General features: G+C 56.6%; 51 protein-coding genes and 1 pseudogene (1 of these 52 running past the window's edge). 21 read left to right on the forward strand and 31 right to left on the reverse strand.

Annotated features, from left to right (window positions below; genetic code table 11):
* Window positions 1-113 precede the first annotated feature (113 nt).
* Complete coding sequence (locus tag ACR0MQ_RS18155) at window positions 114-764, reverse strand: carbonic anhydrase (RefSeq protein WP_010442915.1); 651 nt, start codon at window positions 762-764, stop codon at window positions 114-116.
* Between the two features lie 143 nt (window positions 765-907).
* Here ACR0MQ_RS18155 and ACR0MQ_RS18160 point away from each other — a divergent pair, with 143 nt between their 5' ends.
* From ACR0MQ_RS18160 to ACR0MQ_RS18170, 3 genes are all read left to right on the forward strand, one after another.
* The gene (locus ACR0MQ_RS18160; RefSeq protein ID WP_480609973.1) at window positions 908-1297 is read left to right on the forward strand and encodes a hypothetical protein; all 390 of its coding nucleotides are present in this window, start codon (window positions 908-910) and stop codon (window positions 1295-1297) included.
* A gap of 63 nt (window positions 1298-1360) precedes the next feature.
* Entirely contained in the window at window positions 1361-2743 is a 1383-nt protein-coding gene (locus ACR0MQ_RS18165; RefSeq protein WP_480609975.1) for a leucyl aminopeptidase family protein, read from the forward strand.
* Window positions 2740-3477, forward strand: a complete 738-nt coding sequence (locus ACR0MQ_RS18170) for a C40 family peptidase (RefSeq protein WP_480609977.1) — start codon at window positions 2740-2742, stop codon at window positions 3475-3477. Before ACR0MQ_RS18165 ends, ACR0MQ_RS18170 begins: the two co-directional genes overlap by 4 nt.
* On the opposite strand, the gene ACR0MQ_RS18175 is transcribed toward ACR0MQ_RS18170, so the two are convergent.
* From ACR0MQ_RS18175 to ACR0MQ_RS18220, 10 genes are all read right to left on the reverse strand, one after another.
* Entirely contained in the window at window positions 3474-3824 is a 351-nt protein-coding gene (locus ACR0MQ_RS18175; RefSeq protein ID WP_260023624.1) for a DUF2794 domain-containing protein, read from the reverse strand. The genes ACR0MQ_RS18170 and ACR0MQ_RS18175 overlap by 4 nt on opposite strands.
* Before the next feature lie 78 nt (window positions 3825-3902).
* Entirely contained in the window at window positions 3903-5567 is a 1665-nt protein-coding gene (locus ACR0MQ_RS18180) for an ABC transporter permease (protein ID WP_260023623.1), read from the reverse strand.
* Between the two features lie 105 nt (window positions 5568-5672).
* A complete protein-coding gene (locus ACR0MQ_RS18185) occupies window positions 5673-6890 on the reverse strand; it encodes a phenylacetate--CoA ligase family protein (protein WP_480609979.1) in 1218 nt (405 codons plus the stop codon).
* A gap of 19 nt (window positions 6891-6909) precedes the next feature.
* The gene (locus tag ACR0MQ_RS18190; protein ID WP_029622175.1) at window positions 6910-7743 is read right to left on the reverse strand and encodes an ABC transporter ATP-binding protein; all 834 of its coding nucleotides are present in this window, start codon (window positions 7741-7743) and stop codon (window positions 6910-6912) included.
* An 89-nt stretch (window positions 7744-7832) separates the two neighbouring features.
* Entirely contained in the window at window positions 7833-9116 is a 1284-nt protein-coding gene (locus tag ACR0MQ_RS18195; RefSeq protein WP_010442923.1) for an ABC transporter substrate-binding protein, read from the reverse strand.
* 76 nt (window positions 9117-9192) lie between these two features.
* On the reverse strand, window positions 9193-10269 hold the full coding sequence (locus ACR0MQ_RS18200) for a branched-chain amino acid ABC transporter permease (RefSeq protein WP_480609981.1): 1077 nt from the start codon (window positions 10267-10269) through the stop codon (window positions 9193-9195).
* Between the two features lie 3 nt (window positions 10270-10272).
* The gene (locus tag ACR0MQ_RS18205; RefSeq protein ID WP_170542606.1) at window positions 10273-10530 is read right to left on the reverse strand and encodes a hypothetical protein; all 258 of its coding nucleotides are present in this window, start codon (window positions 10528-10530) and stop codon (window positions 10273-10275) included.
* Window positions 10531-10533: 3 nt separating this feature from the next.
* Window positions 10534-11520, reverse strand: coding sequence for a branched-chain amino acid ABC transporter permease (locus ACR0MQ_RS18210; protein ID WP_480609984.1), 987 nt, complete (start codon window positions 11518-11520; stop codon window positions 10534-10536).
* Between the two features lie 29 nt (window positions 11521-11549).
* On the reverse strand, window positions 11550-12368 hold the full coding sequence (locus ACR0MQ_RS18215; protein WP_170471020.1) for an ABC transporter ATP-binding protein: 819 nt from the start codon (window positions 12366-12368) through the stop codon (window positions 11550-11552).
* 75 nt (window positions 12369-12443) lie between these two features.
* On the reverse strand, window positions 12444-14387 hold the full coding sequence (locus ACR0MQ_RS18220; RefSeq protein ID WP_480610049.1) for an AMP-binding protein: 1944 nt from the start codon (window positions 14385-14387) through the stop codon (window positions 12444-12446).
* Between the two features lie 368 nt (window positions 14388-14755).
* Here ACR0MQ_RS18220 and ACR0MQ_RS18225 point away from each other — a divergent pair, with 368 nt between their 5' ends.
* Window positions 14756-15697, forward strand: a complete 942-nt coding sequence (locus ACR0MQ_RS18225) for a sterol desaturase family protein (RefSeq protein WP_480456997.1) — start codon at window positions 14756-14758, stop codon at window positions 15695-15697.
* A gap of 57 nt (window positions 15698-15754) precedes the next feature.
* On the opposite strand, the gene mutT is transcribed toward ACR0MQ_RS18225, so the two are convergent.
* The 3 genes from mutT to ACR0MQ_RS18240 are packed head-to-tail and all read right to left on the reverse strand — an operon-like array spanning window position 15755 to window position 18230.
* Window positions 15755-16153, reverse strand: a complete 399-nt coding sequence (gene mutT / locus ACR0MQ_RS18230) for an 8-oxo-dGTP diphosphatase MutT (protein WP_170471024.1) — start codon at window positions 16151-16153, stop codon at window positions 15755-15757.
* Window positions 16150-17376: a bifunctional glutamate N-acetyltransferase/amino-acid acetyltransferase ArgJ gene (gene argJ, locus ACR0MQ_RS18235; protein ID WP_480609987.1), complete on the reverse strand. Its 1227-nt coding sequence runs from the start codon at window positions 17374-17376 to the stop codon at window positions 16150-16152. The genes mutT and argJ overlap by 4 nt, the downstream gene beginning before the upstream one ends.
* Before the next feature lie 5 nt (window positions 17377-17381).
* Window positions 17382-18230 carry a peptidylprolyl isomerase gene (locus tag ACR0MQ_RS18240; protein ID WP_010442932.1) on the reverse strand — a complete coding sequence of 283 codons (849 nt, stop codon included), beginning with the start codon at window positions 18228-18230 and terminating at the stop codon, window positions 17382-17384.
* A gap of 176 nt (window positions 18231-18406) precedes the next feature.
* On the opposite strand from ACR0MQ_RS18240, the gene secA reads away from it, so the two are divergent.
* The 3 genes from secA (at window position 18407) to ACR0MQ_RS18255 (ending at window position 23727) form a co-directional block, all read left to right on the forward strand.
* Window positions 18407-21124, forward strand: coding sequence for a preprotein translocase subunit SecA (gene secA / locus ACR0MQ_RS18245; protein ID WP_170773654.1), 2718 nt, complete (start codon window positions 18407-18409; stop codon window positions 21122-21124).
* Window positions 21125-21224: 100 nt separating this feature from the next.
* Window positions 21225-22145 (forward strand): hypothetical protein, encoded by a 921-nt coding sequence (locus ACR0MQ_RS18250; protein ID WP_170773645.1) that lies wholly within the window; start codon window positions 21225-21227, stop codon window positions 22143-22145.
* A gap of 25 nt (window positions 22146-22170) precedes the next feature.
* Window positions 22171-23727, forward strand: a complete 1557-nt coding sequence (locus tag ACR0MQ_RS18255) for a phosphate ABC transporter substrate-binding/OmpA family protein (RefSeq protein ID WP_170773643.1) — start codon at window positions 22171-22173, stop codon at window positions 23725-23727.
* Between the two features lie 3 nt (window positions 23728-23730).
* On the opposite strand, the gene radC is transcribed toward ACR0MQ_RS18255, so the two are convergent.
* From radC to dnaK, 3 genes are all read right to left on the reverse strand, one after another.
* Window positions 23731-24486 (reverse strand): RadC family protein, encoded by a 756-nt coding sequence (gene radC, locus ACR0MQ_RS18260; protein ID WP_170471034.1) that lies wholly within the window; start codon window positions 24484-24486, stop codon window positions 23731-23733.
* A gap of 159 nt (window positions 24487-24645) precedes the next feature.
* On the reverse strand, window positions 24646-25797 hold the full coding sequence (dnaJ, locus tag ACR0MQ_RS18265; protein ID WP_010442938.1) for a molecular chaperone DnaJ: 1152 nt from the start codon (window positions 25795-25797) through the stop codon (window positions 24646-24648).
* A 74-nt stretch (window positions 25798-25871) separates the two neighbouring features.
* Window positions 25872-27779: a molecular chaperone DnaK gene (dnaK, locus tag ACR0MQ_RS18270; protein WP_170471036.1), complete on the reverse strand. Its 1908-nt coding sequence runs from the start codon at window positions 27777-27779 to the stop codon at window positions 25872-25874.
* Window positions 27780-27993: 214 nt separating this feature from the next.
* Here dnaK and ACR0MQ_RS18275 point away from each other — a divergent pair, with 214 nt between their 5' ends.
* Complete coding sequence (locus ACR0MQ_RS18275) at window positions 27994-28596, forward strand: alpha-ketoglutarate-dependent dioxygenase AlkB (RefSeq protein WP_170773641.1); 603 nt, start codon at window positions 27994-27996, stop codon at window positions 28594-28596.
* Here ACR0MQ_RS18275 and ACR0MQ_RS18280 read toward each other — a convergent pair.
* On the reverse strand, window positions 28593-29414 hold the full coding sequence (locus ACR0MQ_RS18280; RefSeq protein ID WP_170773639.1) for an ABC-2 transporter permease: 822 nt from the start codon (window positions 29412-29414) through the stop codon (window positions 28593-28595). The genes ACR0MQ_RS18275 and ACR0MQ_RS18280 overlap by 4 nt on opposite strands.
* 123 nt (window positions 29415-29537) lie before the next feature.
* On the opposite strand from ACR0MQ_RS18280, the gene cysQ reads away from it, so the two are divergent.
* The 7 genes from cysQ (at window position 29538) to ACR0MQ_RS18315 (ending at window position 37431) form a co-directional block, all read left to right on the forward strand.
* Window positions 29538-30335 (forward strand): 3'(2'),5'-bisphosphate nucleotidase CysQ, encoded by a 798-nt coding sequence (gene cysQ, locus ACR0MQ_RS18285; RefSeq protein WP_170773637.1) that lies wholly within the window; start codon window positions 29538-29540, stop codon window positions 30333-30335.
* On the forward strand, window positions 30335-31135 hold the full coding sequence (locus ACR0MQ_RS18290) for a 3-deoxy-manno-octulosonate cytidylyltransferase family protein (protein WP_170773635.1): 801 nt from the start codon (window positions 30335-30337) through the stop codon (window positions 31133-31135). Before cysQ ends, ACR0MQ_RS18290 begins: the two co-directional genes overlap by 1 nt.
* Window positions 31132-32115: a UDP-glucose 4-epimerase GalE gene (gene galE / locus ACR0MQ_RS18295; RefSeq protein ID WP_170773633.1), complete on the forward strand. Its 984-nt coding sequence runs from the start codon at window positions 31132-31134 to the stop codon at window positions 32113-32115. The genes ACR0MQ_RS18290 and galE overlap by 4 nt, the downstream gene beginning before the upstream one ends.
* On the forward strand, window positions 32112-33158 hold the full coding sequence (locus ACR0MQ_RS18300; RefSeq protein ID WP_170773631.1) for a glycosyltransferase family 2 protein: 1047 nt from the start codon (window positions 32112-32114) through the stop codon (window positions 33156-33158). The genes galE and ACR0MQ_RS18300 overlap by 4 nt, the downstream gene beginning before the upstream one ends.
* Window positions 33159-33307: 149 nt before the next feature.
* Window positions 33308-34294, forward strand: coding sequence for a glycosyltransferase family 2 protein (locus tag ACR0MQ_RS18305; RefSeq protein WP_170542583.1), 987 nt, complete (start codon window positions 33308-33310; stop codon window positions 34292-34294).
* Window positions 34291-35991: a DUF5927 domain-containing protein gene (locus ACR0MQ_RS18310; protein ID WP_480609994.1), complete on the forward strand. Its 1701-nt coding sequence runs from the start codon at window positions 34291-34293 to the stop codon at window positions 35989-35991. Before ACR0MQ_RS18305 ends, ACR0MQ_RS18310 begins: the two co-directional genes overlap by 4 nt.
* A gap of 6 nt (window positions 35992-35997) precedes the next feature.
* Window positions 35998-37431, forward strand: a complete 1434-nt coding sequence (locus tag ACR0MQ_RS18315; RefSeq protein WP_480609996.1) for a nodulation protein NodH — start codon at window positions 35998-36000, stop codon at window positions 37429-37431.
* A 1-nt stretch (window position 37432) separates the two neighbouring features.
* On the opposite strand, the gene ACR0MQ_RS18320 is transcribed toward ACR0MQ_RS18315, so the two are convergent.
* From ACR0MQ_RS18320 to hslO, 8 genes are all read right to left on the reverse strand, one after another.
* A complete protein-coding gene (locus ACR0MQ_RS18320; RefSeq protein ID WP_170542577.1) occupies window positions 37433-37951 on the reverse strand; it encodes a L,D-transpeptidase family protein in 519 nt (172 codons plus the stop codon).
* 62 nt (window positions 37952-38013) lie between these two features.
* Entirely contained in the window at window positions 38014-38799 is a 786-nt protein-coding gene (locus ACR0MQ_RS18325) for an ion transporter (protein WP_170471057.1), read from the reverse strand.
* A gap of 22 nt (window positions 38800-38821) precedes the next feature.
* The gene (locus ACR0MQ_RS18330; RefSeq protein WP_480609999.1) at window positions 38822-40045 is read right to left on the reverse strand and encodes a class I SAM-dependent RNA methyltransferase; all 1224 of its coding nucleotides are present in this window, start codon (window positions 40043-40045) and stop codon (window positions 38822-38824) included.
* 39 nt (window positions 40046-40084) lie between these two features.
* Window positions 40085-41917 carry an ABC transporter ATP-binding protein gene (locus tag ACR0MQ_RS18335; protein WP_010442952.1) on the reverse strand — a complete coding sequence of 611 codons (1833 nt, stop codon included), beginning with the start codon at window positions 41915-41917 and terminating at the stop codon, window positions 40085-40087.
* The gene (locus tag ACR0MQ_RS18340) at window positions 41914-43752 is read right to left on the reverse strand and encodes an ABC transporter ATP-binding protein (RefSeq protein WP_480610002.1); all 1839 of its coding nucleotides are present in this window, start codon (window positions 43750-43752) and stop codon (window positions 41914-41916) included. The genes ACR0MQ_RS18335 and ACR0MQ_RS18340 overlap by 4 nt, the downstream gene beginning before the upstream one ends.
* A gap of 194 nt (window positions 43753-43946) precedes the next feature.
* Entirely contained in the window at window positions 43947-45101 is a 1155-nt protein-coding gene (locus ACR0MQ_RS18345) for a CCA tRNA nucleotidyltransferase (RefSeq protein WP_170777001.1), read from the reverse strand.
* Entirely contained in the window at window positions 45098-45697 is a 600-nt protein-coding gene (locus ACR0MQ_RS18350; protein ID WP_170773607.1) for a CoA pyrophosphatase, read from the reverse strand. The genes ACR0MQ_RS18345 and ACR0MQ_RS18350 overlap by 4 nt, the downstream gene beginning before the upstream one ends.
* Window positions 45687-46673, reverse strand: coding sequence for an Hsp33 family molecular chaperone HslO (gene hslO, locus ACR0MQ_RS18355; RefSeq protein WP_170471069.1), 987 nt, complete (start codon window positions 46671-46673; stop codon window positions 45687-45689). Before hslO ends, ACR0MQ_RS18350 begins: the two co-directional genes overlap by 11 nt.
* 76 nt (window positions 46674-46749) lie before the next feature.
* Between hslO and ACR0MQ_RS18360 the strand changes: the two genes are divergently transcribed.
* On the forward strand, window positions 46750-47193 hold the full coding sequence (locus tag ACR0MQ_RS18360) for an NUDIX hydrolase (RefSeq protein WP_170773605.1): 444 nt from the start codon (window positions 46750-46752) through the stop codon (window positions 47191-47193).
* Here the strand turns inward: ACR0MQ_RS18360 and ACR0MQ_RS18365 are convergent.
* Window positions 47190-48464, reverse strand: coding sequence for a PP2C family protein-serine/threonine phosphatase (locus ACR0MQ_RS18365; RefSeq protein WP_480610051.1), 1275 nt, complete (start codon window positions 48462-48464; stop codon window positions 47190-47192). The two genes, ACR0MQ_RS18360 and ACR0MQ_RS18365, sit on opposite strands and share 4 nt — an antisense overlap.
* A gap of 121 nt (window positions 48465-48585) precedes the next feature.
* Here ACR0MQ_RS18365 and ACR0MQ_RS18370 point away from each other — a divergent pair.
* A pseudogene (locus ACR0MQ_RS18370) lies at window positions 48586-48934 on the forward strand (Hpt domain-containing protein).
* Here the strand turns inward: ACR0MQ_RS18370 and ilvA are convergent.
* The gene (ilvA, locus tag ACR0MQ_RS18375) at window positions 48931-50157 is read right to left on the reverse strand and encodes a threonine ammonia-lyase IlvA (RefSeq protein WP_480610006.1); all 1227 of its coding nucleotides are present in this window, start codon (window positions 50155-50157) and stop codon (window positions 48931-48933) included. The pseudogene ACR0MQ_RS18370 and the gene ilvA overlap by 4 nt on opposite strands.
* Before the next feature lie 57 nt (window positions 50158-50214).
* On the reverse strand, window positions 50215-50982 hold the full coding sequence (locus ACR0MQ_RS18380; RefSeq protein ID WP_170773601.1) for a hypothetical protein: 768 nt from the start codon (window positions 50980-50982) through the stop codon (window positions 50215-50217).
* A gap of 139 nt (window positions 50983-51121) precedes the next feature.
* Here ACR0MQ_RS18380 and ACR0MQ_RS18385 point away from each other — a divergent pair, with 139 nt between their 5' ends.
* The 3 genes from ACR0MQ_RS18385 to msrA all read left to right on the forward strand — a co-directional run bounded on the left by ACR0MQ_RS18385 (window position 51122) and on the right by msrA (window position 53528).
* Entirely contained in the window at window positions 51122-52348 is a 1227-nt protein-coding gene (locus tag ACR0MQ_RS18385; RefSeq protein WP_480610008.1) for an argininosuccinate synthase, read from the forward strand.
* 135 nt (window positions 52349-52483) lie between these two features.
* Window positions 52484-52765: an SCP2 sterol-binding domain-containing protein gene (locus ACR0MQ_RS18390; protein ID WP_170773814.1), complete on the forward strand. Its 282-nt coding sequence runs from the start codon at window positions 52484-52486 to the stop codon at window positions 52763-52765.
* A 91-nt stretch (window positions 52766-52856) separates the two neighbouring features.
* Window positions 52857-53528, forward strand: a complete 672-nt coding sequence (msrA, locus tag ACR0MQ_RS18395; RefSeq protein WP_480610010.1) for a peptide-methionine (S)-S-oxide reductase MsrA — start codon at window positions 52857-52859, stop codon at window positions 53526-53528.
* Here the strand turns inward: msrA and ACR0MQ_RS18400 are convergent.
* On the reverse strand, window positions 53525-54397 hold the full coding sequence (locus ACR0MQ_RS18400; protein WP_170773596.1) for a ribokinase: 873 nt from the start codon (window positions 54395-54397) through the stop codon (window positions 53525-53527). The two genes, msrA and ACR0MQ_RS18400, sit on opposite strands and share 4 nt — an antisense overlap.
* Before the next feature lie 3 nt (window positions 54398-54400).
* The gene (locus tag ACR0MQ_RS18405; protein ID WP_170773594.1) at window positions 54401-56656 is read right to left on the reverse strand and encodes an NADP-dependent malic enzyme; all 2256 of its coding nucleotides are present in this window, start codon (window positions 56654-56656) and stop codon (window positions 54401-54403) included.
* Window positions 56657-56816: 160 nt separating this feature from the next.
* On the opposite strand from ACR0MQ_RS18405, the gene mutS reads away from it, so the two are divergent.
* Window positions 56817-57671 carry the beginning of a DNA mismatch repair protein MutS gene (gene mutS / locus ACR0MQ_RS18410; protein ID WP_170773812.1) on the forward strand. Its footprint extends 1761 nt past the window's final position, so only the first 855 of its 2616 coding nucleotides appear in the window; it begins with the start codon at window positions 56817-56819; its stop codon lies beyond the right edge, outside the window.

The following is a 57671-nucleotide window of genomic DNA, read 5'->3' on the forward strand; positions in this document are numbered from 1 at the left end:
ATATGACAGATGCCCAAAGGTATTCCTCTCGGCTATCGCTCTAGCAGCTACCGTGCTGTTCTGGCTGTAAATCAATGAGTCTGGAGCCTAGCGTCAAGCAATGAATGACGTGCCTATACCACGACGAATTTCTTTTCCTGCGGATCATAGCTCTGCAACCCGCCTTCTCCGATATCGGTCCAGAGCCCATGCAGGCTGAGTGAGCCTTCTTCGACGGCGGAAGATACAAAAGGGAAGGTCATCAGGTTTTCCAGCGAGGCGACCACGGCCTGACGCTCGAATTGCCGGGCTTGTTCGGTGCTGTCTTCGACATCGGCAACCAGCTCGTATTTAGGCTTGAGGATATCCATCCAACGTCCGACGAAGCTGTCTTTCGCCTCAAGCTGCGGAGCCTGCCCCTTGCACATGTCGATACAGCCCTGCACGCCGCCACATTGAGAATGACCCAGAACTATCAGATGCGCGACCTTCAGCGCCGTTACCGCATATTCAATGGCCGCGCTGGTGCCGTGGTGATCCCCGTCCGGTGCGTAAGGTGGCACCAAGTTGGCGATGTTACGGTGAATGAAAAACTCACCCTGATCGGCACCGAAGATCGAGGTCACGTGCACCCGGCTGTCGCAGCACGAAATGACCATTGCGCGCGGGCGCTGTCCCTCCGTCGCCAATCGCCGATACCAGACCTGATTCTCGGAATAGGTGGTCGCCTTCCAGCCGTGATACCGTTTCACCAGATAGGTCGGCAAAGGTTTGGCAAATTTCATTCTGATGCCCCTGTTGTTTTGACTGGATCGCTCTGTACCCTGAATTCTCACAAAATTCGAGACATTATCCCGCTGCTCCGCAAGGAATTGCAAAGGTATTTCAAAGCACAATTGTAGCGTGCCGTGGGGGCATATCAACTGGGGTGAATGTGGTGGACAAGATTATCACGCTTGAACAGAAAGAATCCGTGCGTCTGGACCCGGACCGCCTGAACAGCCTGTATCATCAACTTGGTGACAACAATGCGATGGATGTGCTGTGCAGAACAGTTGAAGAACTCGCTCTGCGCCTGTCGAATTGCGAAAGATTCTGGCGGAAACGCGATTGGACTGGGCTGCGCAAATGCGCCAAATCATTGGTGGCCATATCCGAACAGATCGGCATGACAGCGTTGGCCCGTGTCGCGGGTGACGTCGTGCATTCGGTTGATGCCGGCGATGCTGTAGCTACCGGCGCCACGCTATACCGTCTGATCCGGGTTGGCGAGCGTTCGCTGACCGCCATCTGGGATCAGCAGGATCTATCGGTCTGAGAGGGGTTGCGGGGACGCCGCAGACAGATAGTCTGTGCGGAACTTCAACCAGCCGAGGCCCGTATGACCCTGTCCTTTGCCCCCGCTACTGACCCGTCTCTGCCGCTATATGTTCTGCAGCAATCCGAATTGGCGGGCTGGCTGGAAAATCAGCCGGAACACGTGCACTCATGGGTTTCGGCGGATGGTTTTTCTGCCACACTTGGTCAAACAGTTTTGGTGCCGGGCCCAGATGGTAAGCCTGAATTTGCCCTTGCGGGATATGGCAGCGCGTCAAAACGAGCGCGCAAACGGTTTCCCTTGGCCGCAGCGGCGGAATCGTTACCAAAAGGGACCTATCGCGTAGCCTCGGGCATCCCGGCGAACGTGCTTGAAGCTGAATGCTTTGGCTGGCTGATGACCGGGTACGCGTTTGATCGCTACGCCGCGCAAAGCGCTGCAAATGCCGCGCTGGTTGCACCCGAAGGTGTGGATGCCAAACGGATCGAGATCATGGCAAATGCCGAGGCCTTAATACGGAATTTGGTCAACACTCCCGCTGCGGATATGGGCCCCACGCAATTGCAACAAGCCATTGAGGACCTAGCGCAGGAGTTCGGTGCAGATGTATCAGTCATCAGTGGCGAGGCGCTGTTGGACCAGAACCTTCCAATGATCCACGCGGTCGGACGCGCAGCGGAACAGGCGCCTCGGCTACTGGAGATGAATTGGGGTGACAGCGGCCCGAAACTGACCTTGGTTGGCAAAGGGGTTTGTTTCGATACCGGAGGGCTGAATCTGAAACCAGGCGCCTCGATGGGGTTGATGAAGAAAGATATGGGTGGAGCAGCCAATGTGCTGGGTTTGGCCCGTATGATCATGGCGCTCGGGTTGGAATTACAACTGAGGGTGTTGATCCCAGCCGTCGAGAACTCGGTTGCGGGCAACGCATTCCGTCCCGGTGATATTTTAACCGCGCGAAATGGAATGTCCGTAGAAATCAACAACACCGATGCCGAAGGACGGTTGGTTCTAGCCGATGCGCTGGCGCTGGCACATGAGGACGCACCCAATCTGCTGATATCGATTGCCACGTTAACCGGTGCAGCAAGGGTAGCGTTGGGGCCCGATTTGGCACCGTATTATACCGATGACAACAAGGCAGCCGAAACGCTGGCACGGGCAGCAGAAACTGTCGCAGATCCGGTCTGGCGCATGCCATTCCATGAGCCATACGAAGCGATGATTGAGCCCGGCATCGCCGACCTCGACAACGCGCCGTCCGGTGGGTTTGCGGGGTCAATCACCGCAGCGCTATTCCTGCGCCGGTTTGCTAACCGCAGCCGCTACATGCATTTTGACATCTATTCCTGGCAACGTAGCAAGGAACCCGGCCGCAGCAAGGGCGGGTTGGGTCAAGGGCCACGTGCCCTTCTGGCGGCCCTTCCGGAGCTTCTTGGCCTATGACCCAAGCGCGTATTATCCGTCCCGTCGTCGATTTGCTACGTCAACCTGATGGCTCGCGCGACCGGCAATTGCTATTCGGTGACTCTGTGACCATCGAAGAAGAGCTTGATGGCTGGAGCAAGATCAAAGCTAGCAAGGATGGTTATGAGGGATGGCTGCCCACCGATCGGTTGGGCCCAATTGAGCCCCAGACTCACTGGATCGTTGCGGGCTCGACCCACGCATACGAGAAGCCTGACATTAAAAGCCGCGACCTAACCTCATTAAGTTTCGGCAGCAGAATTCGCGTTTTGTCGGAGGAAGACAGATTTGTGGAGACCGCACTGGGCTTTATTCCAGCGGTCCACGCTGTCCCTGCCTACTCTCAGCTCGCCGATCCTGTTGCCGCTGCCGAACTGTTTCTTGGCACGCCATATCTATGGGGAGGCAATAGCCGGTTCGGACTGGATTGCTCGGGTTTGGTACAGGCTGCCCTGCTGGCCTGCGGCATCCCTTGTCCCGGAGACAGCGGCGATCAGGAACGTGAAGTCGGAGAACTTGTGCCTGCAGGGGAATCTGCGCGACGCGGTGATCTGCTATTCTGGAAGGGCCATGTGGCCTGGGTGGCGGCCGGGAATTTGCTGCTCCACGCCAATGCCTATCACATGGCTGTCGCGCTTGAGCCTATGGATCAGGCGATTGCCCGAATTGCAGCGCAAGGCGATGGGCCAGTTACGGCGCATAAAAGGCTCTAATCAGAGTCAACCGCCCGGATCAATTTGCGTTCCAGAACTCTCAAAACAGAGCGCAGATCGTGCCCACGTTTCAGAATGCGCCCATCCATACCCACCACCGAATACATACCTTGCCGCATTCGCAGGCGGGGGTGTTTTTCCACCCGGTAAATCGGATGTTCGGCAGTTCGCCTGAAAATTGAAAACACGGCTGTCTCGCGTAAATTGGAAATTCCGTAGTCACGCCATTCACCGGCGGCGACCATTCGGCCATAGACAGACAGGATTTGAGACATCTCACGCCGGTCAAACGCGACCGGCAACTGGGCAGAGCCGGACCCGAACCGGCTGGGAGGCTGCATGTTCATAAAACAAGCCTTGCCGGAAATCGTCATTGAATCAAGCCCAGTGCAATCGCGACACGAATTTTTAGAACCGACCGTGTGCTACCTGCGTCCAACCTGACGGCAAATCAGGATCACCGGCAACAGCCCCACTGCGAGGATAACCAGTGACGGCACCGCTGCACCTTCCAACCGCTCGTCCGACGCCAGCCGGTAAGCCTGTACCGCCAATGTGTCAAAGTTAAAGGGCCGCATGATAAGAGTTGCGGGCAATTCTTTCATGACATCGACAAAGACGATCAGCAACGCCGTTAATAGCGAAGGGGTCAGGATCGGCAAATGCACCCGGCGCAATGTGCCCAGCGGTGTCTGCCCCAGCGATCGCGCGGCAGCGTCCATATTCGAGTGCACTGTACTTTGGCCACCTTCATATGCGCTGAGCGCAGCGGCAAGGAAGCGCACCATATAGGCCGCGACCAGCAACCAGATCGAACCTGTAACCAGCAATCCCGTTGAAACATCAAAGGTTTTACGCATCCAGGCATCCAGCGCATTGTCTAGCCCGGCAAAGGGTACGATCAGCCCGACAGCGATCACTCCACCGGGCACCGCATAACCCAGCCGCGCCAGATAAGCCGCTGTGGCAGAACCACGCCCGGGTCTGAGGCGCTGATAGAACCCGACCGAGATGGCGGCGCAAACAGTGATTACGGCTGCAGTTCCGGCCAGCGTTAGCGAATTTTGAATGAACCCAACATATCTGCGTGACAGAAGGTTTTGTTCGGATTCAAGACCCATCTGCACGAGGATCACAACAGGCAGAAGAAATCCGAACAGAACCGGAATTGCGCAGAGCAAAAAAGCGGCAAACGCCCTTGTGCCCTTCAGATTCGCGGCAGGTTGGGCAGCATGTTGTTTGCCGGTTTGGTAGTATTTGGCCTTACCACGCTGTGTCCGTTCGGCCATAGCCATCACAAGTGCAAATCCCAAAAGGCACAAAGCAAGCTGAGCTGCAGCGGCACGGTCGGCCATGGAAAACCAGCTTGTGTAGATCCCGGTGGCAAATGTCTGGACACCGAAATAGGCGACGGTTCCAAAATCGGCGATGGTCTCCATCACAGCCAACAGCACTCCCCCCGCAATGGCGGGGCGTGCCATAGGTAGAGAAACTCGCCAGAAGGCGGGCCAGGGTCCGTTCCCCAAGGCGCGGGCGGCCAAAAAGGCGGTGGCACTTTGCTGCAAAAACGCAGCCCGTGCCAGCAGATAGACATAAGGATAGAGCACAAGGATCAACATCACCGCCGCGCCCTCGGTCGAACGAATTTCGGGGAACCAATAGTCGCGCGGACCCCAGCCCGTCACATCGCGCAGCGTGGACTGCACGATACCGGGGTGGTCAAGGATGAAGGTATAGGCATAGGCCAGAACGTAGGCCGGAAAGGCCAACGGCAGCACCAATGCAATTTCGAGAAATCTCACCCCAGGGAAACGGGTCATGGTCACCAGCCAGGCCGCCCCAACCCCGATTGAAAATGTTCCCGCTGCAACCAGCGCGACAAGGATGATCGTTGTCAGAGCGTAACTGGGTAGTACAGTCTCTAACAAGTGTGAAACGGTGTCCGTTCCGCCGGTCACTGCTGCCAGAACCACGGCCACCATCGGCAACAGACAAGCTGCTGCTACAATACAGGCGATAGCTCCCACGAAACGCGTGCCCAAGGCGCCGCGATTGCGTGTTCCGTGTTCTGAATATTCGATTTCGGCCATGATGCCTGACTGAGAATCCCGAAGGTTCCGCCTTTAATCGACCAAATTGCTAAGAAACACCAGTGTGACGGGAAACAAATCTGCGGCACATACTGCCGCAGACCCTTATTCGTAGACGCGCTGATCCTCGATCACCAACCCATCCTTGGGCAATGAGCCGGGGGCCACGACCTCAATCGCGCCTTTGAGTTTCAGCACCTCGGCAACCGATTTGGCATAGGCACCGTCATTCTCGCAGGGGCTTTCAATCTGTACTGTCATCGTATCCATCTCGCCCTGACGGGCCGCGATAACGCGGGCTTTGACGATCTCGTCATGCTTATCCACCAGTGCGGCCACCTGTTCGGGACGCACAAACATACCCTTGATTTTGGTGGTCTGATCAGCGCGCCCCATCCAGCCTTTGATGCGCATATTGGTGCGCCCACACGGAGAGGCTCCGGGCATGATAGCCGACAGATCGCCTGTGGCGAACCGGATCAGAGGATAGTCGGGGTTGAGAGTTGTTACGACGACTTCACCAACCTCACCGAGGGCAACGGGTGTGCCAGTGCCCGGCGTGACAATCTCGACGATGACGTGTTCGTCGATGATCATTCCTTCCATGGCCGGGCTTTCATAGGCGATATTGCCCAGATCCGCTGTAGCATAACATTGCAGGCAAGCTATGCCCCGATCCGCGTACTCTTGACGCAAGGAAGGAAATAACGCACCCCCGCCTACGACCGCCTTCGAAAACTGCAGAGCAACACCCATCGCGTCAGCCTTTTCGAGGATGATCTTGAGATAATCCGGGGTTCCGGCATAGGCCGTGCAACCCACATCGCGCGCAGCGGTCACCTGCAGTTCAGTCTGCCCAGTACCGGCTGGCAGAACCGACGCGCCCACAGCCTGGGCACCGCTTTCGAAAATCATACCTGCAGGGGTCAGGTGGTATCCGAAACAATTCTGCACGATATCGCCCGGGCCCACGCCTGCTGCATTCAGAAAGCGGCCCATGCGCCACCAGTCGTGATCGGTGCTGCCCGGTTCATAAATTGGGCCCGGTGACTGGAACACATGCTGGAAGTTCCGCGCAGGTTTCACTGTAAACCCACCAAATGGTGGCCGCCCAGCCTGTGCCTTGGTCAGGTCAGATTTCCGCAGCACCGGCAATTGCGCCAGCGCCTGCATATCAGTCACTGCGTCTGACTGCACATCAGAAAGGATATCCTTGTATCCGGGTGCTGCCTGCGCGCGGTTGATCTGTTCAGGCAAGGCGCGCGCATGATCCGCTGCGCGTTCATCTGCTGATCGGGTTTCAAGCTTATCGAAATAGGTCATCGAAATATCCTCTGCCCGCTTACAGCCATCTCTTGCGACGGCGGTATGAGCGCACGTCGCGAAAGCTCTTTCGGCCCTCGTCTGACATGCCGAGATAAAACTCCTTAACGTCAGGATTCTCGCGCAATTCGGCAGCAGGTCCGTCCATCACAACGCGACCCGATTCCAGAATATAGCCGTAATGAGCGAACCTTAGAGCCACATTTGTGTTCTGTTCGGCCAACAGAAAGGACACGCCTTCCTTCTCGTTCAGGTCTTTTACAATGCCGAAAATCTCTTCGACCAACTGCGGGGCCAAACCCATCGAGGGTTCATCCAACAGGATCGTCTCGGGGCGTGACATCAGCGCCCGACCCATCGCCACCATTTGCTGTTCGCCGCCCGAAGTATATCCGGCCTGCGACCGGCGGCGTTCCTTCAATCGTGGGAAGTAGTTGTAAACCAGTTCCAGATCCTGCTGGATGGCAGCCGAGCCGTCTTTGCGTGTATAGGCGCCGGTCAGAAGGTTTTCTTCGACAGTCAGATGTTCAAAACAATGGCGGCCTTCCATTACCTGGATCACGCCCTTTTCAACCAGAACAGCCGGATCACTTTCATGCACGCTGGTCCCGCGATATTTGATCGAGCCTTTGGTAACCTCGCCCCGTTCGGAATGCAGAAGGTTCGACACCGCCTTAAGTGTCGTGGTCTTACCCGCGCCGTTTCCGCCCAATAGGGCAGTAATACCGCCTTTCGGCACAGTCAGGCTAACGCCTTTCAGCACGAGGATCACATGATTATAGATCACCTCGATATTGTTGACCTCAAGCAATGTTTCGGCTTGTACATCAGTGGTTTGTGCAGCATCCAGCATCAGCGCATATCCTCATGCCTGCCCCGTGGGACCGTTTAATCGGGGCGGCAGCTTACCGCCGCCCCCTAAGTTTATGGTCGAAGCAGGCCTTAGTTGCAGCGTGTTTCGACGTTGTTTTCGGCTGCATATGCGCTCGAGTCTTCTTCAACCAGCGCACCGATCACCTCACCATCGGTTGGCTTGAAGTCCGAGATCAGGTTCCATGTTTGTGTACCTGCATCCCACTGAGAGACGCCAATCAAGCCTGGGCCGCCATGGTTATCGCACGATACCTGGAAGGTCGGACCAAAGTTCGGCATACCCAGAGAGGCCATGCGCTCTTCGGTGATGTTCAGCTGCTCCATCGCGTCCCGAACCATACCCGGTGTGACATCGCCGGTTCCATTTGCTTCCTGCGCGTCCTTGATCGCTTCGGCGGCGAGCATCGCCGAGTAGAGGCCACGGTTGTACAGAACGGTACCAACCTGATCGCCTGCGCCTGCGGCCTTTCCGGCATCCACGACATGCGTCTTGATGTCGTCAAATACAGGAAAGTCATCACCAACGGCATGGAAGGTTACGGCCTTGTAACCGTTCGCCTTGTCGCCAGCAGGCAGTACGTCATGCTGCGCGCCCGACCACCAAACGCCGATGAAGTTTTCCATCGGGAAGCGAATATTGGCAGCCTCCTGAATGGCGACCTGGTTCATTACGCCCCAGCCCCACATCAGGACAAAGTCTGGCTTTTCACGACGGATCTGCAGCCACTGGGATTTTTGCTCTTGCCCTGGATGGTCGACCGGCAACAACGACAGCTCAAAGCCGTGCTTTTTCGACAGCTCTTCCAACGTTCTGATCGGTTCCTTGCCATAGGCTGAGTTGTGATAGACCAGAGCAATTTTCTTGCCGTTCAGATCGCCTCCATTTTCGTCTAGCAGATAGTTGATCGCGCCCGAGGCACCGTCCCAGTAATTCGCGGGATAGTTGAAGACGTGGCTGAACACCTTGCCGTTGCGGGCCGAAGTCCGGCCATAACCCATTGTATGCAGCGGGATGTCATCCGCCGTTACTTTGGGGATCAACTGATATGTAATACCGGTCGACAAAGGCTGATAAATCAGCGCGCCTTCGCCCTTGGTTGATTCATAGCACTCCACACCTTTTTCGGTGTTATAGCCGGTCTCACATTCGATCACGTTGACAGGAACACCGCCAATACCCCCGTCTCGTTCGTTGAGCAGAGTGAAATAGTCAGCATAGCCATCAGCAAACGGAATACCGCCTGCAGCGTATGGGCCCGTACGATAGCTGAGCGATGGGATCACAAGATCTGCGAGCGCAGGTCCTGCCGCCATCAGCGCGCCCAGCGCCAGGGTAGCCATTTTCTTTTTCATCGGGTGTCTCCTCCCTTAGTTGATCCGATGTTGGGTTTCGGGCTTCAGCCGCCCGTCTTTTCATTGGGCCTGCCCACTAGTGCGGGAACGGCCAGAGTCTGAGTTTCTCTTTCGCGACGCGCCAAAGCTGCGCCAGCCCGTGGGGTTCAAGAACAAGGAATATGATGATGAGAGCGCCCACAATCACGAGGTTCAGGTGCGCAACGATATCGGTGGGCCAACCCAGCAGATCGACACCCAGCAGCTTTAGGACAACTGGCAGCAAAACCAGAAATGCCGCCCCCGCGAAGGACCCAAATATAGACCCTAATCCGCCGATAATTACCATGAACAGCACCAGGAATGATTTCTGAATACCGAACACTTCACCCACTTCGACAGCGCCCAGATAGACAGCAAAGAACAGTGCGCCTGCAATGCCTACGAAAAACGAGCTGACGGCAAAGGCGGTAAGCTTTGCCTTGAGCGGGTTCACCCCGATGATCTCGGCTGCGATATCCATGTCGCGGATCGCCATCCATGTCCGACCCGTAGTACCGCGCGTCAGGTTACGCGCGATGATCGCACTGAAGGTCAAAAAGATCAGGCAAAACAGATAGGTCGCCCAGGCAGGCGCGTTCGGACCGGTGATGATGATGCCAAACACATCCCGTTCCGGCGAATTGATTTGGCCGGAGGCCGAGTAGTTGTAGAACCATGGCACCCGATTGAAAAGCCATACAAGGAAGAACTGTGCGGCCAGCGTGGCCACCGCAAGGTAGAACCCTTTGATCCGCAAAGAGGGCAGACCAAACAGCACGCCCACCAGCGCAGTGACGCCGCCAGCCAACAGAACATGGATGAACATGCTGACATCCGGAAACGCCGTCATCAGCTTGTAGCAAGCATAGGCCCCCACAGCCATGAAACCACCTGTTCCCAGCGAAACCTGCCCGCAATACCCCACCAAGATGTTCAGCCCGATTGCAGCGATCGCGTAGATTAGGAAGGGCAGCAGCAGTGCGTTGGCCCAATAGTCGTTGATGATGAATGGAATGATCCCGAACGCCACTGCCAACACGACGTAGTACCGATACCGGTCAAACTTGATCGGGAAAGTCTGGCTGTCCGCTATGTAGGAGGTTTTGAAGTCTCCGGCCTCACGATAGAACATGTCTTACTTTCCCCATTCTTCCTGCGCCCGATTGCGGGCTGCAGCGTCCAGTTGATTGGAGCCCTTGGCATATCCGGTCGCCTCAGAGGCACGCACCAGTTTCATGTAGGCGAGAACGCCCATAACAAGCCCGGCAAAAGCCAGAAGCACAGCGATCACAAGCTGGCCTTCGCTTAGATCACTGGACGTCAGAGCGATGTAACCAAAAGCCCAGAACCCCGCCCATGCGATCACGTTGATGATGGCGATCAGCTTGGTCATACCCTACACTCTCTCAATGATCTTCTCGCCGAACAGGCCTTGCGGCCGGAACACCAGAAAGATCAGCGCCAGTACATAGGCAAACCAGTTCTCGGTCGCACCACCGACCAACGGGCCGATGGCAAACTCGAACAGTTTTTCGCCAACACCGATGATCAACCCGCCGACGATTGCTCCGGGAATCGAGGTGAACCCTCCCAGCATCAGCACCGGCAGCGCCTTGAGTGCGATGAGTGACAGTGAGAACTGAACGCCCGATTTGGTGCCCCACATGATCCCTGCAACCAGCGCCACGAACCCGGCCACCGACCAGACCATGACCCAGATGAAATTCAGCGAGATCCCGACCGACAGCGCCGCCTGATGATCATCCGCCACCGCACGCATCGCTCGGCCCTGTTTGGTGTACTGGCTGAACGCGACCAAGGCCGCCACCAGCAGCGCCGCGATGATCGTCGCCACGATGTCCAGATTGTCGATGAAGAAGCCATAGTCGAAGATGTTGAAGGTCGTCTCGTCAATCCATAGGTTGATGCCCTGTGGCAGACCCACATCCAGCGTCTTGATCTCGGACCCCCACATCAGGTCCGCCACGCCTTCAAGGAAATAGGCCAGGCCGATGGTCGCCATAAACAGGATGATCGGTTCCTGTCCAACCAGATGGCGCATCACGAACCGCTGCACGGCCCAGGCTAGCAGTACCATCACCGCCATGGTCAGAATGATCGCCAGCAGCGCGGGGACGTTCCAACCAAAGTAATGAACATGCGCGCCAAAGATGGCGTTGATCAGATGCGCAAATGGTACCTGCCCATTCATGATCCCGACTAGCGTCATCGCCGCGAACAGGGCCATAACTCCTTGGGCGTAATTGAAAATCCCCGACGCCTTGTAGATCAGCACAAATCCCAACGCGACCAGCGCATACAGCACCCCGGCCATCAGACCGTTAAGGATGACCTCCATCGCAAATACGAGTTGTTCAGGCATGCCAGCCCCTCCCCAATTCTGCCCAAGCATCAGTCATGACTGACCCCCAAATAGGCGTCGATGACTTCCTGATTGTTGCGCACCTCATCCGGCGTGCCGTCACCGATCTTCTTGCCGTAATCCATCACGACCACCCGGTCGCTCAGGTCCATCACCACGCCCATGTCATGCTCGATCAGGGCGATGGTGGTGCCGAACTCGTCATTCACGTCGAGAATAAAGCGGCTCATGTCCTCTTTCTCTTCGACATTCATCCCGGCCATCGGTTCATCCAGCAGCAGCAGCTTAGGCTCCGCCGCCAGCGCTCGCGCTAATTCGACGCGCTTCTTCAAGCCGTAGGGCAAGCGAGACACAGGCGTTTTGCGGATGTGCTGAATTTCTAGGAAATCGATGATCTTCTCGACCGCCTCCCGGTTCTCGGTCTCTTCCGCCTCGGCCTTACCCTTCCACAAGGCCTGCTGCAGGATGTTCGTCTTCATAAAGCCAAGGCGTCCGGTCATCACGTTGTCGAGAACGCTCATACCTTCGAATAGGGCAATGTTTTGAAACGTCCGCGCAATGCCTTGCTGCGCCACCTCGAAGGGCCGCATCGGCGGGCGCTTGGACCCGTGGAACCAGACCTCGCCCTCTTGCGGGACATAGAAGCCCGAGATCACATTCAGCATCGAGGACTTACCCGCCCCGTTCGGTCCAATGATCGCGCGAATTTCGCCTTCGCGAATGTCGAACGAGATATCTTTGATCGCCACTACACCGCCAAAGCGCAGGGTGATGTTCTTCATCTCCATCACAACGCCGCCGATCTTGCGACCGTCTTCGGTGATATATCCTTCGGAATTATCCAGCATCAGAACCTCCCTGACACAAAAACGGGACGGGGGGCCGGGCGATGACCGCAGGTCGAGCGGTGCACGTCAGCCCCCTCATTCCGCCGCCACCTTGTGTTGCGCGACCGGCACAACCGGCGCATCGACAATCTCCAACGTCGCAGAAATCGAACCCTTGCGACCATCTTCATAGGTCACCTCGGTGGTGGTCGACACTTGGCCAGACCCGTCATAAAGCGCAGCGATGATGTCGTGGAATTTCTCCTCGACAAAGCCACGGCGCACCTTCCGAGTCCGGGTCATTTCTCCATCGTCGGCATCCAGTTCCTTGTGCAGAACCACAAAGCGATGCACCTGACAGCCCGACAGCATTTCATCAGCCGCAACTGACTTATTCACCGCTTCCACATGGCCGCGAATCGTCTCTAACACTCGGGGATGACCCGCTAGCTCCTGATAGGACGCATATGCCACGTTGTTGCGTTCGGCCCAGTTTCCAACCGCGGTCAGATCGATATTGATGAAGGCGACACAACGATCCTTACCATTGCCAAACAGCACAACTTCGAGAATATCAGGGTAGAACTTCAGCTTGTTCTCAACATATTTCGGCGCGAACATCGATCCGTCGGCCATTTTGCCAACATCCTTGGCGCGATCGATGATCCGCAAATGGCCCGAGCTTTCTTCGATGAACCCGGCATCACCGGTCGCAACCCAGCCCTCGGCATCTTTGGTTGAAGCCGTGGAGTCCGGATTGTTGTAGTACTCAACAAACACACCGGGCGAGCGATAGTGGATCTCGCCGCTGTCATCGATTTTCAGCTCGACATCCGGCGCGGGCACACCAACCGTATCGGCGCGCACTTCGCCGTCCGGTTGCACGGTGATAAATACGGTCGCTTCGGTCTGGCCATAGAGCTGCTTCAAGTTGATGCCCAAAGAGCGATAGAAATCAAAGATTTCAGGCCCAATTGCCTCACCCGCTGTATAGCCCACCCGAAAGCGGCCATAACCCAACGTATCCTTGAGCGGGCCATAAACCAGCAGGTTGCCCAGCGCGTATTTCAATTTGTCGCCAAAGCCCACAGGCTTGCCGTCCAACAGCAACCCGCCAACCTTTTTGGCATGGGCCATGAAATGATGGAACATGCGCTGCTTCAGCTTGCCTGCATCCTCCATCCGGATCATCACATTGGTCAGCTGAGTTTCGAATACGCGCGGCGGTGCAAAGAAATAGGTCGGCCCGATCTCGCGAAGGTCGGTCATCATCGTGTCGGCGCTTTCGGGGCAGTTCACACAGAAGCCGCACCAATAGGCCTGACCGATGGAGAAGATGAAATCGCCCACCCAGGCCATCGGCAGATAAGACAGGATGTCCTCGTTCCGGGTCAGATGATCGAAGTCCGCCGAGTTCTTGGCGCTTTCGATCACATTCCGGTTCGACAGCACCACTCCCTTGGGCTTGCCCGTCGTTCCGCTGGTGTAGAGCATCACGCAGGTGTCGTCATAGGTGATCTCGGCGATGCGCTTGTCGAGTTCCGCATCAAACCGCGCGTGGCCGGCACTGCCCTCGGCCATGATGTCTTCAAGCGCGTTCATCTGGCTGTGGTCGTATTTCCGCATCCCGCGTTTATCGGTATACAGAATGTGCTTGATCTGATGCACTTTTTCCTGAATTTCAATGACCTTATCAACCTGCTCCTGATCACCGCAGACGACATATTTTGCGCCGCAATGCTCCATCACATAGGTCATCTCTTCGGCAACAGCGTCTTGGTAAAGCGGCACTGGGATCGCGCCCACCATCTGTGCCGCGACCATCGACCAATAATGCGCCGGGCGATTACGGCCTATGACAGCAATATGATCGCCTTTTTCAACGCCAATCTCCAGAAAACCCAATGCAATGGCGCGGATTTCTTTGGCGGTTTCGGCCCAGGACCAGCATTGCCAGATCCCGAATTCCTTTTCGCGGTAAGCCGGGGCATCCCCGAACTGGGTCACATTGCGGTGTAACAGCGCCGGAAGGGACTGCATCCCACCAGCGCCCGACTGCGTCTGAGCCAATCTTTCTCTCCTCCCCATCCGACCCCTCCTCGGGCCGGAAACGACAAGCCGGGAACACGCCCCGGGCGCCGATGCCCCGATAAGGGACGCGGAAAAGATCAGCGTCAAGTTTTGCCTGATGTTTTCTCAATTCTTACGAATTGTAACAGGGCACCGTGTCGGCAGGTCGAGATCCGGGACCCGACCACATCTGCTAAGGCCAAGCCCTTTGGTGTATCGAATTTAGATAAAGCACTCCGAACAGTTGAAGAAGGGGAGGGCTGCGCCACATTTCCGCCGGTATTAAGTGAGATTACATCTATGCAGTTATGCAGTGAATTTGGTACAGGCACCGCGGAATGGACTTTTCAGAACTGGCTCAGATAGCCATATCCAAAATTTCGGGCTTTGCGGATAACGCAAACCTGCGGCATTTTTGGGTGTATGTCCTGTGTGGTATGAGCATCGCAATCGTCGCCCATCGATTGGGAGGAGATGACCGCAGATTTCATTCGGTTTTCTTCAAGAAAGAAGTCTGGGGATCCCGCTCGGCCTTCATTGATTATGTAATCCTTCTTCTCAATCCGATCATCTTTGTGTTTGCCCTCGATTGGATCGTCAACACACTCTGGAAACTGACCCCTGTCGTCGCAGATGGTATCCGGTCTTTGGGTGCAGACCTTCAAAGCGAGGGTGGCTCGGTCTGGGTCGCCATCGCGCTGACCGTCACGCTATATGTCGTGAATGATTTTATGCGCTGGTGGATGCACTATCTGCAGCACAAAGTTCCGTTTCTATGGGAATTCCACAAGATACATCACTCGGCAGAGCATCTGAACTTTGCAACCGCCGAGCGGCACCATCCATTCGACGCGGTATTTTACGGTTTCGGTGCAGTAGGTGCGGCGGCCATCGTGAATGGTGTCTTTATAGGTCTGTTTGGTGATCATCTGACCGCCTATCAGATCGGTGGCGCAAATGTCATATTCTTCGGGTCCAACCTCATCGGTGGCGTTTTGCGCCACAGTCCCATCTGGGTCAGCTATGGCCCGCGTATTGAGAAATGGCTGATATCACCCGCCATGCACCAGATCCATCATTCGAGCGACCCCAAACATTGGGACAAAAACATGGGCGGTGGATTGGCGGTTTGGGACCGGATGGGCGGTACGCTCTATGTTCCCAAAGGCCGGGAAGATTTACAGTTTGGCATCGGGCCGGAAACCGAAGACTATCAGACACTCTACGGCGTGTATGTTGAGCCACTGATGAAAGCGGCTCGGATATTTCAACGCAGTTGAACAAACTTGAGAGGTGAGCCCCAGTAGCCCTCTGGAACAATGGCTCTCACCCTTTGCCTACAGCCAATCCCGCAAAATCGGGATCAACGGAACATCCGCCGCAGGCATCGAGTAATTTCTCAGATCATTCGCGCGTACCCACTTTAGCGCCTGCCCTTCCTTCGATTGCGGGATGCCTTCCCATTTGCGGCAGGCAAACAGCGGCATTAGCAGGTGGAAATCGTCATAGCTGTGGCTGGCGAAAGTCAGGGGCGCGAGGCACGACGCCCAGGTGTCGATGCCCAGCTCCTCGTGCAATTCGCGGATCAGCGCAGCCTCAGGGGTTTCGCCGGGTTCGATTTTGCCCCCTGGGAATTCCCAAAGACCAGCCATAGATTTGCCTTCGGGGCGTTGGGCCAGCAGGACGCGGCCCTCGATGTCGATCAGAGCCACCGCAGACACTAAGATTGTTTTCATGAACGGTAATCCGCGTTGATCTCGATATAGCCGTGGGTCAGGTCGCAAGTCCAAAGGGTGGATTTACCTTCACCCAATCCCAGATCGACTGCGATCACGAGGTCTTGGCCTTTCATGTAAGCGGCGGCGTCTTCCTCGCGGTAATTGGGACTAACCCAGCCTTTTTCGGCGACAAGGATGTCGCCGAAAGAAATGCTCAGAAGGTCGCGGTCAGCAGCAGCGCCGGATTTACCGATGGCCATGACGATACGACCCCAGTTCGGGTCTTCGCCTGCGATGGCGGTTTTGACCAGAGGCGAGTTGGCAATGGCCAGCCCATGGATTTTGGCGTCAGCGTCCGTTGCAGCTCCGGTCACACGAATTTCTACGAATTTCGTTGCCCCCTCACCGTCGCGCACCACTTGCTGCGCGAGGTCCAGCATCACGGCTTCAAGTGCCTGCGCAAACGCGTCATTCCCCGTGACATCAACGCCCGAGGCTCCGGTCGCACACAGAAGCAGGCTGTCAGAGGTCGAGGTATCGCTGTCGACGGTTATGCAGTTGAAGGTCCGATCTGTCTGTGCGCCCAACATCGCTTGCAGGGCGGATTGTTCAACATGGGCATCGGTGAAGATATAGACCAGCATCGTCGCCATATCAGGCGCGATCATGCCGGAGCCCTTCGCAATCCCTGCGATAGAGACTGTTTTGCCATCGATCTCAACCTGCGCGGATGCCCCTTTTGGGAAGGTATCCGTGGTCATGATCGCCCGCGCCGCGTCTTCGATGGCGTGCCGATTTAGGCCGGATTTCAAGGCCTCAAGCTGGGCGACGATGCGGTCATGGGGTAGCGGCTCGCCGATGACTCCGGTGGAAGAGGTGAAGACCCGCTCCACCGCAACGCCGGTGGCTTTGGCGACGGCTTGCGTCACCTCGGCCACCGAGGTTTGTCCATAATGACCGGTAAAGGCGTTGGCATTGCCCGAATTCACCAGGATTGCCGCAGGCCCATCATACGGCCCTCCGATCTTGTCCTGACAGTCCAGAACTGGCGCCGCGCGCGTGGCTGAACGGGTGAAAACCCCAGCCACCGATGTGCCCGGATCCAGCACCGCCATCATTACGTCAGTGCGGCCCTGATAGCGTACGCCAGCCTCAACCGTGGCAAAACGTACGCCGTCGATGGCAGGCAATTCAGGAAAGGCCTCTGGGGCCAATGGTGATACCTTGGTGATCGTCGCCACGCGCGTTACTCCTGCAGCAGCTCGATCTGGCGCATGACCTCGGGTCCAACCCCTTCCAGCGCTGGACGTTCAATCGTTGCCTGCTGCGTCAACTCGTCGACCTTGGCCTGAATTGCGTCCTGCCGGATGGTTTGGGCCAGTTCATCACGCACGACGGCCAGTTCTGGGGCCTGCGTTTTGCGTTTGTCGTTCAGAGCAACCAAATGCCATCCGAATTGCGTCTGGACGGGTTCCGAAACACTGCCTTTTTCCAAAGCTACAACCGCGTTTTCGAACTCGGGCACCATCTGACCTTTACCGAACCATCCCAGCGAACCGCCATTGGGTCCCGAGGGGCCGGTGGACTTCTCTTTCGCCAATTCGGCAAAATCCGCGCCCTCGTCCAACTGGGCTTTGATGGCTTTGGCTTCGTCTTCGCTTTCAACCAGAATATGGCTGGCGTTGAATTCGTCCTCGCCCTCGAATTCGGCGAACTGCGCATCATAGGCGGCTTGGATTGCTTCATCCGTAACCTCGGCAGCGGTGATCGCCTCAACCGTCTGTACCGCACGCAGGGACCGCGTTTCGTTTTCCAGACGCAATGCGTTCAGAGGGTTCAGTGCATCCTGTTGCTGACCCAACAGGTGTTGCTGGACCAGTTGTTCAAGGATGAAGTCATAAAGAACGTCGTCTTCCAACTGCTGATACTGCGCGGGCAGAGCAGACGCGGTGGCGATGACGTGACCTAATGTGATCTCATCACCATTCACGCGCGCCACGACGGTCGATGCATCGGGCTTGGTTTCGGCGGCCAACGGCAGGGCCATCACGGCAGCAAGCGCCAGCGATGGCAGAAAAGTGAGGCCTTTGGGCATGGAATCATCCTATTTCTTTGCCGCGACAGGGCGCAGCGTTGACACTTTAGAACCTGCCGCTTACATCGCTTTGAAGCCTTGGACAGGGCCGCCTTTCACCCCCCGTATCTATGGGTTGCGGGCAAGGTGGGCAAGCCTGTCGCAACCACGATAAGAACAGATCCGCTGGAGTGAACATGCTGGGACTCGGAACGCTCGCCAAAAAGGTGTTCGGAACACCGAACGACCGCAAGATCAAGGCGACCCGCCCCCTGATCGAAAAGATCAACGCGATGGAGCCCGAGTTCGAGAAACTGACCGACGAAGGCCTGATCGAGAAGACCGCTGAGCTGCGCAAACGGGCGCTGGACGGTGAAAATCTGGATGACCTGCTGCCTGAGGCCTTTGCCAATGTCCGCGAAGGGGCCAAGCGCGCGCTGGGTCTTCGGACCTTTGACGTGCAGTTGATGGGGGGCATCTTCCTGCATCAAGGCAATATCTCGGAAATGAAGACGGGTGAGGGAAAGACTCTGGTCGCCACTCTCCCCGCTTATCTGAACGCACTGACCGGCAAGGGCGTGCATGTGGTTACAGTGAACGAATACCTGGCCAAGCGCGACTCGGAATGGATGGGCAAGGTGTTCGCGTCCGTGGGCATGACCACAGGCGTGATCTGGACAGGTCAGCCCGATGCCGAGAAAATGGCCGCGTATAACTGCGACATCACGTATGCCACTAACAATGAGCTCGGCTTCGACTATCTGCGCGACAACATGAAGGCGGATCTGGAGCAGGTTTATCAGAAACACCACAATTTCGCGATTGTGGATGAAGTGGATTCGATCCTGATCGACGAGGCTCGGACCCCGCTGATCATCTCGGGGCCTGCGCAGGACCGGTCGGATCTGTATACTGCCATCGATGCGGTGATCCCGACATTGCAGGACGATCATTATTCTCTGGATGAAAAAAGCCGCAACGTGACCTTCACCGATGAAGGCAACGAGTTTCTCGAGCAGCAACTGCTTTCGGCGGGTCTGCTGCCCGAAGGGCATTCGCTGTACGACCCTGAAAGCACCACTGTGGTGCATCACGTCAATCAGGGCCTGCGCGCGCATAAACTGTTCCAACGCGACAAGGACTATATCGTCCGGGATGGGAATGTCGTGCTGATCGACGAATTCACCGGTCGGATGATGCCGGGTCGTCGCCTGTCTGAAGGCCTGCATCAGGCCATCGAAGCCAAGGAAGGCGTGCAGATTCAGCCCGAGAACGTGACGCTGGCCAGCGTGACCTTCCAGAACTATTTCCGCCTTTACGACAAGCTGTCGGGCATGACCGGCACCGCGCTAACCGAGGCCGAGGAATTTCAGGAAATCTATGGTCTGGGCGTGGTCGAGGTTCCGACCAACAAGCCGATTGCGCGTGAGGACAAGGACGATCAGGTTTATCGCACCACGGGTGAGAAGTACGGCGCCATCATCGAACAGGTCAAAAAGGCCGGTGAAAAAGGTCAACCGGTCCTGGTCGGCACCACGTCGATCGAAAAGTCCGAAGTGATCAGCCAGATGCTGGATAAAGAGGGAATCGAACACAGCGTTCTGAACGCCCGCCAGCATGAACAGGAAGCCCAGATTGTGGCCGATGCAGGCCGTCTGGGCGCGGTGACCATCGCCACCAACATGGCGGGCCGCGGCACCGATATTCAGCTGGGCGGCAATGTCGAGATGAAGGTGCTTCAGGCGCTGGCCGAAAACCCCGAGGCTGACCCGGCCGAGTTGCGTGCGGCAGAAGAAGCCAAGCACGCGGAAGAAAAGGAAAAGGTGCTAGAGGCTGGCGGTCTTTACGTGATGGCGTCAGAACGCCATGAAAGCCGCCGGATCGACAACCAGCTGCGCGGACGTTCGGGACGTCAGGGTGATCCGGGCCGCACGGTGTTTTACCTCAGCCTCGAAGATGACCTGATGCGCATCTTCGGTTCGGAACGTCTGGACAAGGTCCTGACCACGCTGGGCATGAAAGAGGGCGAGGCGATCATTCACCCTTGGGTGAACAAATCGCTTGAACGGGCGCAGTCCAAGGTCGAAGGTCGCAACTTCGACATGCGCAAGAACGTTCTGAAGTTTGACGACGTGATGAATGACCAGCGTAAGGTGGTGTTTAGCCAGCGACGCGAGATCATGTCAGCGGACGATCTGTCGGATGTGGTTTCGGATATGCGCGAGCAGGTAATCGACGATATGATCGACGAATACATGCCGCCGAAAACCTATGCTGATCAATGGAATACCGAGGGGCTGCATGAGGCCGTCAAGGACAAACTTACCATTGATGCACCGGTTCAGGACTGGGCCGCCGAAGAGGGAGTGGATGACGAACAGATCCGCGAACGCCTGATCAAGGCAGCCGATGAAATGATGGCACAGAAAGCCGTCGCCTTCGGCCCCGAGAACATGCGTAACATCGAAAAGCAGGTTCTGCTGCAAACCATCGACGGCAAATGGCGCGAACATCTTCTGACGCTGGAACATTTGCGCTCGGTAGTGGCTTTCCGAGGCTATGCCCAGCGTGACCCGCTGAACGAGTACAAGAACGAAAGCTTCCAGTTGTTCGAAGGGATGCTCGATTCGTTGCGTGAAACCGTGACCCAGCAATTGTCGCGCGTTCGCCCGCTCAGCGAAGAGGAACAGAAGGAAATGCTGGCACAGATGGCCGCGCAGCAGGCCCAGGCCCAGCAGGCAGTGGATAAGGCGGCGGGACAGGCCGAAGCAGTGGCAGAGGCGCAAGCTTCGGGCGATGCCCGCCCAGGCTTTGTCGAAGATGACCCTACAACCTGGGGAAATCCGTCGCGCAATGATCCCTGCCCCTGTGGTTCAGGCAAAAAATTCAAACATTGCCACGGTAGATTGACCTAACGTCATCAACCTTCAAACACAATGAGTCCGCCTCAAGGCCACATATTGGCCTTGATTCAGAGGCAAGTTACGAGTCGCTCCTTCAACTGGGGAGGGTGTCTTGTTTGTAATAAAGAACTATGTGACCACGGGCGGAACTGTTGCCTGCGCCCTGGCCATCGGATATCTGATGCAAAGCGGATCAGCGCAGCAACCCAGCGCTGAACCAAGCGGCGCGCGTGTCGCGTCGATCTCTGAGCAGGGCGCGGACCTTGCCGGGTTGCAAAGGGTTGTTCTGACTTCTTCCTCCCCCACCGAAGCGCACAATAAGGTTCAACCAAAATCCTCGCTTTCAGCTCCCGAACAAAGCCGTTTGCCATCCAACTGTGATCTAAGCGCGCGCGCTTTGGCTGTACCCGGTGCGAATGCACGGTTGCGAGTCAAGGCCCCGTGCCATGCAAATGCAACTATAGAAGTTCATCATAACGGGCTGGTATTCAGCACCGAAACCGATGCGCTTGGTGGCTTGAACCTGACTGTTCCGGCGCTGTCCGAATACGCCATATTCTTGATCTCACTGCCCGACGGCAAAGGTACAGTTGCAACAACGCATGTGCCAGAGATTAACGACTTCAACCGGGTCGCCCTACAATGGCAGGGGAAGACAGAGCTGCAGTTGCACGCATTGGAATTCGGCGCAGGCTACGGAGAAAAAGGCCACGTATGGACTGGCTCTGAGGCTGGCGGTGAGGGTTCGGTGATCCATCTTGGACAGGGCGGCTCTGACATTGCACGCAATATTGAAGTCTATTCCTTCCCGATACAATCCGCGACCGAGACGGGCTCGATCACCCTATCAGTCGAAACTGAAGTCACCGTGGCTAATTGCGGCAAACCTCTGAACGTGCAATCGCTGGAATGGCGCGCGGATCAACGCCTGAGATCCCGCGATCTGACATTGGATATGCCGGGTTGCGAAACAGCTGGTGATTTTCTGGTGTTGAATAATCTGTTCACAGACCTGACAATCGCTGCCAAATAGGCAGCAGGCAATTCAACGGTCCACAATGAAAATCCTTCGTGCGGCATTTGTCGCGCTTTTGTCCTTGTCCTTGGCACAGGGAGCCTCCGCGCAAGACATCACTCTGACCTCACACGACGGCAAGATCGAAGTCGTCGGCACATTGCTTGGGTATGATGGTGAGTTTTACCGCGTCGATACGCAGTTTGGCGAACTGACGATCGATGGCTCAGGCGTAACATGTGATGGACCAGCCTGCCCCAATCTGACCGATTTTGTCGCCGAAGTGCGATTTTCAGGTTCATCCGTTATGGCAGAAACTTTGATGCCGGCACTCGTGCAGGGTTTTGCCGTACAAGAAGGTCTGTCGGTATCTGTTTCAGAGACTGCCGTAACCCAACGTGAGTATACATTGCGTCATCCTGACCGCTTTACAACTTTGGCCAGGTTTACCTTCTCCGTGACCGGCACCTCTCAGGGGTTTGCCGATCTTGCAAAGGGCGCGGCGGATATCGTTCTTGCCCAACGCGAGATTCGGCCGGACGAGACTAAGTTGAACCGCGACGCCGGGTTGGGTGATCTGACTCAGGCGCGCCGGTCGCGGGTCTTGGCACTGGATGCGATTGTTCCGATTGTATCTGACGACAATCCCATACGTCAGATATCCCCCGCAGACTTAGCCAAAATCTTCACGGGACAAAATACAAACTGGTCCGATCTTGGCGGTCCCGATGCACCCATTTCTCTGTACCTGCCGAAAGCCGGATCTGGCCTCACACAGGCCATAGAGGATCTGTTGCTGGCACCGGTCGATGCGCCGATCTCAGCAGACGTTACATTTCATGCTCGCAACAGCGATCTTGTACGCGCGATCTCAGGTGATCCTTTCGCAATTGGTATCGCCAGCCTTGCTGAGACGGGCGAAGCGCGAGCGTTGCCACTGACCGGTGGCTGCGGTCATACCCTCTCGGCGACGAGGCAATCAGTAAAGACCGAGGACTACCCGCTCACCGCACCTATGTTTATCTACCTGCCGCAAAGAAGATTGCCGCGGCTCGCCCGGCAATTTCTGGCCTACACCCAAAGTGGCGTTGCACAAATGGTGATCCGGCAAGTCGGATTTGTCGATCAATCACCCGAGACCATCGGTATGGCGTTGCAAGGCGAGCGGCTGGTCAATGCCGTCAGCACCGGCGGAACCGAAGTTGGACTGGAAGAACTACAGCGCATGATCGAAACCCTCCGCCCTCTGTCCCGGTTATCTTTGTCCTTTCGCTTCGAGCCCGGCTCGTCGCGACCCGATGCGCAATCCCGCTCTAATATCCTGCACCTGGCGCAGGTGTTGGAAAGCGGTAGGCTGGATGCGCGACAGGTGACTTTTGTAGGGTTTAGCGATGGCGACGGGGCTGCCACATCCAACACGCGCATTGCTCTGCAGCGGGCCAAAACCGTTCGTAACGCGGTGCTGGCGGCCATCGAAACGAGTATTCCTGCGAGTCTCGAGATCGCGGTTGAGGGCTTTGGCGAAGCGATGCCAATGGCCTGCGATGACACCGAATGGGGCCGCAAGGTGAACCGCCGGGTCGAAGTCTGGATTCGATAGCGGTCAAAGATATCCTTGTGCGCGAAAGCTCAATTCTGTCGATTTGCCGATAATCAAATGATCGTGCAAGGTCAGCCCCAGCGCCGTGCAAGCATCCTGAATCCGGTTGGTCATGTCGATGTCAGATTGTGAAGGCGTCGGGTCACCTGAGGGATGGTTGTGCACCAATATCAACGCTGACGCATTCAGCTCCAGCGCGCGTTTCGCCACCTCACGCGGATAAACCGGTACGTGATCCACTGTGCCCTTCGCCTGCTCTTCATCTGCGATCAGTACATTCTTCCGGTCCAGATAAAACACCCGAAACTGCTCGGTCTCGCGATGGGCCATCGTCGTGTGGCAATAATCCAGCAGCGCATCCCAGCCCGAAATCACATGCCGCTGAATCACCCGCGCTCGTGCCATCCGATGAGCGCAGGCCTCAAGAATTTTCAGATCGGTAATCACCGTGTCCCCGATCCCCTTTATCTGACGCAGCCGTTCCTCAGGCGCCGTCAACACGCGGTTGAAGTCGCCAAACGCATCCATCAGAGCACGCGCCAGCGGTTTCACGTCCTGACGCGGGATGGATCGGAACAAAGCCAGCTCCAGCAGTTCATAATCCGGCATCGCTGCTGATCCGCCAGACATGAACCTTTCGCGCAGCCGCTTGCGATGGTCTTTGATGTAGGAGGGTAACCGACCAACGGGCAGCGGCTGCGCCGGTGCTTCATCCGTATCGAACAGCATGGGGGCTTCGGCAAAGGCGTCTTGGGTCATAACCCCACTCTGACGCAGAATCGGTTTCCGAAAAGTTAACGCGCCTTATCCCTGCCCGTCGGATCGGCAACACACGGGTCCCCCGCTTCATCTGGCCATAAATATCTCGGGGGAGTCGCCCAAAGGGCGATGGGGGCAGAGCCCCCCTGCTTAACCGGATTAACCCTTCATGCCATCCCAGAAGGACTTCACAGAAGAGAAAAAGCTTTTCGATTCCGGGTGATTGTCTTCACCCAAATCGTCAAACTCACGCAGTAGCTCTTTCTGGCGGCTGGTCAGATTGACCGGAGTTTCCACGGCCAGTTCGATGAACATGTCGCCGATACCACCACCACGCAACGCGGGCATGCCTTTGCCGCGCAAACGCATCTGACGCCCGGATTGGCTGCCTGCCGGAATCTGAACGCGGCCGCGACCACCATCAATTGTAGGAACTTCGATCGAGCCACCCAGCGCCGCTTTACCCATACTGACCGGAACGCGACAATATAGGTTCACGCTGTCACGCTCGAACAGTTTATGATCCGAAACCTCGACAAAGATATAGAGGTCGCCCGGAGGGCCACCGCGCATGCCAGCCTCGCCTTCACCGGCCAGACGGATGCGGGTACCGGTTTCAACGCCCGCTGGAATGTTCACCGATAGCGCGCGATCTTTTTCAACACGACCAGCACCGCCACACGATTTACAGGGATTCTTGATAATCTGACCCAAACCGGAGCAGGTCGGACAAGTGCGTTCAACGGTGAAGAAGCCCTGCTGCGCGCGCACCTTGCCCATACCGGAACAGGTTGGACAGGTGGTGGGTTCAACCCCACCCTCAGCCCCAGTACCCTCACATGAAGAGCAGGCCACGGCGGTCGGTACATTTATAGTTTTCTGCAGACCCGCATAAGCCTCTTCCAGCGAAACCCGAAGGTTATAGCGCAGGTCCGATCCGCGGGCTGCACGACGTCCACCGCCGCCGCCACGTTGGCCGCCCATGAAGTCGCCGAACAAGTCGTCGAAAACGTCTGAGAACGCGCTGGAGAAATCGCCCTGGCCGCCAAAACCGCCACCGGGACGACCTCCGCCACCCATACCGTTTTCAAACGCAGCGTGGCCAAAGCGGTCATAGGCCGCCTTTTTGTCGCCATCGCGCAGCACATCATAGGCTTCGTTGGCCTCTTTGAACTGCGCTTCGGCATCAGGATTGTCCTTGTTGCGATCGGGATGCAGTTCTTTGGCTTTCTTGCGAAAACCTTTCTTGATCTCATCCGCCGAAGCGCCCTTGGACACGCCGAGCACTTCGTAATAGTCGCGTTTGGACATCAGTTCTTCCTTCTGCCTCAACGTAATTGGGCCGGCCCGGCAACCGGACCGGCCCATATTGGCCCGGTTACCCGTTAGTTACGCTTGTCGTCGTCCAGATCTTCGAACTCGGCGTCGACAATGTCGTCTTCACCCGGTGCCTCATCGGCTGCCGCCGGCGCATCCTCACCCTCTTCGGCTTGCGCCTTGTAGATGGCTTCGCCCAGCTTCATGGCGGCTTCGGTGACGTTCTGGATGCCGGATTTGATCTTGTCGGCATTCTCGGTTTCCAGCTCGTCCTTCAGCGCGGCAATCGCCAGCTCGATGGCTTCGATGGTGGTCGGGTCAACCTTGTCGGCATGCTCTTCCATCGACTTTTCGGTCGAGTGGATGAGGCTTTCCGCCTGGTTCTTGGCGTCGACCAGCTCGCGGCGTTCCTTGTCGGCTTCCGCGTTCTCTTCGGCGTCCTTGACCATCTTTTCAATGTCCTCATCGGACAGACCGCCCGAGGCCTGGATGGTGATCTTCTGCTCTTTGCCGGTGCCTTTGTCTTTGGCCGAAACCGAGACAATGCCGTTGGCGTCGATGTCAAAAGTAACCTCAATCTGAGGCATACCGCGCGGTGCGGGCGGGATGTCTTCGAGGTTGAACTGACCCAGGATCTTGTTGTCCGCAGCCATTTCACGCTCACCCTGGAACACGCGGATGGTTACGGCGTTCTGGTTGTCCTCGGCGGTCGAGAAGACCTGAGACTTTTTGGTCGGGATCGTGGTGTTGCGGTCGATCAGGCGGGTGAACACGCCACCCAGCGTCTCGATGCCCAGTGACAGCGGGGTCACGTCCAGCAGAACCACGTCTTTGACGTCGCCCTGAAGAACACCGGCCTGAATGGCGGCGCCCATGGCAACAACTTCGTCCGGGTTCACACCCTTGTGCGGCTCTTTACCGAAGAACTTGGTGACCTCTTCGATCACTTTCGGCATCCGGGTCATACCACCGACCAGAACAACCTCGTCCACGTCAGCAGCCGACAGGCCGGCGTCTTTCAGAGCAGCCTGGCACGGCTTCATCGACTTCTTGATCAGGTCCGCAACCAGCGATTCCAGCTTGGCACGGGTCAGTTTCATGACCATGTGCAGCGGCTGACCGTTCGAACCCATCGAGATGAACGGCTGGTTGATTTCGGTCTGCGAGGTCGAAGACAGCTCGATCTTGGCTTTTTCAGCGGCTTCTTTCAGACGCTGCAGGGCCATCTTGTCAGCGGACAGATCGACACCGTGTTCCTTTTTGAACTCGTCTGCCAGGTAGTTGACGATGCGCATGTCAAAGTCTTCACCACCCAGGAAGGTGTCACCGTTGGTCGACTTCACTTCGAACAGGCCGTCGTCGATTTCCAGAATGGTCACGTCGAAGGTACCGCCACCAAGGTCATAAACCGCGATGGTTTGGGTTTCTTCTTTGTCCAGACCATAGGCCAGCGCAGCCGCTGTCGGTTCGTTGATGATCCGCAGCACTTCCAGACCGGCGATTTTACCGGCGTCTTTGGTGGCCTGACGCTGGGCGTCGTTGAAATATGCCGGTACGGTGATAACAGCCTGCGTGACTTCCTCACCCAGATAGCTTTCTGCGGTTTCCTTCATCTTACCCAGAGTGAAGGCCGAGATCTGGCTTGGGGAGTACTTTTCACCGCGGGCTTCAACCCACGCGTCGCCATTGCCGCCATCAACGATGGCGTACGGCACCATTTTCTTATCTTTTTCGACTTCGGCATCATCCACGCGACGACCGATCAGGCGCTTGACGCCAAAGATCGTGTTGTCGGGGTTGGTGACCGCCTGACGTTTTGCAGGCTGACCGACCAGGCGCTCATCTTCAGTGAAGGCGACGATCGAGGGCGTGGTCCGCGCCCCTTCGGCGTTTTCGATGACCTTCGGCTGCGAGCCATCCATGATGGCCACGCACGAGTTGGTGGTTCCGAGGTCAATCCCGATTACTTTTCCCATAATTTTGATCCCTTTCAATTTAAGGCGATGTCCCGAGCCCTGAACCCGTTACGGCATCCCGGCCCCGATCTGATGTGCGCGACAGCACTACACCATCGCGCGTCGAGGCGTATATAAGGGCGCAGACTGGGGCCTGCAAGCGGTCAGAAACGCAGGTTTTCGGGAATTTGTGGCCTTTTTTGGCAAGGTTCTGGCAAGGTTTGGGGATTCTTCCATGGCGCGGCTTCTTTTGCGCGGATTTGATATCCGCAAAGGCTATCTGGATGCGGTGTCGCAAACCCGCCTGGTTGACCTGTTGCGCCCGATTCTGAAGGCCGCACCGCTCTATCGGCCCGTCACCCCATCGGGCAAAGAAATGTCGGTACGCATGACCTCGGCCGGAGCATTGGGCTGGGTTACGGATCGGGCTGGCTATCGGTATCAGGATACCCATCCCAAAGGCATGACCTGGCCTGCAATCCCGGATGATATTCTGACGATCTGGCAAGACCTGACCGGTGCGGAACGTCAGCCCGATTGCTGCCTGATCAACTACTACGGCGAAGGCACCAAGATGGGCCTGCATCAAGACAAGGACGAGGCTGATTTCTCTTGGCCGGTGCTGTCGATTTCACTGGGCGATGACGCGTTATTCCGCATCGGCAATACGACACGCGGGGGCAAGACCGAGTCAATTTGGCTGAACTCGGGCGATGTGGTGATCATGGGCGGACCTGCCCGGCTGACATATCACGGGATTGACCGCATCCGATTTGGATCATCCAAACTGCTGCCGAAGGGCGGGCGTATTAATCTGACGCTTCGGGTCGCCACCTAGCGACGCGCCTCCCAGCTTTTTGACACGTGTTTGCGCGTGTAGAATTCAGCCAGCAACCCGATCATGGTCAGGACAATCCCCACCCAAAGCGCATATTCCCAACTTGTGTTGCGAGGAAAATAATTCCGGAACACAAAACCACGGCATTGGTCGATAACATGAAACAGCGGGTTCCAGGCAAACATGGTCAGCATGAACCCGCCCAGCGCGTTTCCCACGAACATCTTGCCGGAAAAAACCATATTCATCCGCCGATAGACATTTTTCAGGATGGTCACTGTATTGGGAAACCACGGCTTCAGCGCCAGTAACACGAGCCCCACCGAACACCCCGTAAACCAGGCAAGCACAAGCATGGCAAAAGCTCCGCCTGGCTCCTGAACCTCGAGCGGCGAAACGGCAACACTGTAGACAAACAAAATCACCAGGATCGAGACAAGTTGGGTATAGAGCGTGCCTAGCGCCGAAGCCGCCAGCATCACCATCATGGTCATCGGCGAATGCAAAGTCATGGGATTGTTGCCATCTCCGACACCGGCAATGGCACCGACCGATTTGATATGTGTCAGAAACAGAAACACTCCAGACAGCAGAAAAAGTATGAACTCACCGCGTATCTTCGCGATCCGGGTGCCCATGAAAGACAGGATCAAGTAGAACGCTCCGGCGACCACAACCACCTGAAGAATATTTATCAGGATCGCCATTACCGCATTTGAATGCTGCGATCGGATATTGCGCACAATCGCATGAAATATCAGTTCAGCTGTGGTGAAGAGCCCGCCCAACAACGACTGATTTCGCTTATAGTGAAACACGCGACCACTCTTTCCTGCTCATGTCACCTGCAATCTGGCACGAAATTCTTGCTGTTCCGTATCCAGCGCATCATAAGTCCGTAAGAAACTTGGATCAACAAATCTCAAGAACGGAGCTTTTTTGTGACCTATGACGCCCTGATACCCGTCATCCGACGGCTGGCCCTTCAGGCAGGAGACAAGATCATGCAGATCTACGAGGCGGATGATTTCGACGTCAAAGTCAAATCCGATTCCAGCCCGGTGACCGAGGCGGATGAGGCCGCAGATGCGCTGATCTCGGCCGGGCTGCGCGAAGCTTTTCCCGAACTGTTACTAGTGACTGAAGAGCAGGCGGACTCGCACTCGGAAAAAGGTGAGACCTTTCTGATCGTCGATCCACTGGACGGCACCAAGGAATTCATCAACCGTCGAGGCGATTTCACGGTGAACATCGCATTTGTTGAGAACGGCGTACCGACGCGCGGCGTAGTTTATGCGCCCGCACGGGGACGGATGTTTTATACGCAGGCCGATGGGCAAGCGGTTGAGGAAACCGGCGCGCTGGACAAGGATCAGCCGGGTGCATTAACGCCAATAGCAGTCTCTAAACCAGACAATTCAGCTCTGATGATCGTTGCCTCGAAATCGCACCGCGATCAGGCGACTGAGGATTACATCAACAAATATCAGGTGCGCGACAGCAAGAGCGCCGGGTCGTCGCTGAAGTTCTGTCTGGTCGCAACGGGTGAGGCTGACCTTTACCCCCGCGTAGGCCGTACTATGGAATGGGACACCGCAGCGGGCCATGCAGTACTGGCCGGTGCTGGTGGAAATGTCGTGCGCTTTGATGACCACACCCCGCTGACCTACGGCAAAGACGGCTATGCCAACCCATTTTTCGTCGCCTATGCTCCGGGCGTCGACCTGAAGGAAGCCTGATGTCTGTTCTGATCGCCATTCCCGCCCGCTACGCGTCGACCCGCTATCCAGGCAAACCTCTGGTGCCGCTGACCGGGGTCAATGGTACAGCCATGACACTGATCGAACGGTCCTGGCGCGCCGCCATTTCGGTCGCGGGTGTCGATCGCGTCGTCGTGGCGACAGACGATGACCGCATTCGCGAAGTATCCGAGGGGTTCGGGGCCGAAGTGATCATGACCTCGGATACCTGTCGCAATGGCACCGAACGCTGCGCCGAGGCGCATACGGCGCTGGGCAGCGGTTATGAGATCGTAGTGAACCTGCAGGGCGATGCACCATTGACGCCGCACTGGTTTGTCGAAGACCTGATTTCAGGCTTGCGCGATGCCCCTGAGGCCGGTGTGGCCACCCCAGTTCTGCGCTGCGATGGCGACGCTCTGAATGGGTTGTTGAATGACCGCAAACACGGCCGCGTCGGGGGTACGACAGCAGTGTTTGGCAATGATCACAGTGCGCTCTATTTCTCGAAAGAGGTAATTCCCTTCACCTCTGAGACCTATGCCAACGATGATCCAACTCCAGTCTTTCATCATGTCGGAGTCTACGCTTATCGGCCAGATGCACTGGCAGACTATCCCTCCTGGCGGACCGGCCCGCTGGAAACTTTGGAGGGCCTTGAACAACTGCGTTTCATGGAAAACGGTCGCAAGGTTCTGTGCGTCGAGGTGGAAGCCAAGGGCCGTCAGTTTTGGGAACTGAACAACCCCCAGGATGTCGCCAAGATCGAAGAAATGATGGCCGCGATGGGACTGGAATGAACCATATTCTGGTCACCGGCGGCGCTGGCTATATTGGTTCGCATGCCTGCAAGGCGCTTGCAAAGGCGGGCTATATTCCGGTGACCTATGACAATCTGGTCACCGGTTGGCAGGATGCGGTGAAATTTGGTCCGTTCGAGCGGGGCGACCTACTGGATCGCGCGCATCTGGACGCCGTCTTTGCCAAGTACCAGCCAGCCGCCGTGATGCATTTCGCAGCCCTCAGCCAAGTGGGTGAGGCAATGTCCGAGCCTGGCAGGTACTGGTCGAACAATGTGACCGGCTCTTTGACGTTAATCCAAGCGGCAGTCGACGCGGGCTGTTTGAATTTCGTATTTTCATCGACTTGCGCCACTTATGGCGAACACGACAATGTGGTGCTCGATGAAACCTCACCTCAACAACCGCTGAACGCCTATGGCGCCTCAAAACGCGCGATCGAAGATATCCTGCGTGATTTCGAATTCGCCTACGGGCTAAACCATGTGATCTTCCGATATTTCAACGTCGCCGGGGCCGATCCGGATGCCGAAATTGGTGAATTCCATCAACCCGAGACCCATCTGGTGCCGCTAATGCTGGACGCTGTCGCCGGTAAGCGCGATGGTCTTACAGTGTTCGGCACCGATTATAACACGCCCGATGGCACCTGTATTCGCGATTATGTGCACGTCTGCGATATGGTCGATGCGCATGTTCTTGGTCTGAAGTGGCTGGAGCAAGGCAAAGAGAGCCGTGTGTTCAATCTGGGTACCGGATCGGGATTTTCAGTTATGGAAGTGATCGAGCATTCGAAGGCCGTCACCAATCGAGCGGTGCCCTACAGCATCGGCCCACGCCGGGCAGGGGACTGTACACGTCTGGTATCCGGTTCAAGCTGCGCAGAACAAGAGCTGGGCTGGATGCCAAAAAGATCAACGTTAGAGACGATGATCACCGATGCGTGGCGCTGGCATCAGAATGGCAGCTACAAAAAGTGAGCACAAAGGATCAGCCGCTAAGCTGGGGGCAGCGATACAAACTGCGCCTAAAGCGTAAGCGGCTTTTATGGCGGTCTTTTCGTAGCCGCCATCAGCTAACTTCGAGTGCAGACAAAACGCAACAAATCGCGCCGGGAGCTATCCTTGCCTTTACCACTCTACGGAACGAGATCAGACGATTGCCGTGGTTTTTTCATCACTACCGGACGCTGGGTGTAGATCATTTTCTGATTGTGGATAACGGCAGCGACGACGGATCGACCCAGTACCTGCTTGATCAGCCGGATGTATCGCTGTGGCAGACAACTGCTAGCTATCGTGCGTCCCGGTTCGGATTGGATTGGCTGACATATCTGCAGTGGAAATTTGGCCACGGGCATTGGACGCTTATGGTCGATGCCGATGAATTGCTTGTCTATGCCCATCACGACACGCATTCGTTAAACGATTTGACGGGCTGGCTGGACGCGCGTGGGCAGTCCGCCTTTGGCGCATTGATGCTGGATCTGTTTCCCAAAGGCCCAGTGGGCACACAGTACTATGACCCGCAATCCGATCCTACGGATGTTCTGAACGGGTTCGACCCCGGCCCCTACAGATCCCAACGTCAATTTCCATTGGGCAACTTGTGGGTTCAAGGCGGGACGCGCGAGCGAGCTTTCTTTTCGGACCGCCCTGAAAGATCCCCGACTCTGAACAAAATCCCTTTGGTCCACTGGTCGCGACATATGGCTTATGTGAATTCCTGCCACTCCGTCCTGCCGCGAGCCCTGAATTTTGAATATGACGGGCCAGAGGGGCAGGCTCCTTCGGGCGTTTTGCTGCACACGAAATTCCTGCCGGGGGTTGTAGAAAAATCGCAGATCGAAAAACACAGGCGCCAGCATTTCCACGACCCTGAAAAATTCAGCACATATTATGATGGGATTATTAATAAACCCGATCTTTGGGGGTCTGATTCTGTAAAGCTGCGCGATTGGCAACAATTGGAGACTTTGGGGCTGCTGAACGGTGGCAGCTTTCCAGCCACTACGGGGAAGTAAACGGGATATAAACCCATTGCTTCGCAAGGTAGCTAGATGTCATAAAACGATGACGGCTCGGCACCACTCAGGCCTCAGGCGGCCCCGGGCAGACTCGCGTATATCAAAAAAGGTTGGGCAGCCGCGTGAGCCTTTTGGATTCCTATCGCATGAGATTGCGACGCAAGCGTCGCCTTTTGCGTTGCCTGCGCAAAAGACGCGAATTGAAGGCGATACAGAATAACACGCCAGATATTCGCCCGCAGGACATCTTGTTGATGAGCGTCGTGCGAAACGAATGTATCCGCCTGCCCTATTTTCTCGATTACTACCGCAAGCTTGGCATTAACCATTTCCTATTCGTCGACAACAATAGCAATGACGGAACGCGTGAATATTTAACCGGCCAGCCAGACGTGTCACTTTGGTGGACGGATGGCAGCTACAAACGGTCGACGTATGGGCTGGATTGGTCAAATTATCTGCTGCGAACCTATGCCCACAAACACTGGGTTTTGACAGTCGATCCGGACGAGTTCTTTGTTTACCCGTTTTGTGATACACGCCCGATAAAGGCGTTGACCGACTGGTTGGACGACACCAGCGTGCGTAGTTTCGGCACGATGCTGATCGACATGTATCCCGAAGGGCCAATCGAAGACACGCCCTATCGCGCCGGTCAGGATCCGTTAGAGATCGCCCCGTGGTTTGACTCGGGCAACTACATGATCACTCGGAATCCCACCTATGGAAACCTGTGGATCCAAGGTGGTGCCCGAGCACGGGTTTTCTTTCATGATACGCCCGAAAAAGCCCCTGCACTGAACAAAATCCCTTTGGTGAAATGGCATCGCCGCTACGCCTATGTCAGCTCTACCCATGCGCTGCTGCCCCGTGGCCTCAATCAAGTTTATGAGGAGCGCGGGGGTGAGAAGACCAGCGGCGCGCTGCTGCATGCCAAGCTGATCGAAACTCTGGGCGACAAAGCGTACGAGGAGCTAAGCCGCAGCCAGCATTACAGCGGTTCGGAAGAATACAAAGCCTATGCCGAACAGTTGCAGAATAAACCTATTTTCTGGAACAACTGGTCCGAGAAATACATCAACTGGCGACAGCTTGAGATCCTCGGCATGATGTCAAAAGGGAACTGGGCATGAGCGGCCTGGGCATCGTCATGCTGGTGCACACCGCTCTCGACCGAGTAGAGCAGGTGGCGCGGCATTGGACCGCATCGGGCTGCCCGGTCGTGATCCATGTAGATCGCAAAGAGGCCAACTCGGCCTATTCCACTCTGGTCACCGCGTGCTCAGACAACCCGCTAATCCAGTTCTCGGATCGACATGTCTGTGAATGGGGTGGTTGGGGCATCGTTGCGGCCTCACAATCCGCTGCAAACCAGATGTTGGACAGTTTCCCGAAGGTGCGTCACGTTTATCTTGCCTCAGGTGCTTGTTTGCCGCTTCGCCCTGTGGGCGAGCTGATAGATTATCTGGCTGATCGCCCCCGCGTTGATTTCATCGAAAGCGCCACAACACGCGATGTCAGCTGGACCATGGGGGGGTTGGATCTTGAACGCTTCACGCTGCGTTTTCCGTTCTCATGGCGCAAACAACGGAGATTGTTTGACGCATACGTGCGGCTTCAACGCGCAGCAGGTCTGCGCAGGGCCATCCCTGAAGGTCTGGTGCCCCATATGGGCAGCCAATGGTGGTGCCTGACACGGCAAACCCTGTCAGCCATTTTGCAGGACCCCAAGCGACCGGACTATGACCGGTATTTTCGGAGGGTCTGGATCCCGGACGAAAGCTATTTCCAAACACTTGCGCGCCTGTATTCCACGCATATCGAAAGCCGGTCGCTGACACTGTCGAAATTCGACTATCAGGGCCGACCTCATATGTTCTACGATGACCACCTACAATTGCTACGCCGCTCGGATTGCTTTGTGGCGCGGAAAATCTGGCACGGAGCAGACAGGCTTTATCAATCCTTTTTGTCGGATGAAAACAGCGCGATGACACCGGCTGAGCCCAATCCGGGAAAGATCGACCGAGTGTTTTCTAAGGCTGTCGAGCGGCGCATTCGCGGCCGGGACGGATTGTATATGCAGAGCTGTTTTCCGCGCGCGACAAGCGAACGCGGCCTAACCGCTTTTTCTTATTCCGTGCTTCAAGGCTTTTCAGAGCTATTTGAAGATTTCGAACCCTGGCTTGCAAATGTGACGAGTGCACGGGTGCACGGACATCTGTTTCACCCGGAGAAGGCGCAATTTGCAAACGGTGGCACAATGATGAACGGCGCGCTTCCAGATTGCGCGTCTCTCCGCGACTACAATCCGACTGCATTCCTGTCGAACGTCATCTGGAACACTCGGGGCGAGCGCCAATGTTTTCAATTCGGACCGAATGATTCCCAACAGATCAACGAGTTCCTGTTGCGCGATCTGAACGCCAGTATTGCAATGATCACCGGCGCCTGGGCGGTTCCCTTGTTCAGGTCCAACATGAACTTTGCCGATATTCGGTGTGAAGCTGCCCGTTTGCAGCAGCGGGAAACAAAGCAGCTTGAGTTGCTGGATACAGCCCGCGCAAACTCTAGAATACGGGTCTGGACCATGGCTGAGTTCGTGGAATCCCCAATGGAACACCTTCAGACCGTGCTTGAAGATATGGGTGCGCCCCAGCCCACCCACTTGACCGAGGCACCCACGATGGTGGATCTGACGGGGTTTGGTAAGTTTCTGCAGAATCTCAAAAACCAGGGCATGCATCCCTATTTGATGGGTGATTTTCCTGTTAACGATGTATTTGGCGGACAAGCCAAATCGTTCAAAAAGCCTTATCTGGTGCAGTAATTAAAAATGACCCGCCGCTTCGATTACTTCATCGTACTGGCCGATATGCGTACTGGCTCGAACCTGTTGGAATTGCAGTTGAATACGCTCGACGGGGTGACCTGTCACGGTGAGGCGTTCAACCCCTACTTCGTCGGTCTGCCAAAACTGGATAGCGTTCTTGGGTTTACTCTAGAAGATCGCGAGAACGATCCTCTGGCTCTGATCAATGCGATCCGAAACGCACCGGGTGAGATGAACGGCTTTCGATTCTTCAGTGATCACGATGCGCGTGCCCTTGGGCCTGCGCTTGATGATCCACGCTGTGCCAAAATCATCCTGATGCGCAATCCTCTGGACAGCTACATCTCGTGGAAAATCGCGTTGGAGACCAAGCAGTGGAGATTGGTAAACATCAAGCAGCGCCGCGACGCGCAGGTCACCTTTGACACCGAAGAGTTCTGTGACCAACTTGAACAACGGCAGGCGTTTCAACAGACCGTTCTCAAGCACTTGCAAACCACAGGACAGACGCCGTTTTATATAGACTACGACGATCTGAATGATCTGGACGTTCTGAACGGGCTTGCAGCCTGGCTGGGCGTCAGCGCACGGCTTGCCGAGCTGAACCAACATCTCAAGCGCCAGAACCCCGCACCCGCCTTGTCGAAAGTGACCAATCCAGACGACATGGAGCGGGCACTGTCACAGTATGATCGGTTCAATTTGCACCAAATCCCAAGTTTCGAGCCGCGCCGCGGTCCTGCCGTGTCGCGCTATGTGGGCGCAGCAAACACGCCCCTGATGTATCTACCCGTGCGCGGGGGCCCCGAGGCGGAAATTGCGCAGTGGCTTGCCGATCTCGATGGAGTCACACCCGATGATCTGATCACTGGCCGCAATCAGAAACAGACGCGTCAATGGATGCAAAGCCATCCCGGTCACCGCAAATTCACAGTGCTGCGGCATCCGTTGGCGCGCGCGCATGCGGTATTCTGTGACCGTATCCTACACACCGGCCCCGGCGCCTATGTCAGCATCCGCAATATGCTGAGCCGGCGTTACAAAGTGCCGCTGCCTACCAAAGGTGATCTAGGTGCTTATTCACTTGACCAACATTACGAAGCTTTCTCGGCATATCTGGGCATGTTGCGCAGTATACTTGCCGGTCAGACCCCGATCCGCGTCGATGGAGAATGGTGCGGGCAGGTGCAAACACTGGAAGGCATGGCTGGATTCACTCTACCCGATCTGATTCTGCGTGAGAATGAGATGGCAATCAAATTGCCCGAGCTTGCCCGTCAAGTGGGACACGAAGCACCGCCAACTCCGGTGAAGGCAAAGCCTGATGTGCCCTTCTCGCTGGATCAAATTTACGATGCACGGCTTGAAGCGCTGGCAGCCGAAGCCTACCAGCGCGACTATGTGCAGTTCGGGTTTGGTGCTTGGAATTCGCTTTGAGTCAGGGACGCAGAGTGATGACAGTTCCTTCGTTCACCATCGCGTAAATCTCTTCGATCTCATCATTTTTCACAGCGATGCAGCCCGCTGTCCAATCAGGCGTCTTCTTCGCACGCTTGAACTCGGATCGTAGGTTCGGCTGTCCGTGAATGAAGATATCACCACCCGGATCAACGCCAGCGGCCTTGGCCTTCGCCCGATCTTCCGAGTTCGGATATGAGATGCCCAGCGACAGGTGATACCGACTACGTGGGTTGCGGCGGTCAATCAGATAAGTGCCCTCAGGCGTGCGGCCATCGCCTTTTTTGGTTTTTGTGCCTCTGGGCGCAAATCCCAGATCGACATCATATTCCCGTAAAATCTGCTCGTTATGAAGAAGATACATCTTGCGTGCGCCCTTGTTGATGACCAAAGAGGTCACCTCGGGCCCGCGATAAGAAAGAAATCTGGGTTTCGCTGAGGCGCACGCTGAAAGGCTCAGCGTTGCCATCGCGCCCATTCCAAATGCTCGACGATCCATAGTTTTCACTGCCTGATGCTCTTTTTTGCCAATTATTATGCCAGATTTGCGCGAAACTTAAATCACTTTTTGATGTACGACTGTTCCGTCAGGCGGCGTTCAATCGACTCGAGCCTTTCAAGAACCTCGTCACGATAGGCGTCTGTTTTGACCTCATCCTCGGCATGGTGGGCATCCTGCATCGAGTTCACGATCAGACCAACCAGAAGGTTAACCACCGCAAAGGTGGTCACCATGATGAAGGGAACAAAGAATAGCCAGGCGTAGGGATAGACCTCCATCACCGGGCGGACGATCCCCATGGACCAGCTTTCCAGCGTCATGATCTGGAACAGCGTATAGGCAGACATGCCCAGATCACCGAACCAATCCGGAAAGCTGTATGAGAACAGTTTGGTCGATATCACCGCGCCGATATAGAACAAGATCGCCATCAGCAGGAACACGCTGGCCATGCCCGGCAGCGCCGAGATGAAGCCTTCGACTACTCGGCGCAGGCGCGGCGCAACGGAGATGACGCGCAATACCCGCAAGATACGCAGCGCCCGAAGAACAGAAAGCGCCCCCGCGCTGGGGACAAGGGCGACACCCACAATCACAAAGTCAAAAATGTTCCAGCCGCTTGTGAAGAACCGACGCCCAGTCGCGATCAGTTTCACCACGATTTCGATGACGAATATGGTGAGGCACAGTTTATCAAGCGTCACGATCAGCGGGCCTGCCGCCTCCATCAGCGTGGGTGATGTTTCCATCCCCAACAGGACCGCATTGAACAGGATCACGCCGGTTATGAACTTCCCGAAAGTAGGCGCTTCGATGATGGGCAGCAGTCGTTGGGCGATCACCATGCGGGTGGTCCTTATCTCAGGGCTAATTGTTCAAAGTGAACCGAGCGGCAAGTTCGGTGTGTGACGACCATCGAAATTGGTCAACCACCTTCACCCATTCAAGGGTATATCCGGCGTTAACCAATATTTTCGCGTCGCGCGCAAAACTCACCGGATTGCATGAGACATATGCGAGCACTGGGCGTTGGGCCTGCGCTAACTCGGCCACCTGCGCCTCGGCCCCTGCGCGCGGCGGGTCTAGCACGACAGCATCGAATTTCTTGAGCTCATCGGGCATGAGCGGGCGGCGAAACAAGTCTCGTGCCTCTGTCGTGACCTGTTTCAGGCCTTGCGCCTTGCGCCATCCCTGATCCAAGGCCTTCGTCATTTCGGCCTCGCCCTCGACCGCATGCACCTCTGCGGTCTGTGCCAGCGGCAGCGAGAAAGTTCCGCATCCCGCGAAAAGATCGACGATCCGCTTGGCCCCCAGCGTCGCATCGGAAACGGCCTGTAATAGAGCCTGTTCTCCATCCTTGGTGGCTTGCAAAAATGCTCCGGGCGGCGGGGTGACGCCAGCGTTTCCAAAGCGTTGGATCGGAGGCTCACGCATGGCGATAACTTCATCATCCCAACTGAGCCGGGCAAGACCGTGGAGCTCGGTCGCTTGCGCGAGCGCCAGTTCCAATGGTCCATCCAGCGGTTTGCCGCCTTTGACCGCCACATCCAGACCGACTTCGGACAGGGTCAGCGTTACGGCCAGCACGCCTTTGCGGCTGCCACCCAACATGGCCAAGGCTTCGGCCACCGGAATGGCGTCGATCAAGGTGTGATGCAGCAGGTGACAATCCGGAATTTCGGTGATCGTTTCCGAAGCGCGTCCGTGGAACCCGGCCAGAGTACCCTTTTTGGTGCGCCGAACGGCGATGGTCGCACGACGGCGGGATCGTTCAGGCGAGGTGTGAATGGGCCGCATCGGGGCATCGAGCCCCTGCGCGGCGAGCGCGTTGCGGACCACGTCGACCTTCCAGTTGGCGACAAAGTCGTCAGCTGCGTGCTGCATCTGGCAGCCACCACAGGTCTTGTAATGACGGCAAGGTGCCTTGACCCGCTGATCCGAGGGCGTTTCGACACGGATGTCACTCAGGAACTGCCCCAGCAGCGTGCCGCTGATCACCTCACCCGGCAGGGTGCGTGGCGCATAGATCGGACCATCGGCGATCCCGTCGCCCTGATGTCCAAGGCGGTTTATAGTGTAGTGCTGCGTCATGGGGGCCTGATACCGATGGTTTACGACCAACAAAACCCCTTATTCTGCCGCCTCCGCCTGAATGAACCCACCCGACTGGCGGTGCCAGAACCGGGCATAAAGCCCACCCCGTTCCAACAGTGCCTCATGAGTACCGCTTTCAACGATATGTCCATGATCCAGAACGATGATCCGGTCCATCTCGCTGAGCGTGGAGAGGCGGTGCGCGATCGCCAGAACGGTCTTGCCCTGCATCACCCGGTGCAGCGCGGCCTGAATCGAGGCCTCGACCTCGGAATCCAGCGCAGAGGTCGCCTCGTCCAGAACCAATATTGGAGCGTCTTTCAGGATTGCGCGAGCCAAAGCGATCCTCTGCCGTTGTCCGCCACTGAGTTTCACACCCCGCTCACCGAGATGCGCATCATAGCCCTTACGCCCCTGCGCATCCTCAAGCCCCAGGATGAATTCATGCGCCTCGGCCTTAGTCGCGGCCTCAATCATTTCAGCCTCGGACGCATCAGGACGGCCATAGAGGATGTTCTCGCGCGCCGAGCGGTTGAACATCGCGGTTTCCTGCGTGACCATCCCGATCTGTTGGCGCAGACTGTCCTGTGTCACCTGAGAAACATCCTGCCCGTCTATGGAAATGACGCCATATTCCCCGTCATAGAGCCTAAGTAGCAGAGAAACCAAGGTGGATTTCCCCGCACCCGAGGCTCCGACAATGCCCAGCTTCTCACCCGGAGTTGCGGTGAAATGCAAGTCAGACACACCACCCACATCGCGGCCATAGGCAAAGCTGACATGGTCAAAGGCGATCTCACCTTCCGAGACCACAAGCGGTGTTGCATTGGGTGCATCTTCGACCCGGTCGCGCTTGGTCAAGGTATGCATTCCGTTCTCGATCTCGCCAACATTGGCGTATAAGCCCATCAACGTGAAACTGACCCAGCCGGTCATTTGTGAGATACGGATCGCCACAGCGCCAGCCGCTACGATATCCCCAGCAGTCGCGCCGCCCATCCGCCAAAGCCACAGCGTTGCACCGATCAGCAGGACCGGCAGAACCCCGGCTAACGTCATCAGGATGAAACGGAAACTGGCCGACAACTTGCCGAACTCCAGCGACCGTTCTCGCAGGTCGACCATGGAGTTGCGTGCCGCGTGGTCTTCGAATTCCGAATGAGCGAACAGTTTGACCGTCTTGATATTTGTGATCGTATCAACGACCTGGCCCGACACCATCGCCCGTGCTCCAGCACGCGCGGCAGAGCGCACACGAATGCGTGGAAGATACCAGCGCACCAGCAGGAAGTAGATAACCAACCAAGCGGCGAACGGGACCATAACAAGCGGATGAATAGACCCTAACAAAAGCAATGACCCCGCAAGCGAGGCCAAGGCGAACACAATCGCGCTGATGGTTTCGGACACCACCTGCGTCATCGCATTTGAGGTTTGCATCTGTTTTTGGGCAATCCGCCCGGCGAAATCATCGTCGAAATAGGTCACCGATTGACCCAGCGTCCACCGGTTCAGCTTGGCCAATACCAGCGGCGTGATGTTGGGCATGACGATGTAGTTGTTCGCGATTGATGACAGCCCAAACAGCGCGGGACGCAGCAGCATGAAGAATGCGACAGCGCCCAAAATGATCGCAAGATTGCCGCCGGTCAGAAACGCGTCGGGCCCGCTTGCGGAAGTCAGATCGATAACGCGCCCCAGGACCCACGCAGTGCCCGCTTCCATCGCGCCCGCGATTGCCGAGAACGCAGCGGCGACGAATAGCATCGGCCAGGCGCCGGACAGGCTCCAGCGAATGAACGCCCCCAGTGTTTGCGGCGGGGGCGTTTCGATGTCTTTGAACGGTTGGATGAGGTCGGCAATCTTCATTCAGCGGCCTCCGGGTTCAGGAAGCCCCCAGATTGCCGCGCCCAGAACTGGGCGTAAAGCCCTCCTTGCGCCAGCAATTCGGAATGGCCGCCCTGTTCGACGATGCGACCACCATCCATCACCAGAATGCGGTCCATCTGCGCAATCGTGCTGAGCCGGTGCGCAATGGCGATCACGGTCTTGCCTTGCATCATGCCGTAGAGTGTTTCCTGTATCGAAGCTTCGACTTCGGAATCTAGGGCGGATGTCGCCTCATCCAACAGCAAAATCGGTGCATCTTTAAGGATCACACGCGCCAGCGTCACCCGCTGCCTCTGACCGCCAGACAGTTTCACACCTCGCTCGCCAACATGCGCATCATAACCGGTGCGCCCTTCCGGGTCCCGCAGATCGAGGATGAACTCATGCGCTTCGGCCTGTTTTGCGGCGGCGATCATCTGATCCTCGGTCGCATCAGGTCGGCCATAAAGAATATTAGCCCGCACCGAGCGGTGCAGCAGAGCGCTGTCTTGCTGAACCATCCCGATATGGCTGCGCAAACTGTCCTGCGTGACCTTCGAAATATCCTGACCATCAATCAGTATCGCACCCTGTTCAACATCGTAAAACCGCAATAGTAGCTTTACTAGAGTCGATTTTCCGGCCCCCGACCGCCCGATCAGGCCAATCTTTTCGCCCGGCCGGATGGTCAGGTTGACGTGATCTAAACCACCAGTTTCCCGCCCATAATGATGCGACAGGTCGCGGATTTCGATTTGGCCATTGCCCAGACGCAAGGGCTGCGCATCAGACTCGTCCAACAAATCGATGGGTTGCGCGATGGTTTGCATACCCTCAGCAACGATGCCGAGTTCCCGGAAGAAGCTGGTCAACGCCCACATGATCCATCCGGTCATGGCATTCAGCCGCAGCGTCAACGCAGTGGCGGCGGCCACCACACCGACCGTAGCGCTACCTTGCGCCCAAAGCAGGATCGCCCAGCCAACGACACCCACGATCAGCACACCGTTCAACGCAACCAGTGCGGCATCCATAATGGTGAAAACCCGCATCTCGATCTGGAAAGTGCGGCGGGTTTCTGCAATCGCCTCGCGCGCATAATCCTGTTCCTGCGCGTCATGGGCAAACATCTTGATGGAGTGAATGTTGGTATAGCTGTCCACCACGCGCCCCGTCACGGTCGATCTTGCATCCGACGCCGCCTGCGACGCGGGGCCAACCCGCTTGACGGTCCACCGCACCAAGGCCCCATAGAACACCAGCCAAATCAGCAGCGGCAGCAACAGGCGCGGATCAGCCGCCATCAGCAGAATGGCCGCGCCGATCATGTAGGCAATCGAGAAAGAGATCGCGTCAAAGACCTGAAACACAACCTCGCCCGCAGCGGGCGGGGTCTGAACAACCCGGTTTGCGATACGCCCGGCAAAGTCATTCTCGAACCAACCTACCGATTGTCGCAGAACATGTTTGTGCGCCCGCCAACGGATCAGCGTGCCAAAGTTCGGCAGGATCGTGTTGTTGAGCAGCAAGACGTCAACCAGCTGCAGAATGGGACGAATGAACAGAATCAGCGCGGCGACCACGATCAGCTCTGTCCCATGCGCCTGCCAAAATTCAGCGGGTGAACTTCCCAGCAGATCCACAACGCGGCCCATATAAAAGATCAGTCCGACCTCGACCGCAGCAACCATCACGGACATCAGTGCGGCCAGCACGAAAACGCGTTTGAAAGGCTGCGAATAGCCCAACATGAAAGGCCACAGCCGCGTAGGTGGGGTATCTACCTGTTCATAGGCGACAAAAGGGTCAATGAGGTTTTCGAAGTAGCGAAACATAGAGAGTGCTCCGATTGAGCAAAAAATAGGTCATGCGAACAAAGATGGCGCCAGAACACCACCCCTACGGGTCAAAGTGTTCCGGGCTTTAGCCGAACCAGATCCCGTAATACATTCGCATTCCTCCCTCCATATGAGTCAGGCGCACCCTGCCAAATCAAATCGGGTTTGTCATCCCCTTTTGAGACTTCAATTTATTCCGCCAGCAATTCTTCGCGGCTGAGCGTAAAATCCGACGCGATCCACCGCGCCTCAAGCTCGGCCAGTTTTTTGCCCAGCGCGGGACCCGAGAAGGCTGGGATCAAATCCGACGCCTTAATCGGGAAACTGGCTGCGGCCCCATGTTGCAATGCTTGGCTCAGGTCTTCTGACCATGGCTGTTCAAGAAATGCGTGGCGCAAAAGCGTCTCGTGCAAACCGCCTTCCGAGCCATAGCGGTAACCCAGTTCCGCGACGCTGGTCATCGCCATCGCTTCGTCGCGCATCCGGGTCAGTCTTTGCAGTTGCGCACGGCTGAGGCGCAGGGTTTTTGCGACTTCAGGCGGTGCAATTGCAGCCAAACGGCGAATCGCTTCGGACGCGGCGTGGGCGTCTTGTTCCAACTTGATAAGGATCGCCAAAGCCCGGTCATCCGCACCGGGTAGAAGCTGCGCCAGAACACCTGTGCTGCGCATGGCGGCAACCGACGGCGCGGGGTCAGGCGCAGCGAGAAGTTTCAGCATCTCGGCTCCAACCCTTTCGCGGGAAAGTGTCTCTAACCCGTCCAAATTCGCAGCAATCGCATCCAGCGCATCGGGGTCGAAACCCTGGTCTGCATCACCATACCAAGCGTGAAAGCGGAAGTATCTGAGCGATCGCAGGTAGTCTTCGCGGATGCGATCACTGGCCTCGCCGATGAAGCGCACGCGACGCGCCTTTAGATCCGGCAAACCGTTCAGCGGATCAAGGATCGTGCCGTCAGGTCGAGCGTAAAGCGCGTTCATAGTGAAATCACGACGCGCAGCGTCTTCTTCGACCCTGTCGGAAAAGGCCACAACCGCACGTCGACCATCCGTTTCGACATCACGGCGGTACGTCGTGACCTCATGAGGAATACCCTTGCTGACGACGGTTACCGTGCCATGTTCGATCCCAGTCGGGATTGGTTTCAGCCCAGCCTTCTGCGCCAGTTCCATAACCCGCTCGGGCTTTGCATCCGTGGCAATATCGATGTCTGAAACCGGTGCGTGCAGCAGAGCATTGCGCACACAACCACCGACGAAAAGCGCCTGCGCCCCGCCGTTAGTCAGTGCGGCGCACACATCTTGCGTAGCTTGTTCGGTTAACCAGTCTTCCGTGATCCGCTTCATTCACTCATCCGCGCTGCCAGTCCCCGCAGCATCCGCGCCGTTGCTCCCCAGATGTAGTAGGGGCCATAGGGTACAGCATAGTAATACCGTCTTTGGCCGCGCCAACGGCGCGACTCGACGACATAATTCTCTGGGTTCAAGACATGCGCAAGCGGAACTGAGAAGACCTCATCCACTTCGCCCGGTTCGGCGATGGTTTCGAAGCTGGCTTCAAGGATCGCAACAACAGGCGTGACCGAAAAGGAGGTTACGGTTTCATGGGTTGGCAGATGGCCCAGTATGCGCGGCAATTCGGGTGGTAGACCGATTTCTTCTCGGGCTTCGCGTAAGGCGGTGGCCGTGACATCCGCGTCACCTTCATCCTGTTTTCCACCCGGAAAAGCGATTTGGCCTGGGTGGTGCTTCAACGCCGAAGAGCGCTTGGTCAGGATCAACTGCGGCACATCGCCGACTATGGAAACAGGCACTAACACACCCGCAGGGCGCAGTTTGCGCCCCGCAGGCAGCACGGTCTCCGGGTTCAGATCAAAGTCACTGGACCCATCGCCATCACGACACAGAGCCGCTGTCAGTTCCGAAATCAGATCACGCGCCATCCGGACCTTCGGCCTCGAACCCGACAGTTGTTGGGTCCAGCACGTAATGTGCACCGCAGAACTGGCAGTCGGCCGTTACAGTACCCTGATCGGTCGTCATCTTCTCGATATCCTGCGCCGAATAGATCGACAGACTTTGCCGTACGCGATCTTCGGAACAGGTGCAGCCGAACTGCACTTGCTGCGCATCGTATACACGGGGCTGTTCCTCGTGAAACAGACGCACCAGCAGGTCGGTCGGAGCGATCACCGGCCCTATCAATTCCAGATCATCCACGGTGTCGAGCAAGATGTTGACGCGACCCCAGTTTTCACCTTCTTCGCCATCCACAAGGTCCGAGGCGGTCAGAATCTCTCCGTTGCCCTCCCCCGACGCGGCAAAGGGCGAGGCCTTGGGCATGTGCTGCAACATAATCCCGCCTGCGCGCCAGTGTTCCCCGACACCGGGTTCGGTCGATTTGCCGAAGCTCAGTGAAAACCTGGTTGGCAGCTGTTCAGACTGTGCAAAGTAAGCCTCAGCACAGGCGCTCAGCGATCCGCCGGCCAATGGCGTGATGCCTTGGTAGGGCTGCGTGCCCTCGCCCTGATCGATCATGATGGCGAAATAGCCCTCACCCACCTGATCGAAGGGGGCAGCATCGGTCAGCCGGTCACGATCAAAGCTGGCGTAGGCACGGATCTGCGCGGGCTCACCTTCGACCTGCGGCGCGTAGTAATCGGTTGCGATCATCCGTACGGCGCCCTTGGACTGCACCTGCAAAGACAGCTTCCAGCGCAGCGATACTGTCTGCCCGATCAAAGCGGTCAGCAGGGCCATCTCGGCCACCAGCGCCTCGACCACCTCAGGGTAGTCGTGCTGTTTCAGGATGCCGTCTAACACACCGTCCAGCCGCGCCACACGGCCACGCATGTCGGGTATATCGAGTTGAAAGGGCAGGACCGTGTCGTCCCACGCGATTTTGGTTCCAATGGACATGGGGTTTCCTTAAGCGCCACAGGTTGGCATACCGCCACCATATAGGTTGAACAGTTTTGGTTGAAAGGGGCCTTACATGATCAGACGGTTCGGTGAAAGCCCCGAGGCAGATCGTAAATACACCCGGCGTGTCGGCGTATATGCTCTGCTGCCTCAAGGCAACCGATTGTTGCTAACCTGTCAGCTGGAACCTGGCCCCGATCTTCAGCTGCCGGGCGGTGGCATCGATCCCGGGGAATCACCCATTACGGCGCTTCACCGTGAGGTTTACGAAGAAACCGGTTGGCTGATCGCCGCACCCCGGCGTGTGGGTGCGTTTCGGCGATACACCTACATGCCGGAATACGGCCTGTGGGCCGAGAAAGTCTGCCTGATCTACCGCGCCCACCCCGTCCGTCGCCTAGGCCCTCCGACCGAAGACATTCACGAGGCCATTTGGATGGAGACCACAGATGCCGTTCATCTGTTAGGCAATGAGGGCGACGCCCACTTCGCCCAGCGCCACCTGCGTGGGCTCTAAGGTCCGTTATATTCAAAAAACACGGCAGAGACGTCATCGGTCATGCCGCTGTCTGGCGACATCACCTGACTGAGTCGCCAAAACATATCCTCGAGGAATTCCAGCCCACCGTTATCTTCAGCGCACTCGACAGCCATTGACCTAAGCCCGTCTTCATCCAGCAAACTGCGATCGGCGAGCTGACATTCTGTAAACCCGTCCGAGTGCAACAGCAGCTTGTCGCCCGGCTGCATATAGGTTTCGGTTTGCTGAAACTGTGCTTCCGGCAGCAGACCAATTGGCAACCCACCTTCGCCCAAAAACTCGGTTTTGCCATCATGGCGCATCAGCAGCGGATGCGGGTGACCTGCCTGCACCATTTTTAGATGTCCGTTGCGAAGATCAAAGATGGCATAAACCATCGTAAAATACTCTTCGATCCCGGTGTCGGCGATCAGACGGGAGTTGAGCAGAGACGCGACCTCTTCGGGCGGTAGCAAGGCGTAGAATTTGCTGAGCCGTCGTTCCATCGCGATGTTCTGGTCGAAATGCGTACTCGACAGATACCCGCCCAGACGAGCCGTCATCATCGCGGATGTGATGCCATGGCCTGAGACATCGATACTATAGAACCCCAGCCGATTAACACCGGGTGAGAACATTCCAACAAGATCGCCGCCGATATGCCCACAGGGTTTCAAAAGCAGACTAACCTGAGATTTACCGAAGGTTCCCTTCAACTCTGGCACCAGCGATTCCTGAATCTTTCGCGCCTGCATCAGATCTTTGTCGATCGCGTCGTGCGCAAGTTTGAGTTCATTCAACGCCGTTTCGATCAGTTGGTTTTTTCGCGACAATTCCCGTTGCATGTCCAAAATGCGTGCACCCGCCGAGATGCGCGCACGCAGCTCATCCGCCTCCAGCAGTTTGATCAGGAAATCATCCGCCCCGGCATCCAGTCCGCGCGCGACCTCCTGCTTTTCGCTTTTTGAGGTCAGAAGGATGAAATAGCTATATTGCTCACTGTCCAGCTCTCGAAAGGCGCGGCAGAACTCCAGCCCGCCCATGCCCGGCATGACCCAGTCGCTGAGAACCAGATCGGGTGTATCGGTTGCGCAATACTCAATCGCAGCCTCACCGCTATCGGCCTCAAGAACCTCGAACCCCCACTTCTTCAGCGAGGCGGCCAGAATGCGCCGCTGCAGACGGCTATCGTCTACAACAAGAACCTTACGGATCGCGCCAAAATCCAGCTCGACCCGGGTCTCAACATGACTGGCATCCGGCACCATGAAGTCCCTGTACTTACTCAACTCTCCAGTTGACAAAACGCTAAAGGCGTCAGCTTAACATCCGATGAAAGATCGAGCAGCCAAAGCTTAACTCCTCATTTACCCGCAGCAGGATACCAATATGCAACCGCAAGGGGGTGGCATGATTCAGTGGTCCAGAGTCAAACAGTTACGTGATGAGGTCGGCGCAGACGAATTCGATGAGGTTGTCGATATCTTTCTGGACGAGGTTCAGGAGGTCATCAAGAAGCTGCGCGATGATACGGCCCGGATCGAGATCGAGCAGAACCTGCATTTCCTGAAAGGCAGCGCATTAAGTCTTGGGTTCGACAGCTTCTCGAAGCTATGTCAGGACGGCGGGCGACGGCGCTGCGGGCGACGGCGCTGCAGTCGATCTGGGTGAAATCTGTGCGACTTATGACGCATCGAAAGCCTTGTTTCAGGCGGGTCTCGCCGAAAACCTGCTCTAAATTACAAACTGCGCCAGGGTCTCGTCCTCGGTGATATCTGTATACGTGAACCCTGCGTCATCCAGATGCGCGAACAGACGCATAAAATTCTCGGGTTTGCGGGTCTCTATTCCGATCAGAACAGAACCAAAGTTGCGCGCCGATTTTTTCATGTATTCAAATCGTGCAATATCGTCCTCTGGGCCAAGGATACCCAAGAACTCTTTTAACGCACCTGGGCGCTGCGGTAGTCGTAGGATGAAGTATTTCTTCACGCCTGAATAGCGCTGCGCGCGCTCTTTCACTTCAGGCAGGCGCTCGAAATCAAAATTGCCTCCAGAAGTCACGCAGACCACTGTCTTGCCACGGATAAAGCTCTGAACATCGGCAACCGCCTCAATCGCCAAGGCACCAGCTGGCTCCAAAACGATGCCTTCGACATTCAGCATCTCGATCATGGTGGTACAAATCCGATCCTCGGACAGGACCAAAACATCTGACAGGTGACGATCCTTCAGCAGCTCAAAGGGTTTCGCACCAATTTTTCCGACCGCCGCGCCGTCTACAAAATTGTCCACGTGGTCCAACGCCACCGGATGTCCCGCTGCCATTGCCGCATGCAAGCACGCGCCGCCTTTTGGCTCCACAAATAAACAATGCGTCCGGCCCCCAAACCACGTCGCGACCCCCGAAGACATTCCGCCACCGCCAACAGGCAGGATCACGTGATCAGGCACGCCGCTCAATTGCGCTTCGATCTCTACCGCCAGAGAGGCCTGTCCCTCGATCACATCAGCATCGTCGAACGGAGACAAGAAATGCCCACCCTGCTCTGCACACCAGGATTGAGCGGCGGACAGAGTATCGTCGAAATAGTCACCGGTCAGATGTATCTCGATATTGTCACCACCAAAGATACGGGTTTTCTGTATCTTCTGCTGCGGCGTTGTCACCGGCATGAAGATCACGCCCTTCACGCCTAGATGCTTGCACATATAGGCCACGCCCTGCGCGTGATTGCCTGCGCTGGCACAAACGAATAGCTCCTGCCCCTGCTGCTTGCGCATCGCATTGAATGCGCCGCGGATCTTGTAGGACCGCACCGGGCTGAGGTCTTCGCGCTTGAGCCAGATATCCGCGCCATAACGGTCGGACAGATGGGCATTCCGCTGTAGAGGCGTTGCTGGAAAAACAGAGCGCATCGCCTGTTCGGCAGCATGGGCACGGGTCATGAAACTGGTCATGTCGATTTCCCTGCCCGATCACCGCTGAAAGGGCAAGGAATACATATGTGTACGGGCTCAGGACAACTCGCGTTTCTCGATGAACACACCATAGATCGTCGTCAGGATGCTAACATTGATCAATGGGACGATCAGCATGCTCGCAAACATGACAATGAAGATACCGATGATCGGGACGAACAGCAGCAATGATGCGAGCAGCTGAAGCAACAATTGGAAGAGGATGGACAAGACGACCAGTAGTGCGATTGCTCCGCTTGCGCCAGAGGTCGCCTGCCAAGCTTCGGACAGCTTTAGGGGTTTTCCGATCGCTGCGGCGGGCAAAATCGGGGAGGCCCGATAGAATCCGATGGTGAGAAAGATAATCAAACCCAGCCAAACCAGAATTCCCAGCACTGCAGAGGCTTGCGCCATCATACTCATGATCAACGTCCCCGGTATCATGATGATAATAGCGATTAGGCCGAGCATCAGGAGACGCCCGAAATAGGCGAGCACACGGTCGAACCTGAAAGGCGGAACCAAACCGCTTGGATATTCCTCAAGAAGAACAAAGCGGTGCCACGACACGACAATCCAAAGCATGACCCCAAAGATAACGGCCATAAAGCAAAGCAGAAATCCGGTGAAGGATGCCGCCGTTACACCGTCAGGGAAGCCAGTGGTTTCACTGTTAAATTCTTCAAACGGGATGCCGAACAGAAAGAACAAGCCGATTGCTAGGAAGCCGCCAATCAACGCTGGTACCACAGAAATCTGCAATGCCTGTGTCAGATTCCTAAGAACCATTCTCACCGAATGCACGAATATCTCTAATCCCAGCATAAAAACCGCCCTCTCAACTATTCCTTGTTCTCTAACGGACCGTTTCACCTCAATTCCCGCCCTGCGTCAATCCACACAGCTTGCCCCCGCGTCCAAAACCCGCTAGGGGCCAGTCGTTCTACGCATAAAGGGAAGTCAGATGTCCGCGCCCAAGAAAGTTGTTCTGGCCTATTCCGGTGGCCTTGATACCTCAATCATTCTGAAATGGCTGCAGACCGAGTATGGCTGTGAGGTCGTGACCTTTACCGCCGATCTGGGTCAGGGCGAGGAGCTTGAGCCCGCCCGCAAAAAGGCTGAGTTGCTTGGGATCAAGCCCGAGAACATCTATATCGAGGACATCCGAGAAGAATTCGTCCGCGATTTCGTCTTCCCCATGTTCCGCGCCAACGCGGTTTATGAAGGTTTATACCTGCTGGGTACGTCCATCGCACGACCTCTGATCTCGAAACGACTGGTTGAGATTGCTGAGGCGACCGGTGCTGATGCCGTAGCCCATGGCGCGACCGGCAAGGGCAACGATCAGGTGCGGTTCGAACTGGCGGCTTACGCGCTGAACCCCGACATCAAGGTTATTGCTCCATGGCGCGAGTGGGACCTGACCAGCCGCACCCGTCTGCTAGAATTTGCCGAGGCGAACCAAATTCCGATTGCCAAGGACAAACGCGGTGAGGCACCCTTCTCGGTCGACGCCAATCTGCTGCACACCTCGTCCGAAGGCAAGGTTCTGGAAGACCCCGCCGACATGGCGCCCGACTACGTCTACCAGCGCACCGTCCACCCCGAGGACGCGCCGAATGAGGCCGAATTCATCGAAATCGGCTTTGAAAAGGGCGACGCGGTCAGCATCAATGGCGAGGCGATGAGCCCCGCAACCATTCTGACCAAGCTGAACGAATATGGCGGCAAGCACGGCATTGGCCGTCTCGATCTGGTCGAAGGCCGTTTCGTTGGCATGAAATCGCGCGGTATCTACGAAACACCGGGCGGCACGATCCTGCTGGAAGCGCATCGTGGCATCGAATCCATCACCATGGACAGGGGCGCGATGCACCTGAAGGACCAGCTGATGCCGCAATATGCCGAGCTGATCTATAACGGCTTCTGGTACAGCCCTGAGCGTGAGATGCTGCAGGCCGCCATCGACAAGTCGCAAGAACATGTCACCGGCACTGTGCGCGTAAAGCTGTACAAAGGTTTGGCCTCGACCGTGGGCCGCTGGTCGGATCACTCGCTCTATTCCGAAGCACACGTGACCTTTGAGGAAGACGCCGGCGCATACGATCAGAAAGACGCAGCAGGTTTCATCCAGCTGAACGCACTGCGCCTGAAACTCTTGGCGGCGCGTGACAAACGACTGAACAAGTAAGCAATCAGAATTCGAAAAACGGCCCCGGTGTCCGATAAGGCGCCGGGGTTTTTCTTTGCACGGTTCCCGTCAGGTCAGGCTTGCGCGGATCAGGTGTTTTTCTTTACGCACACGTCAGCCAAAGAAGGACGGATCATGCTGCAAGACATCGCCGACGGAATTCAGAAAGGTCTGAATGGCAAGGGCTTTGACGGATCACTGAAATTCGATTGCGGTAAGGATGGTGTGATTGTTCTGGCCGACAACACTGCCTCAACCAAAGATCGCGAGACCGATTGCACCATTCGCATCTCGCGCGAGAACTTGACCAAACTGCTGACCGGCAAGCTGAACCCGATGACCGGGGTTGCGCTGGGCAAGCTGAAGATCTCAGGCAATATTGGTGTGGCGATGAAGCTGGGGCAGTTACTGGGCTGATAAACTCGTCTCACCAGCGCGTGACAAATCATGTCAGAACATTGCACAAGCGCGATCCAGCGGGCAGCTTGGCTTAGGAAGGAGACCTGCCATGACCCGGACCACTTACCTTGATTGCCTGAAACCTTCGCTTCTATTTGTGCTGATCCTGTTGGTCGCAATGCTGCGCGCCTTGCCAGCCCCTGCGGCGGGGACAGAAACGCTGACCGTAGCCGGGGGCTGTTTCTGGTGTGTCGAATCCGATTTCGAATCCGTGCCCGGGGTAATAGGTGCAGTTTCGGGATATACGGGCGGTACGACCGAGAACCCAACCTATGATCAGGTCTCAAAAGGCGGAAGCGGGCATTACGAGGCGGTGCAGATCACCTTCGATCCCGCCCGCGTTTCCCGTGAAACCTTGCTGAACATGTTCTTCCGGTCGGTCGATCCAACTGATGCGGGAGGTCAGTTCTGCGATCGTGGTGAGAGTTATCGGACCGCCATTTTCGTCTCTAATACAGGGGAAAAGGCGTCGGCGCAGCAGGCCAAGAGCAGCGCGCAAAACGCGTTGGGTCAAACGGTGGTCACACCGATCCTGCGGGCCGGAGCGTTTTATCCAGCGGAAGCCTATCATCAGGATTACTACAAGGGCGACAAGCTGGTCCTAACCCGGTTTGGTCCCAAGCGCCAGAAAAACGCGTACAAAGCTTATCGCAAAGCCTGCGGTCGCGATGCGCGCGTCAAGCAATTGTGGGGAAGCGAAGCGCCCTTTGCCGGTTCCTAATCCAGCTGCGCTTCGCGTACCTCTTTTAGATCAGGAATAACATCAGCTGTTCCGTGCCGCGTAACCATCAAGGCCGCGGCACGGTTCGCTTGGGCAATTGCCCGCTCCATTGGCATGCCCCGATCCATGCCCGCCAGCACATAGCCGGTAAAGGTGTCACCAGCACCCGTGGTATCCACGGCGTTGACCTTATGCGCCCGAAACGCTTGTGGTTTATGACCCCGCTGGTAATACCGCGCACCTTTTGAGCCGAAGGTGACGATCACATGCTCGACCGGCAACTCAGACGGGGCCAGGTCCGTTGCATCCTGCAATTGCTCGGCTTCGACTTCGTTGAGGATCAGAAAGTCCAGATACGGCAGAACCGCCTGTACCGCCTCGGCTTGAAATGGAGCGGCTGCGTAGCACACGGTCAGCCCCAGTTCGCAACCCAGTTTGGCGGCCTCAATCTGAGCATTGGTTTCGTTCTGCATCACCAGCAGGTCACGCGAAACGGCCGAGGACAACGCCTGCCCTAGTTGGTCATTCGATATGGCATGGTTGGCACCCTGAAACAGAACAATCAGGTTTTCGCCCTGCGCGTCCACCGCGATGATCGCGTGACCCGTGGGTACATCCACCTCAGCAATATGCCGCGTGTCCACGCCATATTCGGTCAGCCTGTCCCGCGCCCAAAGGCCATCTGACCCGACCGCGCCGATATGCGAAACCCGTGACCCCGCGCGGGCCGCAGCCACCGACATGTTGGCCCCTTTACCGCCCAGAAACCTTTGCAACCCGCTGGCCGCAAGAGTTTCACCCGCCGCGGGCAAATGCGGCAGGGCATAGACCATATCCGCGTTGATAGAGCCTAGGTTCCATATCGTCATGATTTACCCAATATCGCAGGAGGCCAGAATGGCCATGTTCAGAATGTCATTCGCGGTCGAAACCGTCGAACAGATCTGGATCGGCTTATCAACGCCGGACAGGATCGGACCGATTACGGTGGCTCCACCCATTTCCTGCATCAGCTTGGTCGAGATCGAAGCCGAGTGTCGCGCCGGAACAATCAGGATATTGGCTGGTCCGGTCAGGCGTTGAAACGGGTAAGCTTCCTGCTGATCCACATTCAGGGCCACATCAACCGTCATCTCCCCTTCGTACTCGAAATCGACGCCGCGCTCGTCCAGCACTACCGGAGCACGGTGCATCTTCTCAGCACGTTCAGACACCGGGTAACCGAAGGTCGAGAAACTGACAAAGGCCGCCCGGGGCTCAAGCCCCATATGACGCGCCACCGCTGCGGCGCGTTCGGCGATATTGGCCAGATCGTTCTCATCCGGCCATTCATGCACCAGCGTGTCGCCAATCAGGACAATCCGTCCTTTGTGCAGCAATGCAGTAACCCCCGCCGCGCCATGGGCGGCATCGGCGTCAAACACATGGTTGATGCGGTCCAGAACATGCGCCGACTTGCGCGTTGCCCCGGTCACCAGACCATCCGCATGACCATGCGCCAGCATTAGAGACGAAAAGACGTGTCGGTCCCGCGCAGCGAGGCGGTGAATGTCCTTGTGGTCAAACCCTTTGCGCTGCAGGCGCTGATACAGAAAATCCTTATAGGCCTCGAGATGTGAGGTATTGGCCGCGTTCACCACATCAATCTCGCGCACTGCGTCCCCAAGACCAGCGGCTTCAAGCTTTTCTTTGACATCGTCCGGCCGCCCTACAACCAGCGCCTTCCCAAAGCCCGAGCGTTGATACATGACGGCTGCGCGCAACACGCGCGGATCGTCGCCCTCGGCAAAGATCATCCGGCTTTGCGCCTGACGCGCACGTGCGTTCAGGCCGCGCAAGATGCTGGCCGTCGGGTCCATGCGGGATTTGAGGCTCAACTCATAGGCATCCATATCGATGATCGGACGACGGGCTGCGCCGGTATCCATACCGGCCTTGGCAACCGCAGGCGGGATACGGTGAATCAAGCGCGGATCAAACGGGGTCGGGATGATGTAGTCGCGCCCAAAAGTAAGCGACTTGCCGTAGGCCATGGCGACCTCATCCGGCACATCCTCACGCGCCAAGCGTGCCAAAGCGTGGGCACAAGCGATTTTCATCTCGTCATTGATCGCACGGGCATGAATATCCAGTGCACCGCGGAAAAGGTACGGGAAGCCCAGAACGTTGTTCACCTGGTTCGGATAATCGCTACGGCCCGTCGCAACGATCGCATCAACGCGGACCTCATGCGCCTCTTCCGGTGTGATTTCGGGATCGGGGTTCGCCATCGCAAAGATGACCGGATTGTCGGCCATGCTGGCCACCATATCCTGCGTCACAGCCCCTTTGACCGACACGCCAAGGAACACATCCGCGCCCTTCATGGCATCTTCCAGAGTGCGCAGATCGGTCGAGATCGCGTGGGCTGATTTCCACTGGTTCATGCCCTCGGTCCGGCCCTGATAGATCACGCCCTTGGTATCGCAAACAATGCAGTTCTCGTGCCGCGCGCCCATTGACTTAAGCAGTTCGATACAGGCGATCCCAGCAGCACCTGCCCCGTTCAGTACAATTTTCACATCTTCAATCTTTTTGCCTGAGATGTGCAGTGCGTTCAGCAAGCCCGCAGCACAGATCACGGCTGTTCCGTGCTGGTCATCGTGGAAGACTGGGATATCCATTTCTTCCTTCAGGCGCTGTTCGATGATGAAACACTCGGGCGCCTTGATGTCTTCCAGATTTATCCCGCCAAATGTCGGACCCATCAGACGCACCGCACGGCAGAACTCATCCGGGTCTTCGGTATCCAGCTCGATATCGATCGAGTTCACATCGGCGAACCGCTTGAACAGGACCGATTTCCCCTCCATCACCGGTTTTGAGCCCAGCGCGCCAAGATTCCCAAGGCCCAGAACGGCGGTGCCATTCGAGATCACAGCAACCAGATTGCCCTTGTTTGTATAATCATAGGCGGTCTCGGGCGTTTCAGCGATGGCTTCACATGGAACCGCAACGCCAGGGCTGTAGGCCAGCGACAGATCGCGCTGCGTGGTCATGGGAACGGTGGCCTGCACCTCCCACTTGCCGGGGGTCGGGTCGAGGTGAAAGGCCAGCGCCTCTTCTTTGGTGATCTTCGCTTTGGGCATCTTACAGGTCGTTTCCATGACTTAAGGGCTTTTGCCTCATAGCGCAGGCAGAGCCGCGCCTCAACGGGAATGAGTTTTCGGCTTTTACAGAAGATGCGGGATTTGTAAGGTCGCGCCGGAACACGCCATAAGGGGGCCGCCTTTGTCCACAGTCACGCCGATGATGGCGCAATACCTTGAGATCAAAGAGGCTCATCCAGACGCCCTGTTGTTTTATCGCATGGGCGACTTCTATGAGATGTTCTTTGAAGATGCCGTCAACGCGGCCGAAGCGCTGGACATCGCGTTAACCAAGCGCGGAAAGCATAACGGAACCGATATTCCGATGTGTGGCGTGCCCGTGCATTCTGCCGAAGGGTATCTGCTGACCTTGATCCGCAAAGGCTTTCGTGTTGCGGTCTGTGAGCAGATGGAAAGCCCGACGGAGGCGAAGAAAAGAGGCTCTAAATCAGTTGTAAAGCGCGATGTTGTGCGCTTGGTTACTCCGGGAACACTGACCGAAGACGCGCTTCTGGAGGCGCGGCGTCATAACTTTCTGGCCGCCTACTCCCAGGTACGGGATGAGGCTGCGCTGGCGTGGGCTGATATTTCCACGGGTGCGTTTCATGTAATGCCATTGACCTCCGTACGCCTCAGCCCCGAACTGGCGCGGCTTGCCCCGTCCGAGTTAATCGTGGCCGACGGGACGGAACAGATGTTGCAGGAACCGGTGCGCGATCTGGGCATTTCGTTAACCCCGGTGGGACGTGCCAGCTTTGACAGCACTGCTGCTGAAAAGCGCATCTGCGGCTTGTTTCACGTCGGCGCGCTGGATGCATTCGGTAATTTTGGACGCGCCGAAATTTCGGCTATGGGCGCGCTGATCGACTATTTGGAGATCACGCAGAAAGGAAAACTACCCCTTCTGCAAACTCCACTGAAAGAGTCCGAGGACCGGGTAGTGCAAATAGATGCGGCCACACGTCGTAATCTTGAACTGACCCGATCCTTGTCCGGTGGTCGCTCGGGCTCTTTG

The organism is Ruegeria sp. AN6 (assembly GCF_056540425.1).

What these genes read in the sequence shown, in the direction of transcription:
- ACR0MQ_RS18155 (WP_010442915.1), bottom strand. Translation starts at nt 764, where the DNA reads ATGAAATTTGCCAAACCTTTGCCGACCTATCTGGTGAAACGGTATCAC.
- ACR0MQ_RS18165 (WP_480609975.1), top strand. Translation starts at nt 1,361, where the DNA reads ATGACCCTGTCCTTTGCCCCCGCTACTGACCCGTCTCTGCCGCTATAT.
- ACR0MQ_RS18170 (WP_480609977.1), top strand. Translation starts at nt 2,740, where the DNA reads ATGACCCAAGCGCGTATTATCCGTCCCGTCGTCGATTTGCTACGTCAA.
- ACR0MQ_RS18175 (WP_260023624.1), bottom strand. Translation starts at nt 3,824, where the DNA reads ATGAACATGCAGCCTCCCAGCCGGTTCGGGTCCGGCTCTGCCCAGTTG.
- ACR0MQ_RS18180 (WP_260023623.1), bottom strand. Translation starts at nt 5,567, where the DNA reads ATGGCCGAAATCGAATATTCAGAACACGGAACACGCAATCGCGGCGCC.
- ACR0MQ_RS18185 (WP_480609979.1), bottom strand. Translation starts at nt 6,890, where the DNA reads ATGACCTATTTCGATAAGCTTGAAACCCGATCAGCAGATGAACGCGCA.
- ACR0MQ_RS18190 (WP_029622175.1), bottom strand. Translation starts at nt 7,743, where the DNA reads ATGCTGGATGCTGCACAAACCACTGATGTACAAGCCGAAACATTGCTT.
- ACR0MQ_RS18195 (WP_010442923.1), bottom strand. Translation starts at nt 9,116, where the DNA reads ATGAAAAAGAAAATGGCTACCCTGGCGCTGGGCGCGCTGATGGCGGCA.
- ACR0MQ_RS18200 (WP_480609981.1), bottom strand. Translation starts at nt 10,269, where the DNA reads ATGTTCTATCGTGAGGCCGGAGACTTCAAAACCTCCTACATAGCGGAC.
- ACR0MQ_RS18205 (WP_170542606.1), bottom strand. Translation starts at nt 10,530, where the DNA reads ATGACCAAGCTGATCGCCATCATCAACGTGATCGCATGGGCGGGGTTC.
- ACR0MQ_RS18210 (WP_480609984.1), bottom strand. Translation starts at nt 11,520, where the DNA reads ATGCCTGAACAACTCGTATTTGCGATGGAGGTCATCCTTAACGGTCTG.
- ACR0MQ_RS18215 (WP_170471020.1), bottom strand. Translation starts at nt 12,368, where the DNA reads ATGCTGGATAATTCCGAAGGATATATCACCGAAGACGGTCGCAAGATC.
- ACR0MQ_RS18220 (WP_480610049.1), bottom strand. Translation starts at nt 14,387, where the DNA reads ATGCAGTCCCTTCCGGCGCTGTTACACCGCAATGTGACCCAGTTCGGG.
- ACR0MQ_RS18225 (WP_480456997.1), top strand. Translation starts at nt 14,756, where the DNA reads ATGGACTTTTCAGAACTGGCTCAGATAGCCATATCCAAAATTTCGGGC.
- mutT (WP_170471024.1), bottom strand. Translation starts at nt 16,153, where the DNA reads ATGAAAACAATCTTAGTGTCTGCGGTGGCTCTGATCGACATCGAGGGC.
- ACR0MQ_RS18240 (WP_010442932.1), bottom strand. Translation starts at nt 18,230, where the DNA reads ATGCCCAAAGGCCTCACTTTTCTGCCATCGCTGGCGCTTGCTGCCGTG.
- secA (WP_170773654.1), top strand. Translation starts at nt 18,407, where the DNA reads ATGCTGGGACTCGGAACGCTCGCCAAAAAGGTGTTCGGAACACCGAAC.
- ACR0MQ_RS18255 (WP_170773643.1), top strand. Translation starts at nt 22,171, where the DNA reads ATGAAAATCCTTCGTGCGGCATTTGTCGCGCTTTTGTCCTTGTCCTTG.
- radC (WP_170471034.1), bottom strand. Translation starts at nt 24,486, where the DNA reads ATGACCCAAGACGCCTTTGCCGAAGCCCCCATGCTGTTCGATACGGAT.
- dnaJ (WP_010442938.1), bottom strand. Translation starts at nt 25,797, where the DNA reads ATGTCCAAACGCGACTATTACGAAGTGCTCGGCGTGTCCAAGGGCGCT.
- dnaK (WP_170471036.1), bottom strand. Translation starts at nt 27,779, where the DNA reads ATGGGAAAAGTAATCGGGATTGACCTCGGAACCACCAACTCGTGCGTG.
- ACR0MQ_RS18275 (WP_170773641.1), top strand. Translation starts at nt 27,994, where the DNA reads ATGGCGCGGCTTCTTTTGCGCGGATTTGATATCCGCAAAGGCTATCTG.
- ACR0MQ_RS18290 (WP_170773635.1), top strand. Translation starts at nt 30,335, where the DNA reads ATGTCTGTTCTGATCGCCATTCCCGCCCGCTACGCGTCGACCCGCTAT.
- galE (WP_170773633.1), top strand. Translation starts at nt 31,132, where the DNA reads ATGAACCATATTCTGGTCACCGGCGGCGCTGGCTATATTGGTTCGCAT.
- ACR0MQ_RS18305 (WP_170542583.1), top strand. Translation starts at nt 33,308, where the DNA reads ATGAGATTGCGACGCAAGCGTCGCCTTTTGCGTTGCCTGCGCAAAAGA.
- ACR0MQ_RS18310 (WP_480609994.1), top strand. Translation starts at nt 34,291, where the DNA reads ATGAGCGGCCTGGGCATCGTCATGCTGGTGCACACCGCTCTCGACCGA.
- ACR0MQ_RS18315 (WP_480609996.1), top strand. Translation starts at nt 35,998, where the DNA reads ATGACCCGCCGCTTCGATTACTTCATCGTACTGGCCGATATGCGTACT.
- ACR0MQ_RS18320 (WP_170542577.1), bottom strand. Translation starts at nt 37,951, where the DNA reads ATGGATCGTCGAGCATTTGGAATGGGCGCGATGGCAACGCTGAGCCTT.
- ACR0MQ_RS18325 (WP_170471057.1), bottom strand. Translation starts at nt 38,799, where the DNA reads ATGGTGATCGCCCAACGACTGCTGCCCATCATCGAAGCGCCTACTTTC.
- ACR0MQ_RS18330 (WP_480609999.1), bottom strand. Translation starts at nt 40,045, where the DNA reads ATGACGCAGCACTACACTATAAACCGCCTTGGACATCAGGGCGACGGG.
- ACR0MQ_RS18335 (WP_010442952.1), bottom strand. Translation starts at nt 41,917, where the DNA reads ATGAAGATTGCCGACCTCATCCAACCGTTCAAAGACATCGAAACGCCC.
- ACR0MQ_RS18340 (WP_480610002.1), bottom strand. Translation starts at nt 43,752, where the DNA reads ATGTTTCGCTACTTCGAAAACCTCATTGACCCTTTTGTCGCCTATGAA.
- ACR0MQ_RS18345 (WP_170777001.1), bottom strand. Translation starts at nt 45,101, where the DNA reads ATGAAGCGGATCACGGAAGACTGGTTAACCGAACAAGCTACGCAAGAT.
- ACR0MQ_RS18350 (WP_170773607.1), bottom strand. Translation starts at nt 45,697, where the DNA reads ATGGCGCGTGATCTGATTTCGGAACTGACAGCGGCTCTGTGTCGTGAT.
- hslO (WP_170471069.1), bottom strand. Translation starts at nt 46,673, where the DNA reads ATGTCCATTGGAACCAAAATCGCGTGGGACGACACGGTCCTGCCCTTT.
- ACR0MQ_RS18360 (WP_170773605.1), top strand. Translation starts at nt 46,750, where the DNA reads ATGATCAGACGGTTCGGTGAAAGCCCCGAGGCAGATCGTAAATACACC.
- ACR0MQ_RS18365 (WP_480610051.1), bottom strand. Translation starts at nt 48,464, where the DNA reads ATGGTGCCGGATGCCAGTCATGTTGAGACCCGGGTCGAGCTGGATTTT.
- ilvA (WP_480610006.1), bottom strand. Translation starts at nt 50,157, where the DNA reads ATGACCAGTTTCATGACCCGTGCCCATGCTGCCGAACAGGCGATGCGC.
- ACR0MQ_RS18380 (WP_170773601.1), bottom strand. Translation starts at nt 50,982, where the DNA reads ATGCTGGGATTAGAGATATTCGTGCATTCGGTGAGAATGGTTCTTAGG.
- ACR0MQ_RS18385 (WP_480610008.1), top strand. Translation starts at nt 51,122, where the DNA reads ATGTCCGCGCCCAAGAAAGTTGTTCTGGCCTATTCCGGTGGCCTTGAT.
- ACR0MQ_RS18390 (WP_170773814.1), top strand. Translation starts at nt 52,484, where the DNA reads ATGCTGCAAGACATCGCCGACGGAATTCAGAAAGGTCTGAATGGCAAG.
- msrA (WP_480610010.1), top strand. Translation starts at nt 52,857, where the DNA reads ATGACCCGGACCACTTACCTTGATTGCCTGAAACCTTCGCTTCTATTT.
- ACR0MQ_RS18400 (WP_170773596.1), bottom strand. Translation starts at nt 54,397, where the DNA reads ATGACGATATGGAACCTAGGCTCTATCAACGCGGATATGGTCTATGCC.
- ACR0MQ_RS18405 (WP_170773594.1), bottom strand. Translation starts at nt 56,656, where the DNA reads ATGCCCAAAGCGAAGATCACCAAAGAAGAGGCGCTGGCCTTTCACCTC.